Below are 57,671 nucleotides of genomic sequence, written 5' to 3' on the forward strand. Positions count from 1 at the left end.
CCGTGCTGACGGGCATGTGGTATGACGAGAGCGACTTTGACGGTGACGGCGTTGCCGATACGAACGGGGAGGGCAGCTTTTTACACAAAAAAATGGAAGGCAGCAACGATATATTCAACCCGTGGCGTGACAACAACATGTTCGTCTTCAACTTCGGCGTTGTCCCAAAAGCAGGCGAGAGCGGCTATGATCCCAAATACCTGACCCAGCTCTATGATTATGCCGATCCTGATTATTATCCGATCTTCCCGTTCTTCACGGCCGACCAGAACAGCATTATGAAGCGTGTAGAAGCGTTCAAAAACGGTGAAACCAGCGCCTTCGGCACAGACCAGTTCGCCTGGTGTAACTTCGGCAATTATATTAATACAATCCGCGCGTCCCTGCGCTATTATCCGGTCAATAATATTGACAGCAGCACTTATAAAACATTGTTTGACTGGGGCGCTTGGCTGCATACCGTCGAGCCGGGCAATACGGACCATCTGGATTCCAATGAGTTTTTCTGGCTGGAGGATTATTTCTTCGGTACACCGTGGACTAAGGACAATCCCCCGAACCCGAGCGGTAAAATGGTGCGTGCCTGGATTCACCACGATACGCTGGGCATGATGAACTACACCGTGCTGGAGGATATGGCCGGACTGCAGCCGAGAACCGACGGTATTATTGAGCTGTGGCCGGTCAATGTGGATTATGACCACTTCGCTGTAGACAATGTGCGCTACCATGATGCTGACCTGACGATTGTCTGGCAGGACCCGGCCAAATACAGCGACAGCAGCCCGTACTACGATGGTATTCCCGTTGGTTACTCCCTGTTCATTAACGGTGAGCGTGTGATGACCACCAATGAAATGTCGCATCTCCTCTTTGATACAGCTACCGGCAAAGTAACCAAACCGGCAGGAGATGTTCCGGGTGCAGTCGGGGATAACACGAATACACAGGTTCTGTTTGAAAAAGGCAGTGCAGTCACGCTGGCATCAGCTGATGAGACAACCCTCGCCGCTAATGCTAAAGCGGCAGACATGTTCAACAAAGCAGGTGTAGACGTTGTCCATAACGGCGATAACCTCGCGCTTGCAGCAGACACGAAGATTGAAGCAAGCTATATCAGAAGCGGTTCTGATGTGAAAAAGCTTGCCGACGGCTCGACCATTGCCTCCATTACACATACCTCCAATACGGCGCTGTTCGGCAGCTCGCCTAATCCCTCAGACATCGTAACCTTTGATCTGGGAAGCAGCAAGACGGTAGATAATGTAAAGGTCTACTTCTACAATGACCGCCGTCCTAATGGTTATAGTGCTCCGCAAACTTTTGGGGTGGAGTACTTGGATAAGGATGGAACGACCTGGAGACCTGTAGAGGGCCAGTTCCGGTATCCGGATTATGTTGCCGACAACTACAACAATGTAGAGTTTAAAGCGGTGGAGACTGCTGCCCTCCGGGTGAGCTTTACTCATGCTTCCGGTTACTCGACCGGAATTAAAGAAATTCAGATCTACAACAACAATTTAAATGTTACACCTGCGGCCAACCGTGCCCCGAAGGTCATTCTGGAGACACCGGTCAAGGTAGAGCAGGATGCTCCGCTGACCCTTGTACCTGTCATACAGGATGATGGACTGCCAAGCGGCAAGCTCACCTATGAGTGGAAGCTGATTTCCGGTGATGGTGTTGTTGAAGCGCCGGTGCTGGATCAGGCCGTCTTGAAGGCAAAATTCAAGGCAACGGGTGAGTACAAGTATGAGCTGACTGTGAGTGACGGAGAACTAGCGACGACAGTCGAAGTGCCGGTTACCGTATTCGTGGCAACGGCAGACCTGTCGGCCATGATTGCCCAGTTTGCAGCCAAAAATTCACCGCTCGGCCCGCTTGTGCGTAATCAGGATGACTATACGCCTGAATCCTGGCAACAGCTGCAAACGGTGCTGACTGATGCGAAAGCGCTGCTTGCTTCTGCAGAGTACAGCCTGCAGGAAATCCAGGACATGACAGGCCAACTGCGGACAGCTATTAACGGTCTGCGTTATAGAAATGCTGCGCTGCTGGCTGTGCCAAGCGCATCCTATACTTCCGCATGGGAGTCGGTCTATGCCATTAATGACGGTTATGTTCCGCGTAACTCAAATAACCTGAATGATAAGGCTGTTGAAACCCAGTACGGGAACTGGGGCGGGCCGGGTAACAGCCATTGGGTACAGTACACCTGGCAGCGTCCGGTAACCCTGTCCGGCAGCTCGCTGTATTTCTTCGATGACGGAGGCGGTGTAATGGTTCCGTCTGACTACCGCTTCGAATATTGGGACAGCACTACCAGCGCGTTCTTACCGGTCAGCGGTCTGAGCGAGAAGAAAATGGCTAAAAATGCATTCAACGAAGTGACGTTTAATGAAATCACAACCGACAGGCTGCGGTTGACCATGGATAAGCAGGGCGGTTCGTTCACAGGGCTTAAGGAGTGGCGGGCAATTTCCGCCAAAGCAGGCGGAGAGGAGCCGCTGCCGGCCGATCACGGAGCCATCACGGCGGTTGAACCGGTCTTCGTCAGCACCACCGTCAATGTTATGCCGGTTCTGCCCGGCAAAGTGGCGGTAACCTATGCAGACAATACCAATGGGCAGGCGGATGTGGACTGGGATGAAATCCCGGAGAACAAGCTGACGATTGCGACGGATTTTGTAATCTTTGGGAAGCTTGAGGGCAGTGATGTGCGGGCAAGCTGCCGGATTTATGTTAAATACGACAAGACACGGCTGAAGACAGCAATTGATACAGCTGCTGATCCGGCGGTCAATGAAGAGCATTACGACGGGACTGTAGCGCAGTGGGAGGCATTGGCAGCTGCTCTTACAGCAGCCCAAGCCGTTTACGGTAATGATGCTTCAACCGAAGGGGATATTGATTCAGCATACAATGCACTCAAAAATGCATATGAAGCGCTGACGCCAGTGGCAGATTATGGCGCAGCTATAACCGGCATCACGGTTCCAGGAGGGTCACTGGATCAGGTGACCAAAGAAATTGTTGTGCCTGAAACGACGACCCTTGATCAGCTGAAAGAAGGATTAACCGTACGGGCTGGAGTTACCTTTGCGGTCTATGAAAGTGATCTGAACACCTTGGCAACTGAACTGAAAACAGGCTATAAGGTAAAAGTAACAGGTACAGATCTGGTCACAACGTCGATTTATACGCTGGCGCTGACAGCTGTTCAGGCTCCGGTCAACACGGTTCAGCTCGAAGAGCAGCTGGTTGCGGCCAAAGCATTAAAGCAGGAGCTGTACACAGAAGCAAGCTGGAAGCCGCTTGCAGCAGCTGTCAGCCATGCTGCAATGCTGCTTGAGAGCGGGACTGCAGTCCAGTCGGAGATTGATGAGGCTCTGGGTAGGCTGAAGTCAGCTGTTGCCGGACTACAACTGCTGCCTAAGCCAACAGCTACACCGACTCCAACTCCAATACCTACACCATCTCCGACGCCATCGCCAACGGCTACACCACCGGTTGCTGTCCCAGGTGGTACGGGCACTAACACCGCCAGTCCTAAACCGTCGCCGAGTGCGGCACCTCCGGTGGATAAGGGCACTATCCGGCTGCAGCCTTCCGCAGCGGCGGATGGTAAGGCTGCTGTTAAGGTGACCGCGGGCGAGATCGAAGCTGCCGTGAAGGAGCTTACAGATGGTACGCTGACTGTGTTATTGAATTTAGGTGGGGCTGCTGCTAAGCAAGTGTCTGTAGAGCTACCTGTTAAGGCACTGGCAGAAGCTGCTGCGGTTACTAGAGTGAAGGTGGACACCGGTTCAGCTGTCGTAATCCTTCCGCAGAGCTTCTGGAAAACATCCGCAGGCAGCAGTCTGACACTGCTGGTTCAAGCCGGAGACAGCGCCGGGTCTACTACAACTGGAGCCGGGGTACTTAACACGGTCACGCTGAGTATTGACGGTAAGGCTGTTCCGCCAGAAGTGATGCAGGCCCAAGGTATCCGCTTGGCACTGCCATATTCGTTAAAAGCGGGGGATAAGGCACATCAGGTAGTAGCCTTCAGCTTGCAGGAAGATGGAACAACCAGATCTATCGCCGGCGGCAAATACAATGCGGCTTCGGGAGTGCTGGAATTCAGCATGAAGCAGAATGGAACGTATACTGTCCACAGCTCAAATATTGCCTTTACAGATTTGGTGAATACCGGCTGGGCTGTGGAGGGCATTGAAGCTCTTGCAGCGAGAGGGGCTATAACCGGAACGGCAGAAGGGACCTTTGAGCCTGGTGCCAATGTGACACGCGGGGAGTTTATCAAGATTCTGATGAATGCGTTTGATCTTCTGGATGAGACAGCAGTCGCTACATTCAAGGATGTTAGCCAAGATGCCTGGTACAATGAATCTGTAGCCAGCGCACAGAAGCTGGGAATCGTGAACGGCAAAGGAGACGGCAGCTTCGGGGCCAACGACCAGATCACCCGCCAGGAAATGGCTGTAATGATCTACCGTCTCGCGAATTTGTTGAAGGTTCCGTTAACTGCTGGGGCTGCTGATCTGCAAGCTTCGTTTACTGACACGAAGCAGCTTCAGCCGGATGCTCTGCAGGCTGTGGAAGCAGTACGCAGTGCAGGCCTGATCAACGGCTTGCCGGACGGCCGCTTTGATCCGCAAGGGAAGGCTACGCGCGCGCAGGCAGCAGCTGTGATTTACCGGCTGTTGGGTCTATCTGAATAAGCATAGAAAGCCTAAAAATGCTAAGCAGCCTGTTGAGAGACGCTCAACAGGCTGCTTTTTTGGCGAATATGCAAATAAATAACCATAAATCTGCTATGCAATATAAGCTAACGGACAAGTTTATTTTCAAATCAAATTACGACTAAGCAATTGTAAACCACGTCTGCTCTGGAAGCGTGTAGTCATGTTTAAATTAGAACATCAGCTTTGAAAATACTTGTGGAGAATTATATTTAAATTTGTTCGAAATATATGGTATCTATGATCCCTGATTAGTGAGCCTAATTTGACAACTCAAATTTTTTTATTTGTAGTAAACGGTTTGCTGCGATTACAACTATTATAATCATAGCAGCTGTTATCCCGATTAAAAGTTGGATATTGCCTAAAGGGTACAAAAAACTGCCAATTAGTGGAGCCGCAGCCATGCCAAGGTAACGAACAAAGTTATAGACACCCATTGCGGTAGCACGCTCTTCAACAAACTCTGAGGACAAGAGGGTTGGCATCACAGGTGTTGCAAGTCCCGTAACGAAGCCAGTAAGCATCAGCGAGATAAGCAAACCAATTAGAGAGTAATCAGCAGCAAAAATAAAAATCACAAGACTCACAATGGTTATTATACCGGCCCAGAAAAGTGTTCGAACTGATCCAAGCCGGGTTTGTAATTTTCCACTCGTTTTACTTCCAACTAGATTGAATATCATGAGGGCAAGGGAGAAAAAACCAATGTTTGCAGCACCTAAAGCATATTTATTTTGTAATATTGTAGGTAGAAATACAATGAATGTGTAAAAGACATCATACATGATAAAACCGCTTATAAGAACTACAACGCCGGTTTTGTTCTCTAGAATTTTCCTGAAAGCTTTTAAACCTAGCCTTTTTCCCGCTGGTGTTGTTTTGACTGGTTTTGTCTCAGGTAACATAAATATGGTTGCTATTAAAATTAGTAGAGCACTAACGGCTGCAAAACCAAAAGCACCTGTGTAACCTGATACACTACCAATAACACCACCGATGAGAGGACCAATAGCTGGTGAAATTCCAAGAATCATCTGATATGTAGCCATGCTTTCGGCACGTTCTTTACCCTCAAAAACATCTCCGATCATTGTGGCTGCTACTAAAGGAACAGATGAGGCACCTATTCCTTGGATTACTCTAAAAATTAATAGCATTTCTATTGAACCTGAAAACATGCATCCTATAGTAGCTGCTACATAAACAATAATGCCAGGAATTAAAATTTTCTTACGGCCATTACGATCAACGATGGGGCCAAGTATAATTTGCATGGTTGCCATGGCCACCGTGAATAAAGTAACCGTTAAATTAACTAAATGTAATGAGGTATTTAGATCTTGTTGCAGATCAGGCAGTAAAGGAATGTACAGGCTTTGAGCAAGTGATACAACAGCGGCAGAAGTCCCCAAGATTAAGAGCAATCGTCGTTTGTGCATAAAATCCCTCCGTTTGAAGTTGACTGACAGTCAGTCAATAATGTATATTGAGCTTATAACATTGACTGACAGTTAGTCAAGTTGTACATTTATACTAATATAAAGGAGTGACAAAGGAGATCTGACAATGGTACGAGTAAGCAAGAATCCCCAGGAACGAAAAAATGAAATACTGACTGTGGCTATGGAACTATTCAACTCGAAGGGCTACGAAGATACATCTGTCAGTGAGATTGTAAGAAAAGTTGGGGTTTCACAGGGAACGTTCTACAATTATTTTCAATCCAAAGAAGATGTACTTAATGCGGCTTGTGAACGAACATTAGCAACACGTTTGGAAGCTATAAATCATTTAGTTGATAATTGCGAGCTCAGCGCGAGAGAAAAACTCATTCGTATTTTTATGGATGCAACCCCTAACGAACAGGATGAAGATGTATTTGAATATCTCCATAAGGAAAGTAACAGTACATTGCATCAAAGATGGATTGTAATCGAAATTAATGCATTGATACCCTATATCAAAAAAATTGTTCAGCAGGGGGCGGAAGACGGAGAGTTTCTTGTTCAACAACCCGAGCTCAAGGCGGAGTTTCTATTGGTAGGGGTTGCATTTTGGCTTGATCGTGGTGTGTTTACCTGGAGTGAACAAGAATATCTGGAGAGAAAAAATGCTTTGAACGGGATCATTGATCAGCTACTTGCTGCTAATAAGCAATGATTTGCATAGCTTAAACAGACTATGGGAAGAAGGAATACGTGAATGAATTCATTAACAAAGAATTTTGGTGAGGTTTTACATGGCCGTCGTACGATAAAGAAATACGATCCAAATTTTAAAATTAGCCGGGAAGAAATCATTGAAATGCTTGAAGATGCTGCTTTGGCACCGTCAGCATTCAATTTACAGCCTTGGCGATTTATTGTTATTGAAAGTGACCAAGGTAAGGAAGACCTGCTCGAAATTGCGCCTTTCAACTTTTCACAAATTAATACTTCGTCAGCAGTTATCGCCGTCTTTGGTGATCTGAATTTTGTTGACAGCGCAGAAGAAATTTACAAGGAAACCGCTGATCTTGGCTATATAACGCAGGACATTAAAGATAAGATGCTTGCTATGGTTGTACCCATGTATAATCAATTTTCGATGGATAAGAAAAAAGAGTCTGTGTTGCTGGATGGCGGACTTGTCTCTATGCAGTTTATGCTTACGGCTCACGCTCACGGTTATGCAACAAATCCAATGTCAGGCTTCAACAAAGAGAAGATCGCAGCGGTATTGGGATTAGATCCGGAGCGATATTTTCCAATACTGATTATTTCACTCGGCAAGGCAGCTACAGAGGCGCGCCCGCCTGTTCGTCTTCCGATAAGCCAAATTACAGAATGGAAATAACGGAATTACAATTATGAAAAAGATGCCGCATTAGCTTTGGTTTTATGGCTAATGGCCATCTTTTTTAGAACTAATCAGCTATACCTCTATGTACCGGAATCACCGCCTTAACAAAAGCAACGGCAGTCAAAGACCTTATGGATCAAGTCTTTGGCTGCCGTTGCTTCTTCTAATAAATCTCTAAATTTACAAACCACTAAACACAATATTCCGCAGCTTGCGGGTGACGGGGAGGGTGCCGGCATCTTTTTTCTGGACCATAAACAGTACAGTAAGCGCGTCCTGCGGACTATTCGTGAAGTAGGCGCCAAGCCAGCCATCCCAGCCGTATTCGCCTTTACTGCCGATATGTCCGGCCTGGCCGGGCTCGGTCATAATGCGCATCTGGTTGCCGTAGCTGTGTCCGCACAGGGATTGCCACAGGGCGAAGCCCTTCTGCTGCAGAGGTGTTAAACCAGCCGAGGTCATGTACTCCACGGTTCTTGGCTTGAGCAGCTGAACGCCGTTCAGCCTGCCGTTGTTAATCAGCATTGTCGTAAACTTGGCCGCATCATCGATGGTCGATGCAAGTCCCGCACCGCCGGACTCGAAGGCCGGTACACGGTCAAACTGATGGTTAATACCCAGATGGCTGTCCGAATACAGCTTCAGTCCACTTTCACTGTCATCCTGATAAGTTTTGGCGAGCCGGCTTCTCTGCTCTTCAGTCAGCCAGAACCCGGTATCCTTCATACCCAGCGGCCCGAATATCTCTGTCTGTAGAAATTCCCCGTACCGCTTACCGCTTACGGCTTCTACAACTGCCCCGAGTACATCGCCCGAGGTTCCGTATTGCCAGGACGATCCCGGTTCGAAGGCGAGAGGACCCTGGCCCAGCCTGTCAGCGAATTCCAATGTGGTCATCGGATTCTCTCCGTGCAGCCGGCTGCCCAGCTCCTGAATCAGCGTTTCTGTATGTTGCCCGGCCAGTCCGGGTCCGCCGTACACAAGTCCCGATGTCATGTTGAGCAGGTCATTGAGGTTAACTTCGCGTTCCGGAGCTGCCAGCCCGCCGTCTTTTTCAACCATCTGATTGCGGAATCCGGGTATGTAACGGCTTACAGGATCGAACAGATCGATTTCTCCGCGTTCCAGCAGCAGCATAACGGCTGCAGCGGTTACCGGCTTGCTCATCGAGTACAGCCTGAAGATGGTATTCCGGGCAATAGGGCGTCCAGTCTCCATATCTGCCAGGCCGTCCTCATGATAAAATATTTCTTCACCGTTTTTAATAACCATAAAGTTAGCACCGGCAATCTCGTTGCTTACAATACTGGTGCTGAGCGTTTTGGTCAGCTGTGCGGTTGTGCCAGAATCGAGCATAGTGGTCTGTCTCCTTTTTAGTAGATTTCTATGAGTAAATTAAGCACTATAAAGAAACTTGTATAGTGATGGTACATATGTTTGTAGACATATAAGGGAAATAATAACTTTTTTACGACGCAGAATTCATTGTCACACATGTATGAAAAAAAATCTATACATATAAACCGCAATTGCCTTTTTAACCTCACATGGAGACACTCTATCATTTCCACAGCTAAAGTCCTTTATCAGCAGGGTTCCGATTTGAATTGTAAGGCGATAGAAAAACAAGCTGCAAATGCACATACTCCTTGTGAAACAGCTGTAATCCGGTAGCGTAATGAATCGGGCTGTTATCCAACATCAAAGCTATTTTTCTGCTGGGGGAAGCAGAGAGAAGATCCTGTAAAACCAAATAAAGGCGGCAGCGTCCGCCTCTCCTTCTTCTCGGTGATGCACTTGCCCTGTTTCTTAGGTAATGGCACAAAATCATGAATGAGCCGAGTTGAACTAACTGTACTTTCTGCAACTAAACTAGGCTAATTAGCTTCGCAGCAGGTTTTAACTGCACTCTATACATTTATATTTGCCAAAAACGCCCCAAACCGGCTTTTTCGCGAAAAATAGATGTATAGAATACAGTTATCTCCTTAAAATGACTGAATTCCCCTGTTTTAATTGCACAAACTACACTTAAACTCATTTGGCTCCGAACCGACTGACTAAGGTTAGCGCTTTGGCAAGGGAGATCCATCCGCTGCTCAATGCTTTACCTAAGGCAGGAACAGGAGACGGTTTGTTAGTCTCTTAATGACGTTCTATACAGATTGAACTTGAAATATCTTATAAGGGAAGAGGGGCGGAGGAGAGGTTTGGAACTGTAGTAGCGACAGCGTCCGCCTTGCGGCAGGAAGTCCAGACATTCACTGGAGTCTCGCTATTATCGATTTAATAAAAAAACGGCAGTCAAGACTTTCAAAAAAGTCTTTGACTGCCGTTTTCATATATCACAATCCTTACAAACCACTAAACACAATGTTACGCAGCTTGCGGGTGACGGGGAGGGTGCCGGCATCTTTTTTCTGGACCATAAACAGTACAGTAAGCGCGTCCTGCGGACTATTCGTGAAGTAGGCGCCAAGCCAGCCATCCCAGCCGTATTCGCCTTTACTGCCGATATGTCCGGCCTGGCCGGGCTCGGTCATAATGCGCATCTGGTTGCCGTAGCTGTGTCCGCACAGGGATTGCCACAGGGCGAAGCCCTTCTGCTGCGGAGGTGTTAAACCAGCCGAGGTCATGTACTCCACGGTTCTTGGCTTGAGCAGCTGAACGCCGTTCAGCCTGCCGTTGTTAATCAGCATTGTCGTAAACTTGGCCGCATCATCGATGGTCGATGCAAGTCCCGCACCGCCGGACTCGAAGGCCGGTACACGGTCAAACTGATGGTTAATACCCAGATGGCTGTCCGAATACAGCTTCAGTCCACTTTCACTGTCATCCTGATAAGTTTTGGCGAGCCGGCTTCTCTGCTCTTCAGTCAGCCAGAACCCGGTATCCTTCATACCCAGCGGCCCGAATATCTCTGTCTGTAGAAATTCCCCGTACCGCTTACCGCTTACGGCTTCTACAACTGCCCCGAGTACATCGCCCGAGGTTCCGTATTGCCAGGACGATCCCGGTTCGAAGGCGAGAGGACCCTGGCCCAGCCTGTCAGCGAATTCCAATGTGGTCATCGGATTCTCTCCGTGCAGCCGGCTGCCCAGCTCCTGAATCAGCGTTTCTGTATGTTGCCCGGCCAGTCCGGGTCCGCCGTACACAAGTCCCGATGTCATGTTGAGCAGGTCATTGAGGTTAACTTCGCGTTCCGGAGCTGCCAGCCCGCCGTCTTTTTCAACCATCTGATTGCGGAATCCGGGTATGTAACGGCTTACAGGATCGAACAGATCGATTTCTCCGCGTTCCAGCAGCAGCATAACGGCTGCAGCGGTTACCGGCTTGCTCATCGAGTACAGTCTGAAAATGGAATCCCGGGCAATCGGGCGTCCCGTCTCGAGATCAGCCAGCCCGTCCTCGTGATAAAAGACCTCCTCACCGTTTTTAATCACCATAAAGTTAGCGCCTGCAATTTCTCTGTTTGCAATGCTGGCGCTGAGAATTTTTGTGAGCTGTCCGGTTGTGCTTGAATCCAGCATGGGTTGTCTGTCTCCTTTGTTATCGTTTTCTATGAGTATATTAAGCGCTTTTATGAAGCTTGTATAGTAGTTTTGCTGTGACAAGTCTCTATGAGACTCTGCCTATATTTTTATTCGCATACGGTTCCGCCTGGAATATAATAAAAAATACCGCTGCCGCCAATGAAAAGATAACGATAAACCCGTCCGGCATGTTAATATATTATTTATGCTGTTAAGGATCAGAAAAAAGAGGGTAGATGAATGAAGAACATTTTTAGGCATAAGGCTTATTTTATTGGTGTACATGTTTTAATGTTTGTCTTTTTGTTTTCAGCATTGTATGCCTATTTTCCATGGATACGGGTGAAGGTCAAGGAGATCATCGATCCGGCGGATAAGGTTATAACGATTGCCCACCGCGGTGCTTCCGGATATGCCCCTGAGAATACCATCCCGGCTATAGAGCTGGCGATTGAAATGCAGGCCGATTACATTGAGCTCGACATCCATCTAACGAAGGACCAGATTCCGGTTGTTATCCATGATGAGACGGTGAACCGGACTACAGGCAGCAGGGGATATGTGAAAAATATGACGCTGGAGCAGATCAGGCAGCTTGATGCAGGAACCTGGTTTAATGAAGCTTATCCGATGTTCGCCAGGGAACAATATGCCGGAATCACCATCCCCACGCTGGATGAGGTGTTTGAGACATTCGGGGACAAGACCCGTTACATGATCGAAATTAAGCAGCCGACCGCGAACAGCCAGATTGAGACCTTGCTAAATGAAGCAGTCCAAAAATATAACTTGGAGGATGTTGTCTCCGTACATTCCTTCAGCAGTGCAAGTCTGCGCAAGCTTCATGCGATCAACCCGGAAATCCCGCTGTATCAGCTTGTATGGAATGACTATAGCGCGACGAGGGCTCCTGCATCTTATCTGGAGAATGTGAAGACGTATGCGGTTGGGATCAGTCCTAACTTCCAGGGAATCGGACCGGCTTATGTAGCTCAAGTGAAGAATGCCGGGCTTAAAGTGATGCCATATACGGTTAATTATCAGGTCAACATGGATAAAGCCTATCTGTGGGGCGTCGATGGAGTCTATACGAATTACCCGGACCGGTTCAAGGAGGTCATTGATACCAACAGGGAAAACGGGCAATGGTAGGTTGATTCTTCTGGACCTATGATATATTGAGAGAAACATAAGCCTGAAGGGCTGCAGGGAGAAGCTGGTATGGAGAAGCTGACGGAACTGATTACCGATGAATTAATGTTAAAAGCTGCTATTGAGAGTATTGATCCGCAGGAGCCTGTAAAAGTCAGCAATGTACCGTATCCCTGGAGGCTGCTGGGCTGCGGCAATTATGCCGCTGTTTTTTGTCATCCCGATTATGAAGCTTATGCGGTAAAAATCTATGCACCAGGAAGGCCCGGCCTGGAGGAGGAAGCGGAGGTTTACAAGCTTCTGGGACAGCATCCGGCATATGCGCAGTGCTATTATATCGGAAATACCTTTCTTATCCTGGACCGGCTGCGCGGCGTTACCTTTTACGACTCTATGAAGCAGGGAATACTGATCACTGAGCAGGCGATCCGCGATATAGACATCGCTTTGGATTATGCCCGTTCCCGCGGTCTTCATCCGCATGACGTCCACGCCAAAAATGTGATGGTCAATGATGGCCGCGGCCTGATTGTCGACGTGTCTGATTTTTTGAAGCAGGAAGACTGCAGCATGTGGGAGGATTTCAAGAAGGCTTACTACCGGCTGTACAAGCCTATTGCCTCACGTTGGATCTTTCCGGTTCCCCAAGCACTATTAGAGCTTGTCCGCAAAGCCTACAAATGGCGTAAAAAGAAGAGCTGAATGAAATAACAAGCAGGAAGCATGAAACCTTAAGGGGCTTCGTGCTTTTTTGTCTTTAAGCTGAAAGGCCAATCATGCATGAGTGAACGTCAGAATAATCCCCATCAAGCTATTTAAATGCAAATTTCAACATATGAAAAATTCACACTAGAGGAATCAAAAAATATATCCTCTCCACCAAACTTCATTACAAAACCAAACAACAGCACACCACACACCAATAAATCAGGAAAAAGTATAGATTTCCCTTAACCTAACATGTGATGATAGATATATTCTAGTAATATCCTCCGCCTCCGCTTATAATAAACGACAAGAAATAAGGGAGGTACAGCAATGAACAAACCAATGATAGGCGTCCTGCCTTTATACGACTCCGGCAAAGAGAGCTACTGGATGCTCCCGGCTTACATGAAAGCAATTGAGAACGAAGGCGGAATCCCTGTGATGCTGCCTCTTACAACGGATGAAGATATTATAGCTGCTCTGGCCGGCAAATTTGATGGCTTTCTGTTTACCGGCGGACATGATATCAATCCAGTATTATATGGGGAAAAAGCAGAAGCGGTCTGCGGGGAATGGTGTGATGAACGCGACAGAATGGAGAAGCTTCTGTTTGACCAAATAGTCGAATTGGACAAGCCTGCCTTCGGAATCTGCCGCGGATTACAATTGTTTAACGTTCTGTGCGGCGGAACCTTGTATCAGGACATTCCATCGCAGATGAATGCAGATATTACGGTTAGCCATAAGCAGAAGCCGCCTTATGCCGAGCCAGCCCATTCTGTACATATCCATACAGGTACTTTGCTTCATCACATTTTGCAGACAGATCAAATAGACGTTAACAGCTATCATCACCAGGGGATCAAAGCACTGCCTGCGGGTTTGACTGCTGCGGCAGCAGCGGAGGACGGCATGGTTGAAGCAGTATCTCTTCAGGACAAAAGATTTATTCTTGCTGTTCAGTGGCATCCGGAATTCAGTTACGGCGCGGACAGCAACAGCAGGAAGCTTTTTTCGGCATTTGTAAATGCTTGTATTCCTACAAATTAGCCTTCATTCCTTCTTCGGCGGCTTGATCAGCAGGGTTCCGCCCAGTAAAAAGAAGCTGCTGGCATAAAAGACGGTGATCAGTCCCAGCGACGCCCCGATCATCCCGAACAGCAGCGGAGCTGTGAACTGTGAGACTCTGTTTATTAATAGACGCAGCCCCAGTACCTCACCCGTTCTCGAAGCAGGGGAAGACTGATAAGCAACCGACATAGAAATAGGCTGCCCGCAGCCCAGGCCGAGTCCCATCAGTACACTCCAAACTCCAAGCCACACAGGATTAACAGTTAAGGAGACCAGCAAAAACGCAGTCCCCGACGCGGCAATAGAACCTATCAGGATTGCATCATTTGAATGCTTACGCTGCAGCCAGGGCATGAACAGGCGGACCAGCACCATGGACAATCCCTGAATGGAGAGAATCCAGCCGATTTCCGTTACAGAAATGCCTTTGCTTACTGCATATAGCGGAAAATAAGCGGCAAAGATTTCTCTAGAGTACAGTGCGAGCGCATTGCCGATCAGCGCCCTGCGAAGGGCGGGGAGCTTAAGCAGGCCCAGGGAGTCCGACAGTCCGGTTTTTGCGGCGGCGGCAGCAGGCTTGCCGGAGGAGAGCTTCCATGCAAATACAAAAGTAATCAGAAAAACAAAGAAGGCTGCGGCAAAAACCGCCGGATAGGACAGGTGACTGATAAGATAGCCGGCGGTCACCGGACCGAGCAGGGCACCAAGCGAATTAGCGGTGCTGAACCAGCCGTAATACTCGTTGCGCTTGCCTTCAGGAGCAGCGTGCCCAAGTACATTTTGCAGGGAAATAGCTATGAAAATACTGGAGAAGCCTGTAATCAGCTGGGACGCATAAAGCGCCCAGAGGGAGGGGAAACACCAGGGGAGGGCCATGGATAGGCCCAAACCCGTCATCCCGGCCAGAACCGGGATGCGGTCGCCGAACCGGTCGGCCATTTTGCCTGCGGAAATAGAGAAAAACATGGGGAGAAAAGCATAGCAGGCGGTTAAAACACCGATCTCGAGCGTGGACGCCCCCAAAGAGGAAGCGAACAAAGGCACTGCAGGTCTGGTCAAGTTAAGAATGAGCTGAAAAGCAATACCTAGAATCATGATATTAATAAACATACGCGGCTACCCTTCTGTCTGAGCTTTTCCTTCATTGTAGCTGCAGGTGCAGAAGCGGAAAAATCGTATTTTTCTATGGATTATCATAGAGTGAGGGTATGGAAGCCCGGTAATGCTGCTGTACAAATTGAACAAAGGCTGAGACTGCCGGGATGTCCAGCAGCTCCTCCCTGTATAATAACCAGGTGGACCAGGTAACGGCTTCGCTGTCTGCCCCGGTTAATGCTGTCCAGTACAACTGATTGTCATCTTCTGTCAGGACGATGGACGGAACAATGGCGTAGCCCAGTCCGTTTTGTACCATCCGTTTGGCGATTTCTGCATTGTCCACATGCATAAGTACATTGGCGGGCTTGCTGAACTGCTGCTTCCACCAGCCATCGATAATCCTGCTTAAGGAAGGGTCCGTTGTAAAGGTAATCCGGCGTAGCTGCGGAAGCTCCTCCACCTTTATCGGTACAGATGACAGAATGCATACCTGCTCCTGCTCAAGCATCTCCTTATGCTCCAGCCAGTGGGGAATGCCACGGATAATCCCGATCTGCTCCTTCTGTGTAGCTACTGAACCAAGCAATTCCTGGCTGATGGCAGTAGTAATATCATATTCAATCAGCGGATAGGATTCTGAAAATTGCCGGAGCACCGCCGGGAGACGATAAAGCGCCACAGACCGGGAGACGCCAAGCCGGAGTGTGCCGCTTAGATCACCGCGCTGGCTGACCAGCCTGCTTTTGACTTCGGACAGGCGCTCCAGCATTTCCCGGGCATAGATTACCATCGTCTCACCCTGCTCCGTGAACTCAATCCCGCGCCGTCCCCGGTAGACGAACAGGCTGATGCCGAGCTCTTTTTCCAGCTGCTGCAGGCGGTGGGTCAGCGTAGGCTGCGAGAGATAAATCTGCTCCGCGGTTCTCGTAATATTGCGTTCAGTGCCCAGTACGTCCAGTATGCGCCAATCCTTTTCATCCATCTACGATGACATCCTCTCAATCGCCCAGAAAAACAATGCTTCTGGCGGGATCATACATTTCCTTCAATTGCTTGACATCGGAGCGCGGCGGCGAGCCGAACATCCGGGAATATTCACGGCTGAACTGGGAAGCACTCTCGTAACCGACCCGGAACGCAACCTCGGCGGCCTCAGCCGACTCCGATAGCAGAATCCGGCGAGCTTCCTGCAGCCTGAGCTGCTTCTGAAACTGGATAGGACTCATGCCGGTCACCTCCTTAAAGTTACGGTGGAAGGTGGACAGGCTCATGCCTGCTGCTTCGGCAAGCTGTTCCACACGTATGGACTGGTCATAACGGGCGGTAAGCTGATCAATCGCCTCTCTGATCCGGTAAGTATTGCTGCCCTCCATGGCGATTTGTCCGAGTGCGGCACCGTAGGGACCTTTTAGCAGGGTATACAGGATTTCTTTTATGAATAAAGGCGCAAGAAAGTGGATATCATCCGGCCTGTCCAATAATTCCATCAGTCTTAGGGTGGCGTTCATCAGGGAAGGCTCAGTCTGGCCGACAAATAAGGCACGTTTTGCGTTCTCGCTCGGCACAATCCGTACATTTGCCCCGTTCATGACCTCCAGAATCTGTTCATAGCTAAACTCCAGTTTGAAGCTGAGATATGGCCTATCCGCTGCTGCTCTGATCACCTGGCCGACGACGGGCAGATTCATTGAAGCAACCAGATAATCAGCTGATCCGTACTCAAACCGCTCCCCGGCCAGGAATACCTCCTTAACTCCTTGGGCAATCATACAAAAAGACGGCTTATACACCCTGTATGCAGGCTCAGAGACCTCTGAATAGCGGATAACAGATAGATCAGGAACCGCTGTCTCAAACACCCCGTCTCTCGGTGTAAAGCGCTGAATGAGCTCTGCGAGCTCTATTTGCTGCTTCATGCTGCCGGCTGGCATAACGCTATCCCTCCCGTTCTTAATACTGATTCTAAACCTTATGAATTCCTATAGTAAGCTCCGTGACAGAAATAGGCAAGCATTCAGTACGATCGGGATAACGGTTTTAAGTGAAAATACGGCATAATAAATAAGACGAGTATGAGCTATAGGACAATAGAATGGGAGGAACACAGAGTGGAATATGTAAAATTCGGAAATACCGGTCTGGATGTCTCACGGATCTGTCTGGGCTGCATGAGCTTTGGGGAGGCGCTGCCGGAATGGCACCAGTGGGTGCTGAATGAGGAACGCAGCCGCGAAATCATCAAGCGGGCGCTGGAGCTGGGGATTAACTTTTTTGATACAGCCAACATCTATGCGAACGGCACCAGTGAGGAATTCACCGGCCGGGCACTCAAGGATTACGCAGACCGGGATGAGATCGTGCTGGCTACCAAGGTCTGGGGACGTATGCACAAGGGTCCTAACGGCGGTGGCTTGTCCCGGAAGGCTATTTTAAGCGAAATAGACAAAAGCCTGAAACGGCTCGGGACCGATTATGTCGATCTGTACATCATTCACCGCTGGGATTACGATACGCCGATCGAAGAGACCATGGGGGCACTGCATGATATAGTGAAGTCCGGCAAAGCCCGCTATATCGGTGCGTCAGCCATGTATGCCTGGCAGTTCCAGAAGGCGCAGCATACCGCAGAGAAGAATGGCTGGACCCGCTTTGTGTCCATGCAGAATCACCTGAATCTGATCTACCGGGAAGAGGAAAGAGAAATGCTTCCGCTCCTCAAGGACCAGCAAATAGCATCAACCCCATACAGTCCGCTGGCATCCGGAAGACTGATCCGCGACTGGTCCGAAACCACGCTGCGCTCAGAAACGGATCACATCCAGAAATCCAAATACGATGCGTCTGCTGAGGCTGACCGTCTGATTATCGAGCGGGTAGCTGCACTTGCCGAACAACGAGGTGTACCGCGTATTCATATTGCCCTTGCCTGGCTGCTGCAGAAGGAAACGGTAGCTGCTCCGATTATCGGGGCAACCAAGCTGGCCCAGCTAGAAGATGCTGTCGGAGCGCTGTCCGTAGAACTAACTGCAGAAGAGGTTGCTTTTCTCGAAGAATTATATGTACCGCACCGCGTAGTCGGAGCCCAATAAGGAGGAAATAGAATGGAATATGTAACACTTAATAATGGCGTTCAAATGCCGGTACTGGGATATGGAGTATACCAGATTCCAGATGCTGAGGAATGCGAAAGATGTGTATCGGACGCGATCAGCGCCGGTTACCGCTCGATAGATACTGCACAGGCATACCGCAACGAAGAGGCTGTCGGACACGCAATCAAGAAAAGCGGAGTAGCCAGGGAAGAGTTCTTCATTACCACCAAGGTCTGGATCTCCAATGCCGGCTATGAACGTGCCAAAGCATCTATTGAGGAATCCATGCGCAAGCTGCAGCTCGATTACCTCGATCTGGTGCTAATCCATCAGCCGTTTAACGATTATTACGGAACCTACCGGGCGATGGAGGAGCTCTACAAGGCAGGTAAGATCAGAGCCATCGGCGTAAGCAATTTCTATCCGGACAGATACATCGATCTGGTGAAATTCAGCGAAGTCGTTCCAGCTGTCAATCAGGTGGAGACTCATGTCTTCCATCAGCAGACTGCAGCCCATGAGATTATGAAAAAATACAACACACAGATTGAGTCCTGGGGTCCGTTTGCCGAAGGCAGAAATAATTTCTTCACCAATGCCACCCTTCAGGAGGTCGGTGATCAATATAACAAATCCGTAGCCCAGGTTGCTCTGCGTTATCTGATCCAGCGCGGCGTGGTTGTCATTCCAAAGACCGTCAGCAAGGACCGGATGGAGCAGAATATCAGCGTGTTTGATTTTGAACTGACAGCAGCTGATATGGAAAGAATAGCGGCGCTAGATACAGGAGAAAGCGCGTTTTTCTCCCATGCAGATCCGCAGACGGTAGAATTTATGACGGATTACGCTAAAAAAGGCCTGGAATAATGCAATATAAGTAAAGAAGCATAATCGTCGAAAGAGCCTGCCAGGTGCAGGCTCTTTGTTTTTCTTGCTATAATGGTACCTGATCAGATAAGCAGAAAGCGGATTGGGGAGATACAGTAGATGATGAAATTATACGGGGCAGAGCATCACCTGCTCGTCCTGTCCGATGCAATAGATGCAGATGAACATGCACATTCTTTTGTACAGGTAACCATTGCACTTGGGGGCGAGCTGGACATTGATCTGGACGGCAGCACTATTCGCTGCAATGGAATTGTGATGGATTCCAACGTCTTACATCGATTGAATGGAACGGGAAAGCCGTTAATGCTGTTGCTTATTGACGGGACATCGGATATAGCAGCCGGGTTCAGGCAGCAGATTAATGGCCATGGTTACAGTATCCTCCAGCCTGAGCTGGTGGATACAATAACTGCATTTGCTCTGGAGCAGTGTTCAGAGATCACGGACAGCAGCAGCTATAGCCTCTTTTTCCGGCAGCTCATGATGCTGTTCCAACTGGATCATGTACAGACAGGTGTAACAGACACCAGAATCCGGGATTTGATTAACCTCATTAGGGATTGCCGTGATTCTGAGCACTCTGTGGGTGAATATGCCAGCCAACTGGGACTCTCTAGCAGCAGATTATCACATCTGTTCAAGGACAATACGGGAACCTCCCTGAGCGGATATATAGTACTTCATAAGCTGCAAAAAGCAGTTTATTTGATTTTTAACGGAGCCCCAATTACGGAAGCGGCGATGGAAGCAGGCTTTGACAGCCCTTCACACTTTGCTGCTACAAGCAAACGGATGCTGGGAATGGCGGCGAGGGAAATCCGCAAGGATAGCGTTTTTTTGAAAGTTTCCTGTCTGCAATGACCGTACAATAGGTACAGGAGGTGTTACACCATGACTGTACACTTGGCGGAGACAACATTATTGGATTACTCGCATCCGCAGATTAAGCAGCTGATTCAGGAGCGAGGATGGATGCTGCTTCCGGTTAAACAGCAAATACTGCAAATCTACAACTATGTCCGTGATGATATTCAGTTCGGCTATAACCGTGCAGATGTCATTCCGGCTTCTGAGATCTTAAGGGACGGATACGGACAATGTAATACTAAAGGGATTCTATTCATGACCCTGCTCAGAGCAGCAGGAATTCCGTGCCGGATACATGGATTTACCATTCATAAGGAGCTGCAAAAGGGGGCGATGAAGGGTTGGTATTACCGGCTCTCCCCGCAGGAAATCGTCCATAGCTGGGTTGAAGTCCGGTATAAGGATAAGTGGCTTAATATCGAGGGCTTTATCCTTGATATTCCTTATTTAAGCAAGCTTCAGGAAAAATTTGCAGATTGCCCGGAAGGGTTTTGCGGCTACGGTGCTGCCACAGACAACCTGCGTAACCCTGCTGTATATTGGGATGAAAGCGATACGTATATTCAAAAGGAAGGTATTGTTCAGGATTTCGGAATATTTGACAGTCCTGACGATTTCTTCGCGGTACACCGGCAGAATTTGGGCCCTTTGCGTGAGGCTGTATTTATACATATTGTCCGGCATCTGATGAACCGCAACGTCCGGAAGATAAGGCAGGGAAGGGCCGAGTAACGAATGGCTCATCTCCATGACTGCACGATAGCCCCTCAATAATTGAGGGGCTTTTTTCTGCACGCTCCTTAAGCATGAGGTTGAACGCGCCGATTACCGGGAACAAGCAGCAAAAACTTCAAATTTTAAGAGGTTTATCAGTGTTTTATCATTGAATGTAAGTAAAATAAGTCTATAAAAATCACTACAAATCGTACATATTTGTTTGTTTCAGCTTCAAATGTAAAAGTCATACATTCAGAAAGAGGGTAGTACATGAATAACGCAGATAGCGCAGCAGGCGGAGAGATTTCTTTTCCCGGAAGGGCGGGAGAGAGGGTATCACTAGCAGAACGGATGCATTCCGGGCTCAGCTTGTGGAGGAATCTTTCAGTCAGGCTTAAGCTGTACCTTATGATCTCAATCAGCCTGATTTCTTTTGCCGTAGCGATGATTTATATGGTCGAGACCGGAAAACGGGATATAAACAATATAACTACCGTTCTGTACAGCGTAACCATCCGTTCAGCTACTGAATTATTTGATGCGGACAGAAACCTGCAGCAACTTATGCTTGAGCATAAAAAGTATATTTATACCGGTGACGCCTCAGGAACGCAAATAACACCCGCGGCAACAGCTGCAATTATCAATAAAATGGAGATAGCCAGGGCAGAGCTGGATCAGCTTGGCGTACTCGACAGCATTCTTTACAGGGATACCGCCACAACACTGAGCATGATATTCGCCGATCTGAACGCCAAGCTCCAGAGCTGGTCTGCGGACATCACACAGCCGGCGGGAGCTGCCCCGCAAGAAGACGTGCTGGATGCACAGCTGTCTGATATTGGCGCGGCTATTTCACGAATAACCTCCTCACTGGAGAATTACTCCAAGGTTAACATTGCGGCTGCCAAGAACGAGGCTCTGCGAAAAGAACGCTTCGGCTTCATCATGTTATTCCTGGTCGAGGCGGCTACGCTGATTCTGGCAGCTCTGACAATCCGCCATATCGCCAGCACACTGCACAGTGTCAATACTAAGCTGTCGAATCTTACTCAAGGAGATCTGACAGCAGTGCCTTCCGCCAGCTATCCGAAGGACGACCTCGGCCAGCTGTCCCGTTCAGTAGACACTACCATCAGTGACTTGAGAAAGCTGATCTCCAACATTGCAGCAAGTGCATCTGTTACAGAGCAGGCAATGCAGGAGGTACTGCTTGGATCACATACGGCATCGGCACAAACGGATAATGTGGTTGGTAATATGGAGGGGATGTCCATTCATGTGAAAATCCAGCTAACCGGTATTATAGAAACCGGCCGCGCAGTTGAAGAAATGGCACTGGGGGTCAACCGGATTGCAGCTACCGCTACACATATTGCTGATAATTCCTCTGTCATGCAGTCTTCCGCCGCACATGGCCTGGAGTCGATCACTTCTTTGACTGTTCAAATGTCTGATCTAACAAGGATCATTTCAACATTAGAAGCCGTTATTTCCTCACTGGACAATAAGACCATACATATGAATCAAATTGTCACAAGCATATCGGGGTTTGCGCAGGACGCAAACATGCTGTCTCTTAACGCCTCTATCGAAGCCGCACGGGCAGGTGAGCACGGCCGCGGATTCCTGGTTGTTGCCACTGAAATGAGACGCTTATCCGACCATTCCAGACAAGCCGCTGAGGAGGTAAGCCTGATTTTGCAGGATACCGTCACGGATATTACACAGGCTTCCTTATTGATGAACCAGACTACAGAAGAGATTAAGGCAGGCAAAGCTGGCGCGGGAGAGGTCCATGCCGTGTTCGGGGAGATCCTCTCATCGATTGCCTCCATAACAAATCAGCTGCACGAGGCGTCCGCTGTAACCGAGCAGCTGTCTGCTTCTTCTGAAGAGGTTGCGGCGACCATGGGCGAGCTGACTGGCGCAGCTGAATCCGTGTCGCAGATGGTGGGCTCGGTTAACGGCGAGGCTGCAGGGCAAAAGAATATCTTATCAGGAGTAGTCCATTCATCGGACAATTTGAAGCAGGTTGTAACAGAGCTTAGAGCATCGGTAGATTCCTTTAAGCTATAGCCCGAACATTCCCGTACATTCGACATGAAAGATCTAGGCATCTGATCAGACAGTTTAAAGTGTAATACCAGTTTTTGGTCACCGTTTAACTCTCCTTCTATACGGGTAAGTAGAGACAAATACCTCCTAAGGAGAAAGGCGGTACCTCTTATGCTATGGGGCTTAATCGGACTAGTAGTTATTGCATGGCTGTTCGGCTTTATCTTTGATGTTGTCGGCAATCTTATTCACCTGTTACTTTTTGTTGCCGTGATCCTATTCCTCGTCAACCTGTTCCGCGGACGGTCACGGGGTTAGCGATTTCACATTATTGCGGGGATAGAACCGCAGCAGAACCACAGCCTCCGGGTAAGCCGGGGCTGTGGTTTTTTGTATTCGATGAAGAGCAGCGATTCCTTCGGTATCATTAATAGATGCTTCCCGTATTTCTATATGTTGTTTTTTCAAACGGCAGGATGATAAGATGCATAGTATTAAAACTGTCCATACTGGAGAGGGAAGGGACCTGAGTCCAACCATGAACAGCATGTTTTTAATCGGCGAAATGGCCAAGCTCTTTCAGATCGATATCCGGACGCTACGCTATTATGATCAAATCGGCTTGTTCACACCGGCATCTGTGGATGAGCAGACAGGATACCGTTATTACTCTACTGAGCAGTTTGAGAGTCTGAATACGATTCTTTATCTAAAAGCACTGAACATTCCATTAAAGGAAATCGGGCAGTTTGTACATAACCGGAATCTGGATGACATTCTGTTCCTGTTAAAAGAGCAGAAGACCCGAACCGAAGAGAAAATCAGGGAATTCGAACAGATTCAGCGGAGATTAGAGCAGCGGATTCACCAGATTGAAGATGCGGCCCGGACAAAGGATCATTTTAGGATACGGCTGGCTGATTTTCCTGAACGGACGATCATCATGCTGAAGCAGCGAATCCACCATAGTGATAATCTGGAACTTTGGATCAGGCGGTTAGCGAACAGCAGCCCGCTCAAATCCAGTGTCTTCCTGGGGCAAGTCGGATTAATTCTTTCAGTCGCGAGTCTCGCCGAACACCGCTTCGATGAGTATGACGCCATATTCCTCTTCTTAGATGCGGATAAGCCATCCCGGCCAGATCAGATTGTAAAAACAATTCCCCGGCAGACCTGTCTGACGATCCGGTTTGTCGGTACCCATGCAGACGCAGCAGTCCATTATAAGAATTTGCTGAGCTACGCTGAGGAAGAGGGCTATACCCTAACTGATGATTCACTCGAAATTACGTATATCGATTATGGGCTTACACAGGATACCTCCAAATTCATCACCGAAATTCAATTGCCGGTAATCAAGCATTGACCCTCCAGCTACTGGAGGGTTTATTCTTGTAGCAAATGAATTGTAGGAGAGATATCTAATGATTGGAACGATTGTGAATACTGCTGCAATTGTTATCGGCAGCGTTGCTGGCAGTGTATTTAAAAAAGGGCTGAAAGAAGCCTATCAGGATATTCTTATGCAAGCTATGGGGCTGGCCGCTACCGCTCTTGGCATCAATGCCATCGCTCAGCACTTACCGGATAGTGAATACCCTGTATTGTTTATAGTCAGCCTGGCTCTTGGAGGTGTAATCGGGCAGATGCTTGATCTGGAGCAGCGCTTCAAAAATGTAGTTTCCAGATTTTCGGCAGGCAATCTGGCGGAGGGTCTGTCCACTGCGATCCTGCTATTTTGCGTCGGAACAATGTCAATCATTGGTCCCATAGAAAGTGCTCTGAACGGCAACAATACCTACCTGTACACGAATGCCATTCTTGATGGAATGACTTCTGTCGTGCTGGCCTCCACATTCGGAATCGGGATTATCTGGGCCGCTGCCGTGCTCTTCTGCTGGCAGGGTTCAATCTTTCTTCTGGCTAATGTGCTGATTGACTTTATATCACCTGCACTACTAACAGAAACCTCAATAGTAGGCGGGGTACTGATCTTATGTGCGGGTCTGAGTATTCTTAGAGTCCGAAGCTTTAAGACGATTAACCTGATTCCTGCACTGCTGATACCCGTCATCTTTATTGTTGTTACACGCGGGCTGGGACTGTAGTGTTTGTAAGGAGCTGTTTTAAATAATGTGCTGCATTTTTATCGCAATTTTGTATTTTTGCATAAAAAGTCCAGGAAATATGATATAGCTCACATACTAAAATAGGTAAAATAAGGAATAATAATCCCAAGAAATAGCATTTTATTATTTTACATGGGATTTACTAGTCGTTTGTATGTCATATTGGAGGGAAGGATGGATCATTTTGGAGCTGGATCTTAATGGGTTCAATTCAGACTCACTGGTACAAATGCTAAAAGCTTCGTTTACTTTAGAGAATTGGGACAGCATGCTCATTATCGCCGACAGACTATACACCGAGATTAATACTTTCTATAATATCATTCAGCAGGAGCGGCTTGCAGGAAAGCAAGTTAGCAACTTTGGCTTAAAACGAAACATAGTCTATTATTTTGGATTTAGTATGTGCCTTAAAGGGATTGCATTTGAAAAATTAGGACGTTACAAAGAGGCGAGAGATTGTATCGCAAGATATGAGGATTTAGGCTGGATTAATGGAATAGATGCTGAAGGGCAGGAAGAGGTTAACTATTATCGCGGAATAGCCGAAGCAAATCAGTACATCATTGAGCTTAATGAAGGAAATGTATCTGTTCTGCCCGATTATCTCATTTTTCTGCGAAATAACAGAGAAGAAATAATGCCTGGAGTACTCCACATTTTGAAGGCCGCTGTTAAGCATAGATTTAATGTCGATCATGTTTTAGAGGAGTTCGGGGAACAAATTACTTCTATGGATGAATACTATGAGACACAAAGAAATATACGGTATTACCTAGATTATTCCTACTTAAAAGCAAGATATTACTCCATAAATGGCAGCATTGACGATGCTCTAAATACAATTGCTCAGTCTTTAGCAACCTCAGTTAAACTTAAAGATGATACAGGATTTAAAAAATCCGCTGCTCTATTTGAGACACTCCGAGGGCAGGCTACTTCGCAGCAGCTGGATACGTATCTTCAAATAATGAAATCTATACTAGACTAGGGAGGATTCATGTTATGAAAAAAACATTTATACTCATTGTCGCAGTAATCGCCTTGCTTAGTGTAAATGCTGCCGCAGTTAGTGCGGATAGCGGCACAACCGTTCCTTTAACGGGTAAAGGCGGCATTTTTGTACCGCTTGGCCATGGTGTTGATCATTAATTTACTTGAAATCCGGACAAGCCCTGCAATCCATGCAGGGCTTGTTTTTATTTTCACCTGTTAACTATATAGATTGAACTAAACATTTACTAAGGGAAAAGTGGCGGAGGGGAATTTTGGAACTGGAGGAGCGGTAGCGACCGCCTTTGTCTGCGGATTTCAACCGTTAAGAACGGTATAAATCAAGAAATCTGCAGACAACAGCGGCCGGAAGTCCAAATATTCTCTGGAGTCACGGCTAACCCGTAAGCATAAAAATCATTAGTTCAGTTTATATAAACAAAATAAAATATCAAAAAAGTAAAATAGTCGATTTTAAGCTTAATCTGCATTTTTTTGCTAAGAATGCGCTCCCAATCTTTGATACACTTGTGCATAATTAGTGGCGGGATCGAGTATTGCAGAATTTTTCCGGAATCTTACAGGAAAAACCCCGCTTATATAAAAGCTGCATGGGAAGGGAGTGATAATCCTAGCAAAGGTCTGATGTTTCCTGATTTTAGGATTAATGCTGCAATGCTTTCCAGTTTTATGTTTAGATTTCCCCTCATTTCTAAAATTGATTTTAGACAAATAGGAGGAGTTAAGCACATGGGTATAAACATTTCCGGCAGGAAATCAGCACTTGCATTCTGTATGTCAATTCTGATGATTATTTTGTTAGTGATTCCCCCGGCTCCGGCACATGCCGAGACATCCGGCAGCTCACCGGCGCGTCAGGCTGAATATCTGGACCGCGGACTAGTGGCCGTACTGACTAACGGCGGAGTGTATTTAAGCTGGAGATACTTAAATACGGATTCAAATGAAATCGCTTTCAATGTATATAAAAACGGATATAAGGTTAATAGTGCCCCAATTACAGATTCAACGAACTATGTTGACACTACAGGAGCGGACAGCTCCCAATACCAGATTTCTACTATAATAGCGGGAAAAGAGCAAATCCAGCCTGAGACGGTTTCGGTTTGGCATAACAACTATCTGCCGATTCCGCTGGATAAACCTGCGGATGGACGCACCAAAGACGGCGGGACCTATTCCTATTATGCCGGGGATGCATCTGTGGGGGATCTTGATGGCGACGGGGAATATGAAATCGTTTTCTTGTGGAGCCCAAGCAATTCCAAAGATAATTCTCAGGCCGGATATACCGGCAACGTCTATATTGATGCTATTAAGCTGGACGGCACCAAGCTCTGGCGGGTTGACCTTGGTGTCAACATCCGTGCCGGCGCTCACTATACCCAGCTGATGGTCTATGACCTGGACGGCAATGGCAAGGCTGAAGTTGTGGTCAAAACTGCCGACGGCACCAAAGATGGCCAAGGCACTGTCATTGGTGACGGCAGCAAGGATTACCGTAATGACGGCGGGTATATCCTGACCGGCCCGGAATTCCTCACTTTGTTCGACGGTGAAACAGGTGCTGCCGTATCCACTGTGGATTACATCCCGCCAAGAGGCGATGTAGCCGCATGGGGTGACGGTTACGGCAACCGCGTTGACCGGTTCCTGGGCGGCATTGCCTATCTGGACGGCGTGAAGCCAAGCGTAGTGATGGCCCGCGGTTATTACACACGCACTGTACTGACAGCATACGACTATATCGGCGGCCAGCTGGTACAGCGCTGGACCTTTGATACGAATCAAGCCGGGAAAGAGTATGAGGGACAGGGCAATCACAATTTAAGTGTGCTGGATGCAGACGGCGATGGCAAGGATGAAATTATGTACGGAGCCCTCGCTATTGACGACGACGGCACCCTGATGTACAGTACCGGACTCGGCCATGGTGATGCTATTCATGCCGGCAAGCTTGATCCGAACCGCGAAGGCTACCAGGTGTTCAGCGTACATGAGCATACGAATGCCGAATACGGGCTGGAGATGCGCGATGCTGCAACAGGAGAAATTATCTGGGGCCAGTATACAGGCAAGGATACCGGGCGCGGTATGTCAGCGGATATTGATCCGAACTACCCCGGATATGAATCGTGGGCTTCCAATATTGTTGACGGGCAAATGGACCCTTTGTCTAAAGGTTTTTCTGCAAACGGCGACGTCATCTATGAACAAAATGAGGTGCCAAAGAGCGCTAACTTTGCAATCTGGTGGGACGGGGATCTGCAGCGTGAGCTGTTTGATCATGACTGGAATAACACTACCGCAAAGGGAATTCCGCTCATATACAAATGGGATTATGACAACAAGCAGCTAAAAGAAATCTTCCGGGCTACTGGTACTCTGACTAATAACCATACCAAAGGAACTCCCGCTCTTCAGGCGGATATCCTCGGCGACTGGCGTGAAGAGCTGCTGCTGCGCAGTGAAGACAGCTCCGAGTACAGGCTCTACACTACTACGATTCCAACCGCTTACAAAATTCCAACATTGATGCAGGACCCGGTATACCGGCTCGGCATTGCCTGGCAGAATGTCAGCTATAACCAGCCGCCGCATACCGGATTCTACCTTGGAACAGAAGCCACTGAATTCCTGAAAGCGAATCTTGCGCTGACCGGATCGCAGCAATTGCCTGAGCAGGTCTATCACTTTGACTTTGGCACAGATGCAGCAGCGGGAGCTGTTTCGGTACAGGATAAGCTATACACACAGGATTCAGGCTATGGCTTTGAGAGCATTAACGGTATCACAGTAGGAGCAGGACAGGTGACCTTGCCTGAAAATGCTAAATTCGCAGTCGACCTGCCAGATGCCAATTATCAGGTGACGCTAAAGCTGGGAGATACGGACCGCGGCTCCAACGTGGGCGTAAAGTCAGAATTCGTCCAGAAGCTGGCCGTGACCAGCCTTAATGCCGGGGAAACCCGTGAATTCTCCTATGATGTTGCGCTGGTGGACGGCCAGCTGGAGTTTATTTTCACGGGAACGGCTATTGATGTACAGGATATTATCATTTCAAAATACCCTGACAAAACGCCGGGCGATGCTGTAACCCTCTATATGGCTGGCGATTCAACCATGCAGTCCTACAGCAGTATCCAGGCTCCGCAGGAAGGCTGGGGCCAGCAGTTTGGACGCTATTTTGCAAATGGCGTAGTCGTCCAGAATGATGCGATCGGCGGCAGAAGCAGCAAATCCTTCATGGTAGACGGCCGGCTGGATTCGATTCTGCAGCGGATTAAACCAGGCGATTATTTCTTCATTTCTTTCGGGCACAACGACGCCAGCGCCGGAATTCCAGACCGTTATGCTTCGCCGGAGGACTACAAAACCTATCTGGCCCGTTATATCAACGGTGCCAGACAGCGCGGTGCCGAGCCGGTGCTGCTCACCCCGGTAGGACGCAGAGACTTTAATACCGTAACCCAGGAATTCAACGTCAGCTTCCCTGAATATGTGAAGGCTGCCAAGGAAGTAGCCGAAGAGCTGAATGTGAAGCTGATTGATCTGAGCCAGTTGAGCATTGCTTTTTATGACAAAATCGGATTAAGCGCTTCTGAGAAGGTGTTCCTCTATGCTAATCCGGGGGAATTTCCAAAGTACCCTAACGGCGTAGGCGATAACACTCACTTCAGCAGCTACGGTGCACAGGTAATCGCCGCACTTGTTGCAGGAGCGGTTAAAGAAATGGAATTAGGCATATCCCCTTATGTGATTGATCCGGATATCACCGAGCCTGAACCGGAACCGGAAATTCAGGTATATGAAGAGGATTTTGAAGGCGATCCGGCTGCAGTGAAGTATGCGCTGGTTAATGCGACAGGTATCGCCGGTACGATGTCGGGAACCGTTGTAGACCAGAGCGGCAACAAGGTGCTGTCCGTTAACGGATCAGGCTCCGGTAACCGGGCAAAGACGTTCCGGCTGTTCGATGCCGTTAACGGTGACATCGTGAAGGTGAATTTTGACTGGAATTCCGGCAATGTCAGTGCCACTCCGTCAGAGGGCCATCTGTCGCTGCTGGATGGGAATGAGAACGTCATCTTAACACTGCTGACCAAGACGGGAACTACAAGTCCCGGTACAAAAATTCATTACTTTGTAGGCCCATATACACCGGATTACGGAACAGGAACTACAGCAGTACCGGACGGCGGAGTTGCTACCAATATACTGAAGAATCAATGGGTTAACGTAGATCTCACCATTAATTTTGCTGAGAAAACTATGGATCTGACGTTGACCAGCCTGGCAGATCCAAGCGTTACACAGACTATCGAGGATATTCCAATGAATCAGGGTGTTTACGCGGACAATGTAAGAGCACTCCGCTTCCTGGGAACGAGAAAAGGCGGGGGCGGTACACTGAACTGGACTACACAAATTGATAATGTGCATATCGAGGGTAAAGAACTGCCGCCGGTTACAGGTGACCAGCAGGCACTGGTCGCTCTGCATACTGAGGTAAAAGGATTGGATCTGGCAGCCTATACCGAAGCATCCAAGGCTGTTCTGAATAAAGCGATGGCGGCTGCAGAAGCCATCATCGGCACTGAAGCCACACAAGCGCAGGTCGATCATATCTTTAACATGCTGACCGTTGCGAAGGATTCACTGTCAACTGAACCTGCAGGTGAGATCAGCAGCTATAAGTTTGACTTTGGCTCCGGCAACGCGGCTGAAGGCTACACGAAAGTAGACAGCAAGAGAGCTTATGTCGAAGGTAACGGCTACGGCTTTACGGATACCGCTCTGGTGCAGGATGCGAACCGTGAGACAGGAAATGATCTCACCGGGGATTTCACTAATGTGAACGGCAGCACCTTCCTGGTTGAAATGGAACCTGCTAACTACCGGGTAACGCTTACCATCGGAGATGCGCAGGAATCGACGAATGCCGGCGTTACCGTCGAACAAATGCCAAAGCTGCCGGCTGCTGCCATAGCAAAAGGCGAATATAAAGAAGTCAGCTATGATATCGCGCTGATTGACGGCATCTTTACCTTTGAATTCACCGGTGCCACTCCAAAGATCAACGCGATGACGCTTGAACGTCTGCCTGATAACGGCGCAGGTACTAAGCCTGTTATCTATCTCGCCAGTGATTCAACAGTGGCCAACTATGCGGAAAGCTATCGTCCGCAGGCAGGCTGGGGCGAAAAGCTGGGCGGCTACTTCGACCTGGATCAGATTAGTGTCGATAACCGCGCAGTCAGCGGGCTCAGCAGTAAAACCTTCCTGGTTGGCGGTTATCTGAACAATATCCTGCTAAACCTTCATGAAGGCGATTATCTGTTCATGCAATGGTCGCACAACGACTCCACACCTTCCCGTCCGGAGCGTTATCTGACGCCGGAGCAATTCAAGGTGTATCTGAAGGATTATATTAACGGTACAGTGCAGAGAGGGGCAACCCCGGTTCTGGTGACACCGGTTAACCGCCGTGATTTTACAGGTGAAGTGCTTAATAAGAGCTTCCCTGAGTATGTGAAGGCAATGAAGGAAACTGCACTGGAGACCGGAACGCTGCTGATTGATCTGAATCAGGTGAGCTGGGAAACCTTCCAGGAGCTTGGTACAGAAGGCACCAAAGACATCTTTATGTGGGTAGGAACAACAGAAGATAACACGCATCTACAGGTAAATGGTGCAAATAAGGTAGCGGAGATGGTGGCACGGCTTGTACAGGAACTGAACATTCCGCTGTCTGCACTGGTAACTCTGGATGCTGAGCCGTCTGATCATGAAGCACCGCATACCACTGCGGCAGTGGAAGGACAGCTCTATAACGGCTGGTATACTTCGCCGGTTAAAGTAACCTTTACCGCGACAGATGAAGCTCCAGGTGTAGAAGCTACCTATTATCAGGTAGACGGCGGTGAAGCCGTGGCCGGAACGGAGCTGAGCCTGGAAGAAGAAGGCGTCCATCTCATCACCTACTGGAGCGTAGATCTGGAAGGCAACAAAGAGAACGCACAGACTCTGGAGGTACGAATCGACCTGGCACCGCCGGTTGTTGATATCCAGGGGCTGAGTGAATATACAATTGACCAGCAGGTTGTCATTGGCTATTCCGCTGCCGATGCAGTCTCCGGCGTGGAACAGCCTAACGGTGAAGTGTTGAATACGCAGGCTTATACCCTTGAGCCGGGCTTGAACACCGTAACAGCACTGGTATATGACCGTGCAGGCCAGGAGACCATAGTTGCTTTCAACTTTGGCGTTACGGCAACCTTCACAAGCCTGACAGAACTGACACACACGTTTGCTGCCGGTTCAGAGGACCCTGGTGCTGCTGCACTTGCCGGTCAGCTCGCTGCGAAGCTGCAGGAAGCAGAGCAGGCGGCAATTGCACGCAACGGCGCCAAAGCCCGCCAGCTGCTCGCAGCTTACATGAGCGATGTAGACGCGGCTGCCCATTCGGTATTTACCGGTGAGCAGGCAGCTGTACTGCACAAATGGGCTGCATGGCTCAGCCAGGCAACTCCGCTGGCGAACAGTGCACCGGGAACGCCTGTCCTGTCCGATAATAACGGTCATGACACTGGCCTCAGAGACGGGGATTACACCATCACGATGAATCTCTGGTGGGGAAATAACGGTACTAGGTTCAAGCTGTACGAGGACGGGAAGCTGGTTAAGGAAGTATCACTGTCTGACCAGTCCCCGGCTGCCCAGTCCGTGCAAATTGACATCTCCGGCAAGAAGAACGGAACTTATATTTATACCGGCGAACTGATTAATGCACTGGGCATTACGAAGAGTGCTCCGTTGACTGTGAATGTTACAGATGCCTCACCGGGCCAAGCGGTATTGTCTAATGACAACTGGGATGGAGACGGCAGCTTCAACGTCACTATGAATCTGTGGTGGGGAACCAACGCAACCGGATACAAGCTATATGAGAACGGCAAGCTGGTAGACACACAGGTCCTTCAGTCCCGTTCGCCTGGTGCCCAGTCAGCTGTAACAGCAATCTCAGGCAAAGCTGCCGGAACCTATGAATACGAGGCCGTATTAAGTAATGCAGGCGGGGAAACCCGGACGGTGAAGATGATTGTGACAGTTAAGAAATAAGGCTAGGCAACCCGTACATCATATCTGCACGAACGAAGCCCAATGGAACGGCCATACCGTTTCATTGGGCTTTTTATCTGCAACTAAAGGTTACTCACCGAATGAGCGAATACGGGATTGCATGCTCTCTCTAACTTCTCCGGGCATTTCCCGGACCTGCACATTTTCTCCGAGGAATAGCAGCCAGCTGGTCATTTCAGCCAATTCATCAGGTTGATTCACGTTAATAAAGAGCTTAAGCATAGCCGTTGTCTGATATGGATTCGTATAAGAAATCGAAGCTTGAACAGGATGATATTTTTTGAACTGGGCAATTGCTTTTGGACCAAGCTCAAGAACAAGATTGACGGCTTCTTCCTGTTTGCTCAGCTTATCAAGCATTTTTTTCCTGCTTAATCTTCGTTCCGGTACAAACGGCATGACGTTCTCAAGCAGGTCAACCGGATATATCTGCATTTTTTCACCCTGTAAATCAAAGCCTTTAATCATCCAGCGGCTCTTCTCCCTGTAAAGCTGTAAGAGAAATACGGGATAGGTTTTATCATAAATGGAAATTAATAAATAGCTGTCTGTAAGCAGGAGCTGAATCAGCTTGTCCAGCATGGGGTGGGGAAGATCTGTAAGCTCCAGAAGCTCCGGATTGTGGGGGTTTGTCCCTTCAAACAGCAGAAGCTGATTTAATAGAAACAGATCCTCCTGCTGATTCTCTGAGATCAGGCCGAGCAGCTTCTCGGTCAAGGACTGACGGCTCTTCAAATAAGGGAGCTGCTGGTTTCTTGTAGCCATAAAAGCAATAAAAAGCGCCTTGAGCTCATTATCAGTGAACCGGACCACCGGAAGGACTGAGTTACGCATGACAGAATAACCGCCGTCTCTTCCCACTTCTGCCACAAGCGGCATCCCTAAAGCTTCAATTTCCCGGACATCCCGGATTGCAGTCGAACGGGAGATATTGAATTCGCGCATCAGCTCCGCTATGGTAAAATGCGCCCGGTTGTTAATATAGCGCATGATAATGTTAATCCGTTCAACTTTTTTCATAGCCGCCCCTAAACAGTATCATTTTTTGACATGATTTAAGGTTATCATAGCCTTATCAGATGAGGAAGACAATCATTTGATAAATCCAAACAAAGAGGAGTTTTCCGGAATGTCAGATTATAACTTTGAGCAAAAAGAAAGCTTTATCGTCATAGGACTCGGCACCGAGCTGAAAAGCGATTACACCGATTACGCAGGCATCATTAAGGAAAAAACGGATTTTTGGCAGCAGGCCGGCCAGGATGGAAGACTCGCTCATTTAAAAAGTATAGCTTCAAATGACTATATTTTTGCTGTAAATGAAGCGGTTAACAACAAAATGATGCATTACGCCGGCGTTATGTCGGATCAGACAGCACCGGAGGAAGCCAGAGTCATTCAATTTCCTGCAGGGGAATACCTGGTAGTCAAAGGGGAAGACCAAACAGCGGATGCTTTGAACAATAAGCTCACCGGAATTGCTTTTGGCCAGGCTTTACCGGAATCAACAGAATTCGCTTATGTCGGCGGCCCTAATACAACAGTCGAGATGGGGAACAGGAACGGCCTCGTATATGGGGAGATGTGGATTCCTGTTGTCAAAAAATAAAACAGCCGATCGCACATAGAGTGCGCAATACCAAATAACTCAATAAAAAACAAGAAAGAACCTGATCAAGAGATCAGGTTCTTTCTTAATTGCATATGTACAGAAGCAGTGATATAATCAACACACCTCTATTTTTCAAGAAAATAGACATAAAAATGTTATCTTATACTTTAAATCTACTACACACAGCTGCTCTTGTCAAATCTTTTTTTTGCAAATTAATCATTAGGGGAGATATGACATGCAAAAACCGGTACTCAGCTTTAAAGAATTAGAGGCCTCACAGCTTATGCTTGCCGGCGGAAAAGCGTTGAATCTGGGCAGATTATCCCGGATTGACGGAATTCAGGTACCCGAAGGCTTTTGTGTGACTACAGCAGTTTACCGGCAAACGGTAGCAAAGAGCAAAGTGTACCAGTCTCTGGTCGGGCAGCTAAAGACACTATCAGCCGGTGACCGGGAGCAGATCGCTGCTATCAGCCGTCAGATCAGACAAATCATACTGGAAACAGCACTTCCTGTTGAAGTTACGCGAGCGGTGGTAGCTCAACTGTCCAGTCTTGGAGAGGAGCTTGCCTATGCCGTACGGTCCAGCGCAACTGCCGAAGATCTGCCGCATGCCTCTTTTGCCGGCCAACAAGACAGCTATCTAAATATAATCGGAAGCCATAATATTCTGGAGCATATCAGCAAATGCTGGGCTTCACTGTTCACGGACCGCGCAGTAATCTACCGGATAGAGAATGGCTTTGACCATGCTCAGGTGTATTTATCTGTTATTGTTCAGAAGATGATTAAACCGGAGGTCTCCGGTATCATGTTCACTGCGGATCCGGTTTCCGGCAGCCGGAAGGCGGTGTCCGTTGAGGCCGGTTTTGGGCTCGGCGAAGCACTGGTCTCCGGCCTGGTATCTCCCGACAGCTATAGAATCCGGGACGGGGTGATCACTAATAAGCAAATTGCCTCAAAACAGCTGGCGATGTATAGCTGTCAGGAGGGCGGAATTCAGACTCACAGGCTTGAACCGCATCAGCAGACTGTACCAGCGCTCAGCGATCCGCAGATTATTGAGCTGGCGCTGCTGGGCAGGCAGATTGAGGCTTATTTCGGCTGCCCGCAGGACATCGAGTGGTGCCTGGAGGACGGTGTCTTTTATATCGTACAGAGCCGGCCCATTACAACTTTATTTCCAATCCCGGAGGCGGCAGATCAGGCGAACCGTGTGTATCTGTCCGTCGGCCACCAGCAGATGATGACAGATGCCATGAAACCGCTGGGCTTGGCTTTTTATCTAATGACTACTCCAGCACCTATGCGTACCGCCGGCGGAAGACTTTTCGTGGATGTAACCCCTCATTTGGCATCACCGGACACAGGAGCAGCGGTCATTAATGCGCTCGGGAAGTCTGACCCGCTGATTAAAAACGCCCTTATGTCAATTGTAGAGCGCGGAGATTTCATTCAGGTCTCATCAGAGAACCATAAGTTACCTAATTCGCTTAAAAGCAACGAAAATACAGATCCCGGATTGTTTAATGCAAGAATTGAATATGATCCTGACATCGTACCTGGATTGATTCAGCGGAATCAGTCATCCGTTGAAGAGCTGAAACATAACATTTCTACTAAATCGGGAACGACTTTGTTTGATTTTATTCTGGAGGATATGCAGGAGTTGAAGAAGCTTCTGTTCGATCCGCAGAGCTCAGCAGTCATCATGACAGGTATGGACGCTTCCTCATGGATCAATGAACGGATGAACGAATGGTTAGGCGAAAAGAACGCAACAGATACGCTCTCCCAGTCGGTAGCAGACAATATCACTTCAGAAATGGGGCTGGCGCTGCTGGATGTTGCGGATGTAATCCGCCCTTATCCGGAGGTTATTGCTTATTTGCAGCAAGCCATAGCGGAAGACTTTCTGGATGAGCTGACTTCATTAGCAGGGGGCCGCGAGGCCAGTGACGCTATCCGATCCTACCTGGAGAAGTACGGCATGCGCTGCAGCGGTGAGATCGACCTGACCCGAACCCGCTGGAGCGAGCAGCCGCATACGCTGGTCCCGGTGATCCTGAATCATATCAAGCATTTCAGCCGGGGCGCCAGCAGGCAGAAGTTCGAGCAGGGCCGGCAGGAAGCCGTAAATAAGGAGCAGGAGCTCTTGAACCGCTTGAAGCAGCTGCCGGACGGCGGACAAAAGGCTGCTGAAACGAAACGGGTCATCCGCCTGCTCCGCGGCTTCAGCGGGTACCGGGAATATCCGAAATACGGCATGATCAGCCGTTATTTTATTTATAAGCAAGCTCTGCTGAGGGAGGCAGAACAACTGGTTGTGAAAGGTCTTATACAGGAGAAAGAGGACATCTTTTATCTGACCTTTGATGAGCTCCGCGAAGCTGTCAGTGCAAGCCGGCTGGACTATGAAATGATCGGGACACGAAAAGAAGAGTACAGATTGTATGACAAGCTGACACCGCCGCGTGTCCTGACCTCTGAGGGTGAGATGATTAACGGCAGCTATAAGCGTGCCAATCTTCCGGAGGACGCTATTATAGGGCTTCCTGTTTCTTCAGGCGTAATAGAAGGACGGGCACGAGTCATCTTTAACATGGAATATGCGGATCTGGAAGAGGGGGATATCCTCGTCACCCCGTTCACCGACCCCAGCTGGACACCTTTATTTGTATCCGTTAAAGGGCTTGTTACTGAAGTCGGCGGCCTGATGACACATGGGGCAGTGATTGCCCGGGAATACGGCTTACCGGCTATTGTCGGAGTGGAGCAGGCTACCCGCCGGATCAAAGACGGGCAAATGATCCGCATTAATGGAACGGAGGGGATTATTGAGATATTGTAGCTTTTTTCTTTTTGTGAATAGCTTCCGTGCCGCATTCCAGGGCGGTCTCATAATAGTGGCATTTATGCTCGATGACTTCCATGGTTTTCTTCAATTGTTCCATCTGCGCTTCTACGGACGCCTTGCGTTCCAGGAACATGTCATATCTGAGCTGCAGGGTAGAATCACCTTCGGAGCACCATTCAATGAAATGCTTGATTTCCTTGATCGGCATCCCCGAAGCCTTCAGGCATTCAATGACCTTGAGTGCATCAAGATCGGTATCCTTAAAAATTCGTTTGCCGCCCGCACTGCGTTCTAAGTTAGGCATAAGTCCTTCCTTGTCATAATACCGCAGGGTATGCGGAGTGAGATTGAAGTGCTTCGCAGCTTCGTTAATGGTATAGGTATTCATGCTCTATCTCCTATGTTCAAATTACTTCTTGACTTAGAGTTAACTTTAAGTAATAACATAGGTTTTGTAAAGGCCTGACAAGCCGGAAGCTTTATACAAACGATTAGAGCAAGACGACAACCTAAACATTTCAGGAGGGCTTACACTTATGATTCAAGTTAATGCACGAGCTACATTTAATCCGGAGGGCCCGTTTAAGCTGACTACCATCGAACGCCGGGAGCTTCAGCCGCACGATGTCCTTATTGAGATTAAATATGCAGGTATCTGCCACTCTGACATCCATACCGCCCGCGGTGAATGGGGACCTGTCAAATATCCGCTTGTTCCAGGGCATGAAATCGCCGGGATTGTCAGCCAGGTCGGAGCAGAGGTAACCAAGTACGCAGTTGGCGACCGTGTAGGGGTTGGCTGTATGGTGGACTCCTGCGGAGAGTGCAGCAGCTGCCATAAAGGGGAAGAGCAATATTGCCTTAATGGCAGCACAAACACCTACGGAGATACTGACCGCCATGGACACTATACCCAAGGCGGATATTCCACACACATCGTCGTTACAGAAAGCTTTGTAGTCCGCATTCCGGACAACATTCCGCTGGATGCCGCCGCACCGCTGCTGTGTGCCGGAATCACCACCTACTCACCGCTGCGCCACTGGGAAGCCGGTCCCGGCAAAAAGGTAGCCGTAGTTGGACTGGGCGGACTGGGCCATATGGCTGTGAAAATTGCACACGCTATGGGCGCCGAGGTTACCGTGCTCTCACAATCCCTGAAGAAAAAAGAAGACGGGCTGCAGCTGGGCGCTGACCACTATTACGCTACAAGCGATCAGGAGACCTTCAAGCAGCTCGCCGGCTCCTTCGACCTGATCATCAATACTGTAAGTGCACAGATCAACATTAATGCATATCTATCGCTTTTGGCGCTGGACGGTACACTGGTCAATGTCGGTGCGCCGGCAGATCCGCTGGCTGTTAACGTATTCTCGCTGATTGGACAGCGCCGCACGTTCGCCGGATCTATGATCGGCGGCATCCGCGAAACACAGGAAATGCTTGATTTCTGTGCTGAGCACAACATCGCCTCCGAGATCGAGGTCATTGCTGCAAGCCAGATTGACGAAGCATGGGAGCGTGTACTGGCTTCAGACGTCCGTTACCGGTTCGTAATTGACATCAGCACGATGGAGCAGGCTTAATTACGTATAGCAGGCTAACTGCTTGATAATCTTACGGTTCCACAAGCAAGCTTTAGAACACCCCCGGCAGCCTTCCGCTCTGTCTCAGAGCAGGGAGGCTGCCGGGGGTGTTCTTTTGGTGTTGACCGGACTGGCCCTACGGTGGTATGCAGAGCTATTCAGACTATGGATAATACGATGTAACTTTTATTGACACATAAATGGTGTTCTACTAGGATGAATATAAGTCTATTCAGGTTATTTACCAGCAAGATACAGTAAGTTTTCGCCGGTTCCATACCCATTTAGCACTTTTACAGAGGAGGGGCAGTCTATGCAGACACGCGGTCATAACAGCCTCAGGGAAAAGGTTGTATTTTCCAGGCAATATCCCGTTATTCTTGGTGATACGATTGGCGTCACCTCAACTTATCAAAGACTGCATGCCCATGATGCGCTGGAGATCAATATGATTAAGTCCGGTACAGGGTATTACATGATTAACGGGGAGCGGTATGATTTCCGGGAAGGGGACATTCTGCTGATTAACTCCAATGATCTGCACTGTGCCTATGAGACAGGGAATCTGATCATGCAGGTAATTACCTTCGATGCGTCCTGGTTTTTGGGGTTAGTGCGCTGTGATCCGGATATACTGGCTCCGTTCAAGGAAATGGGACTGCATTTCAGCAATCTGCTGGACCGCGGGAATGAGCATATCGGTATTCTTCGCACGCTGCTGCTGGATATGCAGGTGGAGCATGAAGCAGAGCATCAGTCCTACACCTCCATCGTATACGCCCAGCTGCTGCAATTCTTCGTATATATCAACCGGTATTTCCGCATGGACGACCTGCAGCCGAGCAAATCCACCGTGACCACCACCCAGCTTGAGAAAGTCTGGCACGTCACCCGCGTCATGGAGGAGCAGCCGGCTTATCCCTGGACGCTTGAAGAGCTATCCTCCCTCGTCTATTTAAGCCCTTCGCGCTTCAGCGATATCTTCCGCCGTACAGCAGGCATGTCCCCGCTGCTCTATCTGATTCAGCTGCGTCTGGAGAATGCCTACGCCCTGCTGCAGACCACGGACCGTAAAATCCTCGACATCGCCATGGAATGCGGATTTCGCACCTTATCCAATTTCAACCGGCTGTTCAAACGCCACATCGGTATGGAGCCGCGTAACGTCCGCACCCAAACAACCACCATCGACAGTAAGATAGTATCAGTATTCGAGCGATTAGGCGGAGTGCCTGAAACAGAATAGAGTTATGATGAGGTCAGTAAATATAACAACATAAGTTATTAGGATTAACAAGAAGTAAATGGAAAAGGAGGTTAAAATGCAGAAGATCGCCTATCACATTGAGACAAAGGAAGTGCTCCGGAAGCCAAATGCACTCAAACGCTTTGCCCGGCAGTGGGATCTTCAGCTGATGGTGCTGCCGGCCCTGTTCTTTATCCTCGTCTTCAGCTATATCCCGATGTACGGGGTGCTGATGGCTTTTCAGGATTACAATCTGTTCAAGGGGTTTGGGGGCAGTCCATGGGTGGGGCTCAAGCATTTTGAAATGTTTTTTGCCGCACCTGAATTCTGGACGATCATGCGCAATACGATTGTAATCAGCCTGCTCAAGCTGCTGGTCGGCTTTCCGGCACCGGTTCTGCTGGCGCTGATGCTGAATGAGGTACGCAGCCGGGTGTTCAAAAGAACCGTGCAGACGATCAGCTATCTGCCGCATTTCCTGTCCTGGGTCATTGTCTCCGGCTTCGTAATGTCCATGCTCTCCACAGAGAACGGCAGCGTGAACATGCTGCTCCAGCAGCTGAACCTGATCAAGGACCCGATTAACTTCCTGTCACTGCCGGAGTATTTCTGGACCATCCTCGTCACAACAGGAGTCTGGAAGGAAATCGGCTTTTCCTCCATCGTCTACCTCGCAGCCATTGCCGGAATTGATCCGAACATGCATGAGGCGGCTTCCATTGACGGTGCCGGCAAGCTGAGACAGATGTTTTCCATTACACTGCCGTCCATTTTGCCGGTCATTATGGTCTTTCTGATTCTTGCAATCGGCAATCTGCTCAGCGCAGGCTTTGAAGACATCCTGCTCCTCGGCTCCAATCCCGTGCTGCGCGATGTCGGCGATGTGCTGGACACCTATGTATACCGTATCGGTATCCAGAACAACCGTTATTCTTATGCTACGGCAGCCGGCCTGTTCAAATCACTGATTGGTGTGTTCCTCCTGGTCGGGGCCAACTATGCCGCACGCAAATCCGGAAACAGCCTATGGTGAAGCATGAAAGGGGGCAGATGTAGATGAAGCTGTCAGCCGGAGACCGGGTTCTTGTAACGGTCATATACATTTTACTGGCAATATTAGCCTTTCTGTCCTTTTATCCGTTCTGGAACGCCGGTGTTATTTCATTTAACAACGGAACTGATACTATGCGCGGCGGAATTACTTTTTGGCCGAGACAATTCTCACTGGAGAACTATTCGGTGGTATTCCAGGACAGCCGCCTGATTAACGGCTTCGTGATCTCTGTACTGCGGACTGTAATCGGTACCTTTGCTGCCATTGCCGCCACAGCGGTATTCGCTTACGGCATGAGTAAATCAGAGCTGATGGGGCGAAAGTTTTATATGGTTTTCTGCATCATCACCATGTATTTCAGCGGCGGTCTGATTCCGAGCTTTCTGCTGATCCGCGAGCTGGGCATGTTCAACTCCTTCTGGGTAATGGTCATCCCGGGTCTGATCAGCGTCTGGAACATGATTATTTTCCGGACCTTCTTCAAAGGCATACCGGCAGGACTGGAGGAATCCGCAAGAATCGACGGCTGCTCCAACTGGGGAGTGCTGCTGCGCATTGTGCTTCCGCTCTCAGGACCAGTCATTGCGACCTTATCCCTGTTCACCGCAGTCTATCACTGGAATGACTGGTTCACACCCAGCATCTACCTCAGCAATGTCGATTTGATGCCGATTCAGACCAAGCTGCAGCAGATCCTGAACTCCAACATCATGTCCGAGCAGATGGCCCAGCTGGATGCGGCTGCACAGGGGCGGATGAACAAAATGCGCGCCGTCACAACCAAATCCCTGTCCATGGCTACCATGATGGTGGCTACGATCCCGATTTTGTGCGTGTATCCTTTTCTGCAGAAGTATTTCGTTAAGGGCGTTATGGTTGGTTCACTAAAAGAATAAAGGAACTCAAGGGGGAATTAACCAATGATCTCAGGCAAAACAAAGGTGTCCGCTTTGGCGGCTGTTCTTAGTCTTATGATCGGTTTAACAGGCTGTACAGGCGGCAACAACAGTCCTTCTAATCCTGCAAATTCCGCAAACAATGCTAATACAGCAAACAGCAAAAGTCCGGATGCAGCTGAAGGCGGGGGATATGTGCTTGGTGAGCAGCCGCTGGAATTCTCCTTCTACGGCCATTATGACTGGTATACAATGCCTAACTGGGGCGAGGACCTCTCCTCCAAATGGATTAAGGATAATAAGCAGGTGAATGTCGTGCCGGTCAGCTCGGGAGGCAATGCCAAGCAAAAGCTCAGCACGATGATCGTATCCGGCGAGCTTCCCGATGTGATCTGGATGGAACGCGGTGCAGATGTTGAGCAGCTGCGGGCTGCCGGAGCACTCGTGCCGTTTGATGATTATCTCGACAAATACCCGAATCTGAAGGAATGGGCAGGCGAAGAGACGCTCGATATGCTGCGCTCCTCCGACGGCAAGCTTTATCAGTTCCCGAACTGGTATACGACTCAGCCAAACGGCAACTCCGGCTATCTGGTCAACAAAAAGATCTATAACGAGCTGGGCACTCCGCCGCTTGAGACTACCGACGATCTCTATGCTTACCTGAAGCTGGTTAAAGAGAAATACCCGGATGTGGTTCCGTTTGAGGTAGGACAAGGCGCGGAAGGCATCGATGTCCTGTCGTCCGCATTTGCCGAGAACCGTCCTTATGTATTCAGTGCCCTCAGCATGATGGCCATTCCGAACGGCAACGAAATGACCTCAGTCTTTAAGGATGATGCTTTCCGTTCGTCGCTGGTATATGCGAATCAGATGTACCGGGATAAGCTGATCAGCCAGGATGCATTCACCCAGAATCTTGAGCAGGTGGAGCAGAAGATTATTACAGGCAACATTGCGGTATACGCCGCTTCCAGTCCGACTGAATACGGCGCAATCGGCAACTCACTGCTGAAGGAGCAGGACCCGGAAGCCGGCTACATCATGGTCTGGCCTATTCATAAGGCGGGTCTGGATAAAAACAAGATTTTCCCCGGTGCGTACAATCAGCTTGGCTGGAATGTGAGTGTCATTACCTCAGCCGCCAAGGATCCGGAAGCCGTCTTCGCTTTTCTGGACTGGTTCACCGGACCTGAAGGCCAGCGGATTATTATGTGGGGACCTGAGGGCAAGTACTGGGACGGAACAGATGAAGAAGGGGCACCACTGTTCACAGAGGCCTTCACAACGGATACCAAGGGCCGTGATGAGCTGATGAACGCTACAGTCAATCTGCAATGGAACGGCAATACAGTATACGTGGACAATTCGAAGATGAAGTTTGAATCGACACTGCCGGAAGACCAGAAGAGCTGGGAAACCAAATGGCAGTCCGAGATTACCTGGAAGACACAGTTTGATACGACCGAATTCGTAAACCTGGCTCCGGCAGGCGACTCCCAGGAAGGGATCATCTCACAAAGCGTAGGCGAAATCTACGAGAAAGCCAGAGCGCAGGCCGTGCTCAACGCCAAAAGCGAAGCAGAAGTGCTGGCAATCCTGGATAAGGCTGAGGCAGATGCACAGAAGGTCGGATACAGTGAGCTGCTGAAATTCAAGACGGAGAAATGGCAGGAGAACCTGAGCAAGCTGGGCAAATGAAACTGACATACAGGAGCGGGAGACCTTGAACTATTACTTGGGCGTTGACGGCGGAGGCAGTAAAACACTGGCCGTCATATCCGACGCCGCGGGCCGGATTACCGGACGCGGCGCAAGCGGATGCGGCAACCATCAGACAGGAGCCGAAAGGGCCGAGATCAACATCAGGCAGGCGGTGGAAGAAGCTCTGCACCAGGCGGGGCTCGGCAAGGAGCAAATCACCTATTCGGTCTTTGGACTGGCGGGTGCTGACCGGGAAGCTGACTTCAGGATTCTGCGCCCGATGATTGCCCGGATAGGTATGGAGCCGCATAACATCGTATGTGATACAGTAATCGGCCTAAGGGCAGGGACCCGCAAATCTTATGGTGTGGTGGTCATCTGCGGTACCGGAACCAATTGCTACGGAATGAACCGCAGCGGGCAGGAGCTGCAGGTAGGCGGCTTTGGCTATACCTTCGGCGATTTCGGCGGAGGTGGGGATCTGGCTGTGGAAGCCTTCCGCTCTGTAATCCGTGCATGGGAGGGCAGGGGGCGGCCAACCCGGCTGACCCAGGCAATTCTCAGTAAGCTCGGGTACGCTTCCGAAGCTGAGATGTTTCACTATTACCTTGACCACGGCCTGCGTGTGCCGCACGAAATCGCCAAGCTGCTCTTTGAGGTTGCCGCCGAGGATGTAACAGCCCGTGAAATTCTGCAGCGGCAGGGCAGAGAGCTGGGTAATGCAGCCGGTGCAGTGATCCACAGGCTTGGCATGCAGCAGGATGTCTTCGATCTGGTGCTGGCCGGCAGTATTTTGACCCGTGGCGAAAGCCGGTATGTTGCCCCTTATATTTCAGAGGCGGTGTCAGCTGCCGCTCCGGGCTGCACCCTGCGAAAGCTTGAACAAGAGCCTGTAGCCGGAGCGCTGCTGCTGGCTATGGAGAAATCCGGAATTCAGGTGGCAGAAGACGTCTATGAACAATTACAACAAACCTTATCCGTAAAGGCGGCGAATGCAGTATGGATCAAAGACTGAAGGTAGCAGTTATCGGGGGCGGCTCCTCCTATACTCCGGAGCTGATTGAGGGGTTCATCCTGAACTACTCTACTTTTCCGGTAACAGAAATCGTACTCGTAGATATACAGGAAGGATTCCACAAGCTGTCCATCGTCGGACAGCTTGCCAAGCGGATGATTGCCAGATCCGGGCTGCCGATTAAGCTTAGCCTTACGCTTGACCGGCGCTCTGCACTGGCAGATGCCAGTTTTGTCACCACCCAGATGCGTGTCGGCAGGCTGGAAGCCCGCGGCTGGGATGAGACGATCCCGCTCAAGTACGGGATGATTGGTCAGGAAACTACAGGTCCGGGAGGCATGATGAAGGCACTGCGCACGATACCGGTGCTGCTGGAGGTCGCCAGGGATATGGAGGAGCTCTGCCCGGATGCGTGGCTGCTGAATTTCACAAATCCTGCGGGCATGGTAACCGAGGCTATTCATAAGCATTCAAGCATCAAATCCATCGGGCTGTGTAATTCTCCGATCGCCGCCTACAAATGGCTGTCTGAGCTGTATCAGGTGCCGGCCGAACGGATTTACTGTGAATTTGCCGGCCTGAATCATCTGCACTGGATCAGTACCATTACCATTGACGGTGAATCCAAGCTGCCAGAGCTGCTGGCGAACCGGGACGGCTATTCTGCCCGTAATGTTCCGCAGTATGACTGGAATGCGACGCTGCTGTCAGCGCTTAAGGCGATTCCTTCCTATTACCTGAAATATTTCTATCTGCACCGTGAGATTCTGGCGGAGCAGCAGGCAGCTGCAGCTAAAGGGGAAACGCGGGCTGAAACGGTGCAGCGCCTGGAGGATGAACTGTTCGAGCTGTATAAGGATGAAGAGCTGGCCGAAAAGCCGAAGCAGCTGGAGCAGCGCGGAGGAGCCTATTACTCCGAAGCCGCTGTCCGGCTGATGAATTCACTATATAATGATTCAGGCGATATTCAGACTCTGAATGTTCCTAATCAAGGCATTCTCAGGTTCCTTCCGGACGATGCCTGCATTGAGGTCAATTGCAAAGTGCACAAGGACGGACCTGCCGCCATGCCGGTGGCTGTTGTGCCGGAAGCGGCCAAAGGCCTGATTCATGCGGTCAAAACCTATGAAGGCCTGGCAATTGAAGCGGCTGTAACCGGCAGCCGCGCTACCGCCTTGCTCGCCCTTGCCCATCATCCGCTGGTTCCCTCAGCCAATGACGCAGAAGCGATGCTGGATGAGATGCTGGAGCAGAACAAAGCCTATCTGCCAGGATTCTCAATATGAACCTGGAACACAAAATTGCCCGGATGTGCGTAACCGGACTGCCTGCTAAGGCAGCGGACTCAGCATTCGAGGAGCGGCTTGGGGCCCTGCCTTCAGGCGGGCTCGGGTTGTTTCCGCACAATATGGACAACGAATATCAGCTTCGCAGGCTGGTCCACGGTGTAACGGCTGCGGCAGACCGGCTCGGCTTCACCTCACCGTACCTTCTCTCCATTGATGAAGAGGGAGGAAGCCTGGCTAATTTGAAGAGGATATTCCCGCATGTGCCGGGCAACCGGGCGGTTGGCCTAACCGGAGATCCCGCAGCCGCCTTTCTGCAGGGAAAGCTTATCGGCAGCCAGCTGGCTGCACTGGGCATCCCGATGAGCTGGGCACCGGTGCTGGATGTAAATACGAACATCTTGAATCCCGTTGTCGGTGTCCGGTCTTATGGTGAAGAGCCGGCTGTAGTAGCGAAGCTTGGCGCCGCTTTTATCAAGGGGATGCATGAAGCAGGCGTTGCCGTTACTGCCAAGCATTTTCCCGGCCACGGGCAGGTGGATGGTGATTCACATGTTGAGCTGCCTGTATGCGGCCTGACATTAGAGAAGCTGATGAGCGGACCTGTAATCCCGTTCGCAGCTGCCATAGCTGCCGGGTGTGATGCGATCATGATGGCGCATATCGTCTTCCCGGAAATCCCGGAAGCCGAAGGCCTCCCAGCCTCTCTAAGTCCTTACTTTGTTACAGACCTGCTGCGTAATGAGCTGGGTTACCAGGGTGTCATCTGCACGGATGACGTCGAAATGGGGGCTATCCGGAATACTTATGAGCCGGAGCTGATTGGTGAGCTGGCAGTGACTGCCGGCAATGACATGATTCTGATGTGTCATACACCTGAATTTCAGGACCGGGTCATCCGGGGGATAGCCGAAGCTGTCCGTGAAGGCCGGATTGCCGAGGCCAGAATTGATGAATCCCTGCAGCGGATTGACCGGCTTCAGGAGCGGATGCTGCTGCACAGCCGGCACGCGTCTCCGGTGCCGCGTGCTGAGTGGGATAGCAGGACAGCTGAGCTGACCCGCTCAACAGTGAAGCTGCAGCGAGATCCCCGGCAGCTGCTGCCGTTATCTGCGGAGCTGCGGTACCTGCTGCTGCTGCCGCAGCCGGAAAGGCTGACCCTGGCGGATAATACCGACAGCAAGGATCTTGAGCTAGGGGCGCTTCTGGGAGACCGGGGATTTAATCTTTCAGTACAGTATATTGCGAACAATCCTGCTTCCGGTATGATTAATGAGATCATAGCCGGGCTTGAGGAATGCGACGCAGTTATTCTGGGTACCTGGAACGCCCATATTTTCAGCGGACAGCTGGATTTGGCCGAAGCCATTAACCGCGAGAAGCCGCTGATTACCGCCGTTCTCCGTAATCCTTATGACGCTGAACGGCTGCCGTCCGCTGCGTCTGTCATCCTGGTCTGCGGAACCTCTGTTTATTCGCTGGAATCGCTGGCAGATGTGCTGACAACCGGAAGAACAACACTATAACTCAAAGATCAAAGGAGCTGTAGCTCAACAATGAATGCTGGAACAGACCACAACCTTCGTATCCGCCATAAGGTGGGACAGATGTTCATGTGCGGATTTATGGACAGATCACCGAACAGGGATATTTTGACACTGATTCAGGATTATCATATCGGCGGCATTATCTATTTCCGGCGCAATATCGGTACGGCTGAGCAGGTGTATGCCTGTTCAGCCGCGCTGCAGCGGGCTGCCGCCGAGCCCCTGCTGATCGCGATCGATCAGGAAGGGGGCATGGTTGCCCGGATTGAGGATGGGGTAACCCTGATGCCCGGCAACATGGCACTGGGGGCGACCCGCAATGCGGAAGGGGTCCGGCAGGCTGCGGCAATTGCCGGAGCCGAGCTGCGCCATCTGGGGATTAACATGAACTTTGCGCCATGTGTCGATGTGAACAACAATCCGGCCAACCCGGTTATAGGCGTGCGATCCTATGGTGAATCCCCGCTGCTGGTCAGTGAGATGGGCAGCGCAGCCGCTGCCGGCTATCAGGAAGCGGGCGTAGCGGCAACGATCAAGCATTTTCCGGGCCACGGAGATACGGATACAGATTCCCACCTGGCACTTCCGTCTATCAGACATAACCGCGAAAGACTGGCGGAGGTTGAATTACTGCCGTTTCAGCGGATTATAGAATCCGGGGTCGATGCAGTCATGACTGCGCATGTCGTATTTAAGGCCTATGAGGATGACGTTATCCCGGCAACCCTGTCTGAGAATATTCTGACCGGGCTGCTGCGCCGGGAGCTGAACTTTGACGGTGTCATCGTCACAGACTGTCTGGAGATGAACGCCATCTCGCAGACCGTCGGAGTGGGGCCGGGAGCTGTGCAGGCAGTGAAAGCCGGGGCCGATCTGATCCTCGTCAGCCATACGTATAGCTGGCAGGTTGAGGCGATAGAAGCTGTAATCGAGGCTGTTATCCGCGGAGAGATTTCTGAGGCCAGAATCGATGCATCCGTGCAGCGGCTGGCAAGCCTTAAGGCTAAACGCGGAATTACAGGAGCAGAGCCAGAGCCCTTCCCGGACATACAGCAGCAGCTGGCTTCCGAAGCATCGCTTGAAACCGCCCGTGCCCTCAGCGAACAGAGCATTACCTTATTATGTGAAGACGGGCAGCTTCCGCTGGCGGAACATGAAGGCATCTATGTCATCTGGCCGGAGGTCCGCATCAATCATGAGGTAGTTGAAGCACTACAGGAGGAAATGACACTTGGCAAGGCACTGAAGCCTTATTATGACGGGGTCACTGAACGGATTATCGGCGTTGATCCTACGGCTGAGGAGATCACGTTGGTGCTGGAGGAGAGCCGCTCTTTTACTCAGATTGTGGCAGCAACCTACAACGCCGATTTTTCGCCCGGTCAACGCCAGATTCTGCAGGAGCTTACTGCGCGGTCAGGATGCAGGCTTATCGTTGTGGCAGTGCGTAACCCTTATGATTTTACCGCTGTATCCGGTATACGAACCTATATTGCTTCTTATGAGAACAAACCTCTGGCGATGCAGTCAGTAGCCAAGGTTCTGGCTGGACAAAGCTTTACCCGCGGTGTACTTCCGGTAACGGTTGGAGCTTATGCATATGGATCGGGCATTATAAGTTAATATGCAGTTAGTCCGGTAGTGGTTACCACAAATGTTAGTAGATCAGTCAATGATTAAGTAAAACAAAAAGGAGCTATTGTCGAAAAACAATGGCTCCTTCTTTATGACTTACTATTTTGATAAACTTGATGGAATATCAGCATCAGTCGGGTTTTCATTTGTTTCATTTATGAGTAACGAATTTGGATAATTTTCCAAAAATGTTGATTCATCTACTTTCAAAAAAAACTCGCCTTCAAAAATTAGTTGATTCGTATTCGGACCGACTTGATCTAACTTTCTTGCGATCTCAGATTCCTTAAAGATACTTTGTTCATCTGCTCTTAAGAACATCCCATGAGGTGTATATAGTTGACTATAATACCCTTTTGCGAGTTTTGATTCAACGGATTCTTCGATTTTTACTGATTCTGCGGGTTTTACGTTATTTGTTGGAAAATTAGTGTTAACAGGATGTTCATCTGTCTTATGTACGGTTACCTTTTCTGGATAGGGGTCTGCTTTTAAATTGGATACTAATACCACTCCTGAAATAATAGTCACTGCACAGGCTATTAAGCCTATTTTTTTTATCATATTAACCCCACCCTTTCTTTACCAATAATTATTTCATGCTATAAATTGTTTTATTTTCCTTTTTTTATTATATCATTTTTTAAAGTGCATGTGAATATCCCCAAAACGGATGTCTTCCTTACTCAAGGGCAGATTATCCGTTTTTTCATTTGATTAAACTTTTAAATTTACAAAAATGAACTTTTATCAGATAATGATACGATACGTATCGTTTTCGGAAAGAAAGGGGGGAATGGAAGATGAACAAAAAACAGCATAAGGAAGCCCGGAATAAAAAAGAAATCCTGGAAGCAACGATAGTGTTATTGGAAACAAGCAGCTATTCCTCCTTAACGGTAGAGGCGGTTGCCGCACAAGCCGGAGTTGGCAAAGCAACGATATACAGATGGTGGAACAGTAAGGCCCAGCTGGTGCTGGATGCTTTTCTGATGACTGTCGAATCGGAGTTTGAGTTTGACCACAGCAAGCCTATTAAGGATAATTTCAAACTGCAGCTAGCCACCTTGACCCGTATACTCGGCAGCAGGATCGGGAAGTCAACACTTACAATTGTTACCGAGAATGAGGACATAGCTAAAGACTTTTACAGCTCATATATAATCATCAAAAGAAATAATGCAAAACAGGCGCTCCAAGCTGCAATCGACAAAGGCGAGATCCATTCTAACATTACCATGGATATCGTACTGGACTTGCTGTACGGATCTGTCTACTTTCAAATACTCATCTATAAAAAGCTTCCGGATGAGGCGTACATCGACGATTTGCTAAATCATGTTATGCAAGGCATTACCATCTCAAATTAACCAGTACCTGGAGGATTGTCTCAATATGAATCAGAACACAGACCTGCCGCGTGGCAACAAAAGCTATTCCTTAATGACCCTCATCTTATTCTGGTGCGGTCTGGTCATTATGACCAGTATGTATATTACCATTCCGCTCTCGGACGTGTTTGCACAGGCGTTTCAGATCAGTGTGAGTCAGGCTGCCTGGATCGGCAGCGCATTCTCACTCTGTTATGCTCTGGGATGTCTGTTATACGGACCTTTCTCAGATCGCTACGGACGTAAAATCTTCCTGGTTGCCAGTATTATCGGGCTTACTATCATTACAATAACGATCGGATTTGTAGACAGCTTTTTCTGGCTTATTGTCCTCAGAGGATTGCAGGGTCTTATCGCTGCCGCCTTTGCTCCGATTTCACTCGTATATGCCGGCGAGATGTTCCCTCCGCACAAAAGGCTGACTGCGGTCGGCTTCATCAGCTCGGGACTGTTAATGGCAGGGATTGTAGGCCAGGTCTTTAGCGGAATCGTTAATGAGGGGCTGGGCTGGCATGCTATTTTCTTTATTCAGGGGATTGTGTACGGAATTACGGCAATTATTGTTATCATGCTCCTGCCCAAAGACGAATTACACCGGCCGAAAGAGCATGTTCTTCTAAAATTCAAACAGATGACAGGCTTGCTGAAGCAACCGCAGCTGCTGCTGGCTTTTAGCGTAACCTTTGTCCTTCTATTATCATTAGTGGGTATGTACACTGTGCTGGGAAGCTACTTAAGCTCTCCAAAGTTCGGCCTTTCGCCGCAGCAAATCTTGTATATCCGTGCAGCCGGAATTGCCGGCATGCTGTTATCTCCGTTTGCCGGACGAATCGCTCAGAAACTGGGGGCAGCGGCTGTCCTGCGGGGCGGGTTAGCATTAGCGGCGACCGGACTGCTCGCTTTAGGGTTTAGTGCGAATCTGCCGGTTATTATCCTCATGAGCGTTGTATTTGTAGCGGGTATTGCCCTGGTCACTCCCGTAATCATTTCGATTGTCAGCCAGCTGGGCGGACAGGCCAGAGGCTCTGCGATTTCGTTCAACGCCTTCATCCTGTTTCTTGGCGCGAGTACTGGACCTATGATAGCATTGAAGCTGTTAAAGACAGGGAATTATCTGCTATCCTTTGAGATACTGGGTTCGATTCTTGTATTGGGCCTCCTGGCTTCACTGTTCCTTAGAACATCCTCCAGAGCAGCTGTTAAAAGTGGACCGATGTCTGCTGCGCCGGCAGAGTGATTCTATAATTATGTGGGCTGTCCCATTAGCCATGAAATGGCTGCTTGGGACAGCCATATTTTTTACGTAGGATATACTTAGGTTTTTTGACTGGACGCTCCGTGAACAGACCGTTGTTCCAATCGCTGTGCTCTCCAGATTTTTTTCATTCCCCTTATAGGTGAAAATCCGGAGACCAAGGCGACCGCTGCCGCTTTTCCACAATCAGTCCGTCCACTCCACTGTTTAAGCGGAGAACGCATCCTCAATCTATAAAAAACGTAAAAAAAGAAACCACTCTTTAGTAAAATGGAAGGCCTGGAAAGAGAATGTCGGAAAGATTGAAAATTGGACATACGACGAAGCCGAAGACAGGTGGAGCTGCCCCGCCGGACCAATGCTGCATTTTCGCAGAGAGAGCAAGGAGCTCTTAGAGAGTGGATATGGAAATTTGGAAACGTCATTACCGAAGCAACTCCTATGAGGGTTGCCTCCTGAAGGAGCGTTGGCTTGAGGTCGGATGGCTTTCGCTTGCTCTCAATCTACTGAAGCGAGCTGCAAATGGCCAAAATCAAAGAGCAGGCATTCTCTAGTGACGGGAGAATGTCTGCTCTTTGACTTTTTTGCGGTTTTGAAAAGGTGAAGCGTTTGTCTTTACTCGTAGAAAGACTACTTTTGGGACAGCCCCATTTAGGGCACGCCTGCTGATTATGCCCAGGTTGTAATAGTATCAACCGGCAAACGGTAGGACGGATAGCCAGCTTTGGCTGCTTTGCCAATTGAGATCAGCATTACCGGCTGATAGCGCGCCTTGTCCAGGCCAAACGCTTCAGCAATCTGCTCCTTGGCATAACCTGCCATAGCGTTCGTATCATAACCGTGAGCGCGGGCAACAAGCATCAGCTGCATCGAGATAAGTCCAGTATCTATGAGGTTCACATCACGCAGTTCGGCTGCAGACATATTAGCATAATAAGGCTTCACTTGCTGCAGCTGCATATCCATAACTTCCTGAGGCATATATCCAAGCTCAACGGATTTGCCAAAGATGTCATCAATGAATTCGGTATTATTAGCATCATAAAATACTGCAATTACCGCGGAGGAAGTCAGCGCTTGTGTCTGGTTAAATGAGGCCAGCGGTGCAAGCTTCTCTTTACCTTCAGGTGTGTCAATGACAAGAAAACGCCATGGCTGCATGTTTATTGCGGAAGGAGCACGGGATGCTTCTGCAAGTATTTCGCTCATTTCCTCCCGGCTGATTTTCACTTCGGTGTCATAGACTTTAACGGACCGGCGCTCCAGGACGATTTCATTGAAATCATTTGTTTTACGGTATTTCCCAGTGATTGTATTCATGTAAACAGGCTCCTTCAGGATAGTATTTGTGAGGGTTGTGAATGTTACTGCTGCTCACTAGAAGGATTGTAAACTATGAAGTATACTTTATAGCAAGAGTTTAACATGAGGTGATTTCATGAAAATCAGTGAAGTGGCAAAAAGGATTGACCTGCCCATATCCACTATCCGTTATTATGAGAAGATGGGTATCATCACGGAAGAGTACCTATTGCGGGAACAGAACAATTACCGGAATTATACTTCCGGAATTATTGACTATCTGCAGGTTGTGAAGAATTGTTTAGCGGTCGGATTTACGATCAGCGACATTAAATCTATGATCTCGTTAAAGGGAATAACCAAGGAAGAGCAAGCACGCATTATTAAAGAAAAAATAGCAGAGATAGAAGCAGCCCAGCTTAATCTGGAGAATGCCAAACAAACGCTCTACGGACTCCTTCAAACAGATATCACCTGTGAGAACGGGTTCGGAAAGCATGATAGGACCGTGAGCTGATTCAACATGCCAAAGGAGTGCACCCATGATCTATCTGAGGAGCTTCAAGCTATCTGATCATATCAGCCGAAATCCTAACATCTACCCCGATCATGTCTTTAAGCATAAGGCCGGGGAGGTCTTATTGTTTGACCGGATAACAGTACTGTACGGTAATAACGGCAGCGGTAAATCCACTCTGCTTAACATCATTGCGAACAAGCTGGGAATTTCGGGGGCGGAGCCGATGACAAGCTACGGCTTCAGCCTGTTTGTTAAGCAGTTCCTTGATTTGAGCAGCTGTCAGCTTGGTTCTGACAAGCAGGAGCGGGAATTGCAGCAGCTTCCGGAAGGAAGCCGGTACATGAAATCCGAGGATATTTTATATGAGATTAAGAAGATACAGCAAGCCTCTGTGCTACGCGAAGAATTAATACATGAGCAGAAGAAGAAGGGGATGAGCAAGACGGAGGCGGAGCAATATGAAGGTTCCTATGCGTTCCGGCAGAAGGTGAAGAACATCCAATTCTCCCAGGAAAAATACTCAAACGGCGAAACCTCCATGCAGTTTTTTGAGGAATATCTGCTGCCCGGTCAATTGTATCTGCTGGACGAGCCGGAAACTTCACTCTCTCCCGCCAATCAGATCAAGCTGGCCGAACAGATTAATGAGCTGGCACGTTATTTGGACAGTCAATTTATTATTGCCACACATTCTCCTTTTGTATTAGGCACGCTGCAGGCCAAAATCTATAACCTGGATGCTAATCCGCTGCAAACGGCCGAATGGTATGAGCTGGACAATGTACGGTTTTTCCAGCGTTTTTTCGACAAGCATAAGCAATGGTTTGATTGAATGAAGTTTGTTTGCTTGCAGTTTAAGCTAGGGTAAATGCCTGTGATGATTCACAAATCTGCCAAGAGCGCCAGCTGCTTCAAGAAGGTATCCTCTGTCACTATCTAGAATGTAGTCACAATTCCATATTATGCGAATGGAGCTGGTGAGGATGAGTGACAAGATGGTAGCTGTGTTAAGAAGACAGTTCGAGCCCTCGTTAGAAATGCTGCAGCAGCTGGTTGAAGCAGGACCGGATGAGCTTTGGCTGGATACGAAGCAGAAGTACTGGAAGCATATTTTTCATACGGCAACGAGCATGAAATTCTGGTTCAGGCTGCAGAAGGAGGAAGAATTCATTATACCTGACTTCGGCAGAGATATAACGGAAGCGTTGGATGAGGATTGCACGGACTATCCCACCAAAGAGGAAATGACAAACTACATACAGGACATAGCAGGTGTAGCCCGTACGTTTCTAGATCAGCTCACTGACGACAATGTATTGGACCCTTGCGTATTATTTGCAGAAATCACCAAAATGGATGTAGTCCTGATGCAGATCCGCCATGTGCAGCATCATGTAGGGTATTGCAATAGCATCCTGAATTCAAATGCTCTGGAAGCAGTTAAATGGGTATAACACAGCAGATATCTGTATAGACATGCCCGTTATCAACTATTGTTGATTGCGGGATTTTTTGTGTACATTCAGGAAAAAATAGGCTTTTCACCTTGACGAACAGGAAATGGGCAGAATATAATAAAACCATCATATGAACAGTTGATCATATATAATCGTGAGGTGAAAGGCCATGGAAGCAAGCTCATCCTTAGTCAAACGAAAAGTTCTTTTAAAAGGATTGGATTGTGCCAACTGTGCACTGAAGATTGAAGACGGCGTAAAGAAGATCGACGGTATTTCTTCCTGCTCTGTAAATTACGTGAATCAGTCATTAACGATGGAGTTCGAACCTGCCCGTGAAGCGGAAATTATGGATTCGGCCCGGAAGAAAGTGAAGTTACTTGAACCGGGTATTTCATTTATCAGCCAGATTAAACCCTCTGTACAAAGAAACGCGGACCATCACGGTAAAGAAGAGAACAGCGACACAGATCAGCATGAGCATAATCATGGCAGCAGCCACTCTCAACATGCTCATCAGCACGGAGAGGGCAAGGCTGAACATGATCACGATCACTCTCATGCCGAGGTTGACGGTCACGGCCACAGCCATGACCACGGTGCCGGCGGCGTCCGGACAATGGTCATTCGCCTGATTGCTGGCTCTGCCGTTGGCGCTGCAGCTATGCTGCTAAATCTCAACCCGACGGCGGAGCTGCTCCTGTTCCTTGTATCTTACCTTATTGTAGGCGGAGACATCGTCCTGAGAGCGCTCAGAAATATTATCCGGGGAAAAGTGTTCGACGAGCATTTTCTTATGTCCATAGCTACCATAGGCGCATTTGCAATCGGTGAATATCCTGAAGGTGTCGCGGTTATGCTGTTCTACCAGGTAGGAGAGCTGTTCCAGAGCATCGCCGTAAACCGCTCACGCAAATCCATCAGCTCCTTGCTCGATCTGCGGCCGGATTATGCCAATGTGAAGACCGGTGATGAAATCAAGCGGGTTAATCCCGAGGAGGTCAGAATCGGTGACCTGATTATTGTCCGGCCGGGTGAACGTGTGCCGCTGGATGGGTTTGTGCTGGAAGGCAGCTCGGCGATGGATACTTCAGCGCTGACAGGGGAATCGATGCCGCGTGAAGTAGCCGCAGGCGATGATGTCCTGAGCGGCTTTATCAACAAAAATGGAGTGCTGACGATAGAGGTAGCCAAAACCTTTGGAGACTCTACAGTCGCCAAGATTCTGGACCTGGTCGAAAATGCCAGCAGCAAAAAAGCGGAGACCGAGAAATTCATCACCAGATTTGCCCGTTATTACACTCCGGTTGTTGTCATCGTTGCTTTGCTTCTGGCTGTACTTCCGCCGCTGTTGTTCAGCGGTGAGACCTTCGCGGATTGGGTCTACCGAGCACTGGTCTTCCTGGTTATCTCATGCCCTTGTGCTTTGGTAATATCGATCCCGCTCGGATTCTTCGGCGGTATCGGGGCAGCTTCCAAGAACGGCGTGCTCGTCAAAGGAAGTAACTACTTAGAAGGGCTTAATGATGTTAAGTATGTGGTTTTTGACAAAACGGGTACATTAACAAAAGGCTCCTTTAAGGTGAATTCCATTGTAACTGCCGGGGAATGGACTAAAGACGATGTCCTGCAGTACGCAGCTTACGCGGAAATTCACTCCTCACATCCTATCGCACAGTCGATCAGAGAGGCTTACGGTGTTGCGCTGGATGAGCGCCGGATTTCGGATTACAACGAAATATCGGGCCACGGCATACAGGTTACCTTCGAAGGCCGCTCTGTTCTTGCAGGTAATGCCAAGCTAATGCTGGCAGAAGGAATCTCCTTCTCCAATCCGTCAGAAATCGGGACCCTTGTTCACCTTGCAATCGACAAACAGTATGCCGGCTACATTGTAATTGCGGATGAGGTGAAAGAGGATTCGGCCGCTGCCATCCGTTCACTCAAGCAGCTTGGTGTGAAGAAGGTCGTAATGCTGACCGGAGATAACAAAGCGGTGGGTGAAGAGATCGGCCGCAGACTGGGCGTTGATGAAGTCCATGCCGAGCTGCTGCCGCAGCACAAGGTAGAAGAGCTGGAGAAGCTGGATGCTGCGAAATCACCTAAAGAAAAGATCATTTTTGTCGGCGACGGCATCAACGATACACCGGTTTTGGCCAGAGCAGACATCGGTGTCGCTATGGGCGGGCTAGGCTCAGACGCTGCCATTGAAGCAGCAGACATTGTGATTATGACAGATGAACCCT

44 protein-coding genes and 1 pseudogene (2 of these 45 cut by a window edge) are annotated in these 57,671 nt (G+C 49.1%); 35 read left to right on the top strand and 10 right to left on the bottom strand.

The window, feature by feature from the left end:
- Positions 1–4,721: the 3' portion of an S-layer homology domain-containing protein gene (locus tag R70331_RS15280; RefSeq protein ID WP_042176913.1), read on the top strand. 1,636 nt of this gene lie to the left of the window's left edge; 4,721 of the gene's 6,357 nt are visible here — the last part of the coding sequence; its start codon lies off the left edge, out of view; it ends in the stop codon at positions 4,719–4,721.
- Positions 4,722–5,002: 281 nt separating this feature from the next.
- Here R70331_RS15280 and R70331_RS15285 read toward each other — a convergent pair whose 3' ends face one another.
- Positions 5,003–6,184, bottom strand: coding sequence for an MFS transporter (locus R70331_RS15285; protein WP_042176915.1), 1,182 nt, complete (start codon positions 6,182–6,184; stop codon positions 5,003–5,005).
- Positions 6,185–6,311: 127 nt separating this feature from the next.
- Here R70331_RS15285 and R70331_RS15290 point away from each other — a divergent pair, with 127 nt between their 5' ends.
- Positions 6,312–6,905, top strand: a complete 594-nt coding sequence (locus tag R70331_RS15290; RefSeq protein WP_042176917.1) for a TetR/AcrR family transcriptional regulator — start codon at positions 6,312–6,314, stop codon at positions 6,903–6,905.
- Between the two features lie 42 nt (positions 6,906–6,947).
- The gene (locus R70331_RS15295) at positions 6,948–7,580 is read left to right on the top strand and encodes a nitroreductase family protein (RefSeq protein ID WP_042176919.1); all 633 of its coding nucleotides are present in this window, start codon (positions 6,948–6,950) and stop codon (positions 7,578–7,580) included.
- Positions 7,581–7,766: 186 nt separating this feature from the next.
- On the opposite strand, the gene R70331_RS15300 is transcribed toward R70331_RS15295, so the two are convergent.
- Entirely contained in the window at positions 7,767–8,942 is a 1,176-nt protein-coding gene (locus R70331_RS15300) for a serine hydrolase domain-containing protein (RefSeq protein WP_042176922.1), read from the bottom strand.
- A 998-nt stretch (positions 8,943–9,940) separates the two neighbouring features.
- Positions 9,941–11,116, bottom strand: a complete 1,176-nt coding sequence (locus R70331_RS15305; protein WP_042176924.1) for a serine hydrolase domain-containing protein — start codon at positions 11,114–11,116, stop codon at positions 9,941–9,943.
- A 243-nt stretch (positions 11,117–11,359) separates the two neighbouring features.
- Between R70331_RS15305 and R70331_RS15310 the strand changes: the two genes are divergently transcribed.
- The 3 genes from R70331_RS15310 to R70331_RS15320 all read left to right on the top strand — a co-directional run bounded on the left by R70331_RS15310 (position 11,360) and on the right by R70331_RS15320 (position 14,029).
- Positions 11,360–12,271, top strand: a complete 912-nt coding sequence (locus tag R70331_RS15310; RefSeq protein WP_052419072.1) for a glycerophosphodiester phosphodiesterase — start codon at positions 11,360–11,362, stop codon at positions 12,269–12,271.
- Between the two features lie 69 nt (positions 12,272–12,340).
- Positions 12,341–12,973 (top strand): serine/threonine-protein kinase, encoded by a 633-nt coding sequence (locus R70331_RS15315; RefSeq protein WP_042176926.1) that lies wholly within the window; start codon positions 12,341–12,343, stop codon positions 12,971–12,973.
- Between the two features lie 336 nt (positions 12,974–13,309).
- Positions 13,310–14,029 carry a gamma-glutamyl-gamma-aminobutyrate hydrolase family protein gene (locus R70331_RS15320; protein ID WP_042176928.1) on the top strand — a complete coding sequence of 240 codons (720 nt, stop codon included), beginning with the start codon at positions 13,310–13,312 and terminating at the stop codon, positions 14,027–14,029.
- Positions 14,030–14,032: 3 nt separating this feature from the next.
- Here R70331_RS15320 and R70331_RS15325 read toward each other — a convergent pair whose 3' ends face one another.
- The 3 genes from R70331_RS15325 to R70331_RS15335 all read right to left on the bottom strand — a co-directional run bounded on the left by R70331_RS15325 (position 14,033) and on the right by R70331_RS15335 (position 17,079).
- Positions 14,033–15,160, bottom strand: coding sequence for an MFS transporter (locus tag R70331_RS15325; protein ID WP_042176930.1), 1,128 nt, complete (start codon positions 15,158–15,160; stop codon positions 14,033–14,035).
- 73 nt (positions 15,161–15,233) lie between these two features.
- Positions 15,234–16,130, bottom strand: coding sequence for a LysR family transcriptional regulator (locus R70331_RS15330; protein WP_042176932.1), 897 nt, complete (start codon positions 16,128–16,130; stop codon positions 15,234–15,236).
- A 16-nt stretch (positions 16,131–16,146) separates the two neighbouring features.
- Positions 16,147–17,079 (bottom strand): AraC family transcriptional regulator, encoded by a 933-nt coding sequence (locus R70331_RS15335; RefSeq protein WP_042176933.1) that lies wholly within the window; start codon positions 17,077–17,079, stop codon positions 16,147–16,149.
- 177 nt (positions 17,080–17,256) lie between these two features.
- On the opposite strand from R70331_RS15335, the gene R70331_RS15340 reads away from it, so the two are divergent.
- The 11 genes from R70331_RS15340 to R70331_RS15380 all read left to right on the top strand — a co-directional run bounded on the left by R70331_RS15340 (position 17,257) and on the right by R70331_RS15380 (position 33,038).
- Positions 17,257–18,237, top strand: a complete 981-nt coding sequence (locus R70331_RS15340; RefSeq protein WP_042176934.1) for an aldo/keto reductase — start codon at positions 17,257–17,259, stop codon at positions 18,235–18,237.
- A gap of 12 nt (positions 18,238–18,249) precedes the next feature.
- The gene (locus R70331_RS15345; RefSeq protein WP_042176936.1) at positions 18,250–19,107 is read left to right on the top strand and encodes an aldo/keto reductase; all 858 of its coding nucleotides are present in this window, start codon (positions 18,250–18,252) and stop codon (positions 19,105–19,107) included.
- A gap of 120 nt (positions 19,108–19,227) precedes the next feature.
- On the top strand, positions 19,228–19,992 hold the full coding sequence (locus R70331_RS30525) for a helix-turn-helix domain-containing protein (protein ID WP_052419073.1): 765 nt from the start codon (positions 19,228–19,230) through the stop codon (positions 19,990–19,992).
- Positions 19,993–20,022: 30 nt separating this feature from the next.
- Complete coding sequence (locus R70331_RS15355) at positions 20,023–20,730, top strand: transglutaminase-like domain-containing protein (RefSeq protein ID WP_042176938.1); 708 nt, start codon at positions 20,023–20,025, stop codon at positions 20,728–20,730.
- Between the two features lie 255 nt (positions 20,731–20,985).
- Positions 20,986–22,794 carry a methyl-accepting chemotaxis protein gene (locus tag R70331_RS15360; RefSeq protein ID WP_042176940.1) on the top strand — a complete coding sequence of 603 codons (1,809 nt, stop codon included), beginning with the start codon at positions 20,986–20,988 and terminating at the stop codon, positions 22,792–22,794.
- A 150-nt stretch (positions 22,795–22,944) separates the two neighbouring features.
- Positions 22,945–23,091 (top strand): lmo0937 family membrane protein, encoded by a 147-nt coding sequence (locus R70331_RS31555; RefSeq protein WP_156131136.1) that lies wholly within the window; start codon positions 22,945–22,947, stop codon positions 23,089–23,091.
- A gap of 166 nt (positions 23,092–23,257) precedes the next feature.
- Positions 23,258–24,139: a MerR family transcriptional regulator gene (locus R70331_RS15365; protein WP_231576296.1), complete on the top strand. Its 882-nt coding sequence runs from the start codon at positions 23,258–23,260 to the stop codon at positions 24,137–24,139.
- Positions 24,140–24,197: 58 nt separating this feature from the next.
- Positions 24,198–24,881 (top strand): DUF554 domain-containing protein, encoded by a 684-nt coding sequence (locus R70331_RS15370; RefSeq protein WP_042176944.1) that lies wholly within the window; start codon positions 24,198–24,200, stop codon positions 24,879–24,881.
- A 205-nt stretch (positions 24,882–25,086) separates the two neighbouring features.
- Positions 25,087–25,893 (top strand): hypothetical protein, encoded by an 807-nt coding sequence (locus R70331_RS15375; protein WP_052419074.1) that lies wholly within the window; start codon positions 25,087–25,089, stop codon positions 25,891–25,893.
- 14 nt (positions 25,894–25,907) lie between these two features.
- On the top strand, positions 25,908–26,054 hold the full coding sequence (locus R70331_RS31560) for a hypothetical protein (protein WP_156131137.1): 147 nt from the start codon (positions 25,908–25,910) through the stop codon (positions 26,052–26,054).
- Between the two features lie 591 nt (positions 26,055–26,645).
- Positions 26,646–33,038: a rhamnogalacturonan lyase family protein gene (locus R70331_RS15380; RefSeq protein ID WP_081947628.1), complete on the top strand. Its 6,393-nt coding sequence runs from the start codon at positions 26,646–26,648 to the stop codon at positions 33,036–33,038.
- A 90-nt stretch (positions 33,039–33,128) separates the two neighbouring features.
- On the opposite strand, the gene R70331_RS15385 is transcribed toward R70331_RS15380, so the two are convergent.
- On the bottom strand, positions 33,129–34,079 hold the full coding sequence (locus tag R70331_RS15385; RefSeq protein ID WP_042176946.1) for a helix-turn-helix transcriptional regulator: 951 nt from the start codon (positions 34,077–34,079) through the stop codon (positions 33,129–33,131).
- Positions 34,080–34,188: 109 nt separating this feature from the next.
- Here R70331_RS15385 and R70331_RS15390 point away from each other — a divergent pair, with 109 nt between their 5' ends.
- Positions 34,189–34,668 carry a GyrI-like domain-containing protein gene (locus R70331_RS15390; protein WP_042176948.1) on the top strand — a complete coding sequence of 160 codons (480 nt, stop codon included), beginning with the start codon at positions 34,189–34,191 and terminating at the stop codon, positions 34,666–34,668.
- 241 nt (positions 34,669–34,909) lie between these two features.
- Positions 34,910–37,525 (top strand): phosphoenolpyruvate synthase, encoded by a 2,616-nt coding sequence (ppsA, locus tag R70331_RS15395; protein WP_042176951.1) that lies wholly within the window; start codon positions 34,910–34,912, stop codon positions 37,523–37,525.
- On the opposite strand, the gene R70331_RS15400 is transcribed toward ppsA, so the two are convergent.
- Positions 37,509–37,919: a MerR family transcriptional regulator gene (locus tag R70331_RS15400; RefSeq protein WP_042176953.1), complete on the bottom strand. Its 411-nt coding sequence runs from the start codon at positions 37,917–37,919 to the stop codon at positions 37,509–37,511. The genes ppsA and R70331_RS15400 overlap by 17 nt on opposite strands.
- Before the next feature lie 148 nt (positions 37,920–38,067).
- Here R70331_RS15400 and R70331_RS15405 point away from each other — a divergent pair, with 148 nt between their 5' ends.
- The 9 genes from R70331_RS15405 (at position 38,068) to nagZ (R70331_RS15445) (ending at position 49,488) form a co-directional block, all read left to right on the top strand.
- Positions 38,068–39,117: an NAD(P)-dependent alcohol dehydrogenase gene (locus R70331_RS15405; RefSeq protein WP_042176955.1), complete on the top strand. Its 1,050-nt coding sequence runs from the start codon at positions 38,068–38,070 to the stop codon at positions 39,115–39,117.
- 313 nt (positions 39,118–39,430) lie between these two features.
- Entirely contained in the window at positions 39,431–40,363 is a 933-nt protein-coding gene (locus R70331_RS15410; protein ID WP_081947629.1) for an AraC family transcriptional regulator, read from the top strand.
- 76 nt (positions 40,364–40,439) lie between these two features.
- The gene (locus R70331_RS15415) at positions 40,440–41,396 is read left to right on the top strand and encodes an ABC transporter permease (RefSeq protein ID WP_042176957.1); all 957 of its coding nucleotides are present in this window, start codon (positions 40,440–40,442) and stop codon (positions 41,394–41,396) included.
- A gap of 23 nt (positions 41,397–41,419) precedes the next feature.
- Positions 41,420–42,313 (top strand): carbohydrate ABC transporter permease, encoded by an 894-nt coding sequence (locus R70331_RS15420; RefSeq protein ID WP_042176959.1) that lies wholly within the window; start codon positions 41,420–41,422, stop codon positions 42,311–42,313.
- Positions 42,314–42,337: 24 nt separating this feature from the next.
- Positions 42,338–44,014 carry an extracellular solute-binding protein gene (locus R70331_RS15425; RefSeq protein WP_042176961.1) on the top strand — a complete coding sequence of 559 codons (1,677 nt, stop codon included), beginning with the start codon at positions 42,338–42,340 and terminating at the stop codon, positions 44,012–44,014.
- A 25-nt stretch (positions 44,015–44,039) separates the two neighbouring features.
- On the top strand, positions 44,040–45,032 hold the full coding sequence (locus R70331_RS15430) for an N-acetylglucosamine kinase (protein WP_042176963.1): 993 nt from the start codon (positions 44,040–44,042) through the stop codon (positions 45,030–45,032).
- Positions 45,017–46,318: a 6-phospho-beta-glucosidase gene (locus R70331_RS15435; protein ID WP_042176965.1), complete on the top strand. Its 1,302-nt coding sequence runs from the start codon at positions 45,017–45,019 to the stop codon at positions 46,316–46,318. The genes R70331_RS15430 and R70331_RS15435 overlap by 16 nt, the downstream gene beginning before the upstream one ends.
- Complete coding sequence (gene nagZ, locus R70331_RS15440) at positions 46,315–47,844, top strand: beta-N-acetylhexosaminidase (protein ID WP_042176967.1); 1,530 nt, start codon at positions 46,315–46,317, stop codon at positions 47,842–47,844. Before R70331_RS15435 ends, nagZ (R70331_RS15440) begins: the two co-directional genes overlap by 4 nt.
- A 30-nt stretch (positions 47,845–47,874) precedes the next feature.
- Complete coding sequence (gene nagZ, locus R70331_RS15445) at positions 47,875–49,488, top strand: beta-N-acetylhexosaminidase (protein WP_042176969.1); 1,614 nt, start codon at positions 47,875–47,877, stop codon at positions 49,486–49,488.
- Positions 49,489–49,599: 111 nt separating this feature from the next.
- On the opposite strand, the gene R70331_RS15450 is transcribed toward nagZ (R70331_RS15445), so the two are convergent.
- Positions 49,600–50,064, bottom strand: a complete 465-nt coding sequence (locus tag R70331_RS15450) for a hypothetical protein (protein WP_042176972.1) — start codon at positions 50,062–50,064, stop codon at positions 49,600–49,602.
- A 239-nt stretch (positions 50,065–50,303) separates the two neighbouring features.
- On the opposite strand from R70331_RS15450, the gene R70331_RS15455 reads away from it, so the two are divergent.
- The 3 genes and pseudogenes from R70331_RS15455 to R70331_RS32500 all read left to right on the top strand — a co-directional run.
- Positions 50,304–50,870 (top strand): TetR/AcrR family transcriptional regulator, encoded by a 567-nt coding sequence (locus R70331_RS15455; protein WP_042176974.1) that lies wholly within the window; start codon positions 50,304–50,306, stop codon positions 50,868–50,870.
- A gap of 25 nt (positions 50,871–50,895) precedes the next feature.
- Positions 50,896–52,128 carry an MFS transporter gene (locus R70331_RS15460; RefSeq protein ID WP_042176976.1) on the top strand — a complete coding sequence of 411 codons (1,233 nt, stop codon included), beginning with the start codon at positions 50,896–50,898 and terminating at the stop codon, positions 52,126–52,128.
- Positions 52,129–52,414: 286 nt separating this feature from the next.
- Positions 52,415–52,700 (top strand): annotated as a pseudogene (locus R70331_RS32500) (hypothetical protein); the annotation flags it as partial.
- Between the two features lie 115 nt (positions 52,701–52,815).
- Here the strand turns inward: R70331_RS32500 and R70331_RS15465 are convergent.
- Positions 52,816–53,466 (bottom strand): nitroreductase family protein, encoded by a 651-nt coding sequence (locus R70331_RS15465; protein WP_042176977.1) that lies wholly within the window; start codon positions 53,464–53,466, stop codon positions 52,816–52,818.
- A 118-nt stretch (positions 53,467–53,584) separates the two neighbouring features.
- Here R70331_RS15465 and R70331_RS15470 point away from each other — a divergent pair, with 118 nt between their 5' ends.
- The 4 genes from R70331_RS15470 to R70331_RS15485 form a co-directional block, all read left to right on the top strand.
- On the top strand, positions 53,585–53,965 hold the full coding sequence (locus R70331_RS15470) for a helix-turn-helix domain-containing protein (protein WP_042176978.1): 381 nt from the start codon (positions 53,585–53,587) through the stop codon (positions 53,963–53,965).
- Positions 53,966–53,990: 25 nt separating this feature from the next.
- Complete coding sequence (locus R70331_RS15475; RefSeq protein WP_042176979.1) at positions 53,991–54,800, top strand: AAA family ATPase; 810 nt, start codon at positions 53,991–53,993, stop codon at positions 54,798–54,800.
- A 151-nt stretch (positions 54,801–54,951) separates the two neighbouring features.
- Entirely contained in the window at positions 54,952–55,422 is a 471-nt protein-coding gene (locus R70331_RS15480) for a DinB family protein (RefSeq protein ID WP_042176981.1), read from the top strand.
- 172 nt (positions 55,423–55,594) lie between these two features.
- Positions 55,595–57,671: the 5' portion of a heavy metal translocating P-type ATPase gene (locus tag R70331_RS15485; protein WP_042176983.1), read on the top strand. Its footprint extends 218 nt past the window's final position; 2,077 of the gene's 2,295 nt are visible here — the first part of the coding sequence; its start codon is at positions 55,595–55,597; its stop codon lies beyond the right edge, outside the window.

Source organism: Paenibacillus sp. FSL R7-0331, from assembly GCF_000758645.1.
In the GTDB taxonomy this organism is placed as follows: domain Bacteria; phylum Bacillota; class Bacilli; order Paenibacillales; family Paenibacillaceae; genus Paenibacillus_AQ; species Paenibacillus_AQ camerounensis.

Coding starts and splice junctions, on each gene's coding strand:
- R70331_RS15285 (WP_042176915.1), bottom strand. CDS start 6,184: ATGCACAAACGACGATTGCTCTTAATCTTGGGGACTTCTGCCGCTGTT.
- R70331_RS15290 (WP_042176917.1), top strand. CDS start 6,312: ATGGTACGAGTAAGCAAGAATCCCCAGGAACGAAAAAATGAAATACTG.
- R70331_RS15295 (WP_042176919.1), top strand. CDS start 6,948: ATGAATTCATTAACAAAGAATTTTGGTGAGGTTTTACATGGCCGTCGT.
- R70331_RS15300 (WP_042176922.1), bottom strand. CDS start 8,942: ATGCTCGATTCTGGCACAACCGCACAGCTGACCAAAACGCTCAGCACC.
- R70331_RS15305 (WP_042176924.1), bottom strand. CDS start 11,116: ATGCTGGATTCAAGCACAACCGGACAGCTCACAAAAATTCTCAGCGCC.
- R70331_RS15310 (WP_052419072.1), top strand. CDS start 11,360: ATGAAGAACATTTTTAGGCATAAGGCTTATTTTATTGGTGTACATGTT.
- R70331_RS15315 (WP_042176926.1), top strand. CDS start 12,341: ATGGAGAAGCTGACGGAACTGATTACCGATGAATTAATGTTAAAAGCT.
- R70331_RS15320 (WP_042176928.1), top strand. CDS start 13,310: ATGAACAAACCAATGATAGGCGTCCTGCCTTTATACGACTCCGGCAAA.
- R70331_RS15325 (WP_042176930.1), bottom strand. CDS start 15,160: ATGTTTATTAATATCATGATTCTAGGTATTGCTTTTCAGCTCATTCTT.
- R70331_RS15330 (WP_042176932.1), bottom strand. CDS start 16,130: ATGGATGAAAAGGATTGGCGCATACTGGACGTACTGGGCACTGAACGC.
- R70331_RS15335 (WP_042176933.1), bottom strand. CDS start 17,079: ATGCCAGCCGGCAGCATGAAGCAGCAAATAGAGCTCGCAGAGCTCATT.
- R70331_RS15345 (WP_042176936.1), top strand. CDS start 18,250: ATGGAATATGTAACACTTAATAATGGCGTTCAAATGCCGGTACTGGGA.
- R70331_RS30525 (WP_052419073.1), top strand. CDS start 19,228: ATGATGAAATTATACGGGGCAGAGCATCACCTGCTCGTCCTGTCCGAT.
- R70331_RS15355 (WP_042176938.1), top strand. CDS start 20,023: ATGACTGTACACTTGGCGGAGACAACATTATTGGATTACTCGCATCCG.
- R70331_RS15360 (WP_042176940.1), top strand. CDS start 20,986: ATGAATAACGCAGATAGCGCAGCAGGCGGAGAGATTTCTTTTCCCGGA.
- R70331_RS31555 (WP_156131136.1), top strand. CDS start 22,945: ATGCTATGGGGCTTAATCGGACTAGTAGTTATTGCATGGCTGTTCGGC.
- R70331_RS15365 (WP_231576296.1), top strand. CDS start 23,258: ATGCATAGTATTAAAACTGTCCATACTGGAGAGGGAAGGGACCTGAGT.
- R70331_RS15370 (WP_042176944.1), top strand. CDS start 24,198: ATGATTGGAACGATTGTGAATACTGCTGCAATTGTTATCGGCAGCGTT.
- R70331_RS31560 (WP_156131137.1), top strand. CDS start 25,908: ATGAAAAAAACATTTATACTCATTGTCGCAGTAATCGCCTTGCTTAGT.
- R70331_RS15380 (WP_081947628.1), top strand. CDS start 26,646: ATGGGTATAAACATTTCCGGCAGGAAATCAGCACTTGCATTCTGTATG.
- R70331_RS15385 (WP_042176946.1), bottom strand. CDS start 34,079: ATGAAAAAAGTTGAACGGATTAACATTATCATGCGCTATATTAACAAC.
- R70331_RS15390 (WP_042176948.1), top strand. CDS start 34,189: ATGTCAGATTATAACTTTGAGCAAAAAGAAAGCTTTATCGTCATAGGA.
- ppsA (WP_042176951.1), top strand. CDS start 34,910: ATGCAAAAACCGGTACTCAGCTTTAAAGAATTAGAGGCCTCACAGCTT.
- R70331_RS15400 (WP_042176953.1), bottom strand. CDS start 37,919: ATGAATACCTATACCATTAACGAAGCTGCGAAGCACTTCAATCTCACT.
- R70331_RS15405 (WP_042176955.1), top strand. CDS start 38,068: ATGATTCAAGTTAATGCACGAGCTACATTTAATCCGGAGGGCCCGTTT.
- R70331_RS15410 (WP_081947629.1), top strand. CDS start 39,431: ATGCAGACACGCGGTCATAACAGCCTCAGGGAAAAGGTTGTATTTTCC.
- R70331_RS15415 (WP_042176957.1), top strand. CDS start 40,440: ATGCAGAAGATCGCCTATCACATTGAGACAAAGGAAGTGCTCCGGAAG.
- R70331_RS15420 (WP_042176959.1), top strand. CDS start 41,420: ATGAAGCTGTCAGCCGGAGACCGGGTTCTTGTAACGGTCATATACATT.
- R70331_RS15425 (WP_042176961.1), top strand. CDS start 42,338: ATGATCTCAGGCAAAACAAAGGTGTCCGCTTTGGCGGCTGTTCTTAGT.
- R70331_RS15435 (WP_042176965.1), top strand. CDS start 45,017: ATGGATCAAAGACTGAAGGTAGCAGTTATCGGGGGCGGCTCCTCCTAT.
- nagZ (WP_042176967.1), top strand. CDS start 46,315: ATGAACCTGGAACACAAAATTGCCCGGATGTGCGTAACCGGACTGCCT.
- nagZ (WP_042176969.1), top strand. CDS start 47,875: ATGAATGCTGGAACAGACCACAACCTTCGTATCCGCCATAAGGTGGGA.
- R70331_RS15450 (WP_042176972.1), bottom strand. CDS start 50,064: ATGATAAAAAAAATAGGCTTAATAGCCTGTGCAGTGACTATTATTTCA.
- R70331_RS15455 (WP_042176974.1), top strand. CDS start 50,304: ATGAACAAAAAACAGCATAAGGAAGCCCGGAATAAAAAAGAAATCCTG.
- R70331_RS15460 (WP_042176976.1), top strand. CDS start 50,896: ATGAATCAGAACACAGACCTGCCGCGTGGCAACAAAAGCTATTCCTTA.
- R70331_RS15465 (WP_042176977.1), bottom strand. CDS start 53,466: ATGAATACAATCACTGGGAAATACCGTAAAACAAATGATTTCAATGAA.
- R70331_RS15470 (WP_042176978.1), top strand. CDS start 53,585: ATGAAAATCAGTGAAGTGGCAAAAAGGATTGACCTGCCCATATCCACT.
- R70331_RS15475 (WP_042176979.1), top strand. CDS start 53,991: ATGATCTATCTGAGGAGCTTCAAGCTATCTGATCATATCAGCCGAAAT.
- R70331_RS15480 (WP_042176981.1), top strand. CDS start 54,952: ATGAGTGACAAGATGGTAGCTGTGTTAAGAAGACAGTTCGAGCCCTCG.